Genomic DNA, 55,493 nt, shown 5'->3' with positions numbered 1-55,493 from the left:
GACCGCACCGCGGGCCGGGGCCGCCGCTACTCGGCCCGCGACATCGAACTGCTCCGCCAGGTGCAGCAGTTGTCGCAGGACGAGGGCATCAACCTGGCCGGCATCAAGCGCATCATCGAACTGGAGAACCAGGTCGCCGCCCTGCAGTCCCGCGTCGCGGAACTGCAGGCGGCCCTGGACGGCGCGGCGGCCGCGATGCAGCAGCGCGAGGCCGCCGTCCACGCCTCCTACCGCCGCGACCTGGTCCCGTACCAGGAGGTCCAGCAGACCAGCGCGCTGGTGGTGTGGCGGCCGAAGCGGCAGCAGCAACAGGACTGACCTGAGTGGAACACGCGAAGGGGCCCGCGGGAGACCGCGGGCCCCTTCGTCATGCCGGAAGGCCGGGCAGGCCGGGAAGGTCAGGACGTGCTCGGCCGGGTGATGGCGTAGTCCATGTCGGCGAAGGCCTCGGTGCCGTCCGCCGAGACCAGGGAGATCATGTAGTAGAGGGTCGTACCGGCGGGGGCGTCGGTGTCGGTCCAGACCCAGTCGGCACTGCCCCTGGGCACAGCGGTCTGCGTCAGCCGGACGAACCGGCCCTGGGCGCGGTCCCAGCGGTAGACGTGGAAGCCGGTCACCTTGGAGATGTCCTCGTACGGGCACCACGGCTCCAGCGTGACCCCGCTCCTGGTGTTCCAGGTGATCGTCTGGCAGCCGGAGGTGGCGTCCGGGACCGTCGTGGGCCGGAGGTCGAGCGCGGTCACCGGGACGGAGCCGACGGGCACGCTCCAGTCGTCGACGTACGGATCGTCCACGTAGGTCAGGGAGTTGCCGTAGACGTCCACAGCCACGACGAACAGGCGCCGCGACGAGCCGTCGGCCGGCCAGGGCAGCAGAGTCTGCGTTTCCGACGCGTCCACCTTGCCGACGTACTCGGGGTCGTGGGACGTGTCCTGCTGCTGGTAGAGGGCGTAGTACGCCAGGTCCGGCGCGGTGCTGGGCTGCCAGGACAGGCGGATGCCGTACTCCAGGGGCTCGGCGGCCAGCCCGGTCACGATCGGCGGCGGTGTCTCGTCGCCGGGCCGGGTGGCGGTGACCTCGGCGGAGGGCACGGACCAGCGGCCGGAGGCGTCCTTGCGCAGCACCGTGTAGTGGTAGGTGCGCCCGCGGTGGCCGGAGTAGTCGGCACAGGTGCGCACGGTGTTGCCGGCGGCGTCCGTGGTGCTCGTGGGGGAACCGCAGGTGAGGGTCTGCCAGTTGCGGGAGCCGTCGGCGATGTCGGCCGAGCGGCGCACGGTGTAGTCGGCGGTGCCGACGGGTTCGGTCCAGCGGAGCACCAGCTCGCCGCTGCTCGTGTCCACCGTGACGTCCTGCGGCGGCGTGATGGTCCGGGTGGCGCTCACGACGGCGGACTCCGCGGCGTTGCCGTGCGCGTCGACGGCGGCGACCTTGTAGTCGTAGGCCGTGCGGTAGGCCGCCTGGGTGTCCGTGTAGCCGGTGGAGGTGGTGTCGGTGAGCTGGGTGAAGGAGGTGCCGTCGGCGGCCTTGCGGTACACCCGGTAGCCGACGGCGTCCTGGACGGCCGTCCAGGACAACTGGTTGGCGTCCTCCGTGCCGGCCGCGGTGAGCTTCGGGGCGGCCGGCGGGGTCCGGTCCCATGACGGCACCGGGCCCTGGTCGGTGCTTCCGGGTGATTCGTTGCCGGCCTTGTCGTAGGCGCGGACCTCGTAGTAGTACGACTGGCCGGTCTGCGGCGGCCGTTCGCTGAAGGCGGTCGCCGTGGTCGTACCGACCCGTGTGTAGCTGCTCGTGCCCGCCACCCGTCGGTACACGCGGTACCCGGCGAGGTCCATCTCCTTGCTCTTCGCCCAGCTGAGCTGAGCGTGTATGCCGTCCGGGTCACCGGTGTAGTGGTCCCAGGCGACCCCGGTCGGGGCGAGCGGTGCGACCTTGTCGACGGTGGCGGAGGTGCGCGGTGTGTAGGCGAACTTCACCTGGGCGCTGCCGGTCCAGTTGACGTAGTCGAGCCGCAGGGTGTGCCTGCCCTGCGGGACGGTGACGTAGACGGTCCTGGCGCGCGCGGTCGAGGTGTTGGACCAGAGGTCGACCTTGCGGACGCCGTCCAGGTAGGCCCGGATGCCGTCGGTGCCGGAGACGGCGAACGTGAAGGGTCCGCCGGAGCCGAAGTCGCGGGTGACGGTCCAGCGGACGCCGAAGCCGTCCTTCGGCAGGCCGGTGGCGGGCGCCCCGCTCCAGTTCTGGTCGATGGCGGAGTCGCAGTCGGTCTTCTGCGGCGTGCCGGAGAACGTGGTGTTCGCATAGAACGTCCGTTTGTACACCGGCGAGGCACAGTTCACCGTGGCAGAGGCGGACGCGGTGACCGCGCTCAGCAGGCCGCCGGCGGTGACGAGTACGACGGCCGCGGCGGTCGCGCATCTGGCTGGGTTCATTCGGTCCTCTGGTCGAGTCGGAGGGCGGCATACGGCTGGCGGTGATCATGACTCGCGGCCGAGGGGGTTGGTTGTACGGACCTTTGCCTCCCTTTGAACTCCTGGTGGGGGCCGTGGCCGGGCTGGCATGAAGGTGCCCCGGGCCGTGCAGGATCCTGACAACGGCTCCCCTTCAGTGCCCGCACCCACGGGTGGCAGAGTCGTGATCATGAAGTACAGGGGCAGCCGGCTTGTTCGTCCGTGAACGGCTGGCAGTGAACGACGGCGTCGCAGCGGCGGGTTTCCAGGAACTGGAACTGGTCCGCGCGGCGGCCGCAACCGCCTCCGGCGGCCACCGCGCTGATCACGCGCCGTTCCGGCTGCAGCAAGCTGCGGGCTCGCGGGCCCGTGCCGGCACCCGGCGGTTGGCAGGCTGGAGAGCCGGACGACCGATCGCATCCAGGGGGAACCACATGGCAGTTGCCGTACGGGAAGCCGCGCCGGACTTCTCCGCGCCCACCGAACGGGAGCGGGAGGTCCTGCTGCTGCTCGCCACCGGCGAGCAGAACCGCCGGCTCGCGCGCCGGCTGGGCATCGCGGAGCGGACGGTGCGGGCGCACACCGCCAGCATCATGCGCAAGCTCGACCTCACGTCGCGGCTCCAGGCGGCGATCGTCTCGCACCTGTACGCCGACGACATCCGGGCCGACCGCGGCTGATCCGCGGCTGATTCCCACGACGCCCGGGCCGGGCCCCTCCGGTACACCACCGGAAGGGTCCGGCCCGGGCGTGACGAGCGGTCAGCCGGGAAGCATGTCACCGACCATCTCGATGGCGATCATCCACATCGGCTGCGCCCCGGTGCCGAACGCGGCGGCCAGCGCGTAGCCGACGGCCGCGTCCTCGCCCCACTCGGCGGCCACCCGTCCGTTCCCCTCCGAGGTGAACTCCCCGAGGGGCTCCTCGCCGCGCAGCAGCCGGCTGCCCGGGATCGAGTCGGGCACCAGACGCCAGCAGCGGTCCCCGTGCCGGACGTCGACGCGGTACGAACGCCTGGTCAGCCGGCCCTTGGCGGGATCCACCTCGGCCTCGGCGCCGTCGACGGTGAGCGTCAGCCGGGCGCCGTCCCGGGTGCCGATCGGCACATGGTCCGCCGGCTGGGTACCGGCCGCGCGGCGCAGGACCACCCGGGGCACCGACGCGCCCGTCACGGTCACCTCGCCCTCCCGGGTGTCCAGCCGGACGGTGACCGCACCGAAGCGGTCGTCGTCCGCGACGTGCTCGACGACGGGCTGCTCCTCCGGCTCGTCCCCGTACTCCCCGTACTCCCCGTACTCCTCGTGCTCCGCGTGCTGGGCGTCGGGCGTGGACTTGGGTGCCGGGTCCTTCGGCATGCGGGTCGTTCCTTTGCTGTTGCTGTCCGGTCGGTGAGTCGGCGAGTCGGTAAAGGGAAAGTCAAGAGCCGTACGTCATGGGGGACGGACGACGGGCCTCGGACGTTCCCGCGGCTGCACGCCGCGCTGCCCCCGGTGGGCCCGCATGCTCCCGTGGAGGTCGGCGCCGGGGTGCTGCGGCCGGCGATGGCCCGTACGGCGGGGGCGACCGCGGACGTTGCGATCACCCGGATGACCCCGCCCGCCTACCTGCGGGACACCCTCGTACCGGCGTTGGCGGCCGGGGCCGCCGCAGCGGGCCGGGCCGCGCCTCCGCGGATCGCGACCGCCGTCCACGTGGCGGTCCGCCGCCGGGGCCGGGACGCGCGCCGGCTGGCCCGCCTCGCCACCCGGGACCATCTCGGCGCCCCGCACTACGCCGACATGCTGCGCCGGGCGGGCGTGGACGTCGACGGTCCCGGCCCGGCGTCCGAACTGCTGCGGGCCGGGGCGGTCGTGGCCGGCAGCCCGGAGGAGATCGCGGCGGCCCTGGCCGAATACCGGGCCGCCGGGCTCGACGAGGTCCTGCTCAATCCGACGGCGGTGCTGCTCACCGAGGGCGTGGCGGCCGCGGTCGCGGACCTGGAGGAGATCCTGGAGGCCTGTGGCTCCGGCGGGCCGGGCCGTACGGACGCGGATGGCCGGGTCTGTTCGGTCATCTGATCGAACCGTTCTCTTGCCGTCTCCTTTGCCGTCTCCTGAAGTCTCCTTGGATGAAGGGTCCGTAAAGAGTGTTTGGAGGGGATTTTGCTCGGCCTTCACAGAGTGAGCCGAGGGTGGTGTTGCGGACTCGTTAAGTAGTTCGGCTTGACGTCGGGTGCGGCCTGCGCGTTGTCTTTTCAGACACCTGGGTCGTATAGCAGCCCTACGTCCGGAACGCACCTGAAGTGAGCTCTCGAATGCGTCGTATCGCCATATCCGTGGCCGCGTCCACGATGACCCTCTCGCTCGCCGGATGCGGCGTGCTGGACGCGACAGGGAACGGCGCGGACGCGAGCCCGAGCAAGGGCAACGACATGACCGTCGGCCTGCTGCTGCCGGAGAAGGCGAACACCCGCTACGACAAGTTCGACTACCCCATCATCAGGGACAAGGTCGCCGAACTCACCGGGAAGAAGGGCGAGGTCAAGTACGCCAACGCCGACGCGGACGCCTCCCGGCAGGCCGAGCAGCTGCAGCAGATGATCGACGACAAGGTCGACATCATCCTGCTCGACGCCGTCGACTCGCACGCCGTCGCCGCCGGGGTGAAGAAGGCCAAGGACGCGGGCATCCCGGTCATCGCCTACGACCGTCTCGCCGAGGGTCCGATCGACGCCTACGTCTCCTTCGACAACGAGCTCGTCGGCGAGGTGCAGGGCCGCACCCTGCTGGAGGCCCTCGGGCCGAACACCGACACCTCCGACAAGATCGTCATGGTGAACGGCTCGCCCACCGACCCGAACGCCAAGCAGTTCAAGCAGGGCGCGCTCTCCGAGCTGAACGGCAAGGTGACGATCGCGGAGACGTACGACACCACGGACTGGAAGCCGGAGCTCGCCGAGACCGAGATGGCCAAGGCCATCAGCGCGGTCGGCAAGAACAACATCGCCGGCGTCTACGCCGCCAACGACGGCATGGCGGGCGGTGTCATCAAGGCCCTGAAGGCGGTCGGCGTCACGAACCTGCCCCCGGTCACCGGTCAGGACGCGGAACTCGACGCGGTCCAGCGGATCCTGGCCGGCGAGCAGTACATGAGCGTCTACAAGGCCTACCCGGACGAGGCCGAGGCCGCCGCACAGATGGCCGTTGCCAAGGTCCAGGGCAAGGACATCCAGTTCGACGCGCTCACCCAGGACAAGGTGGACAGCCCCACCGCCAAGGACATCCCGGCCAAGCTGATCCAGCCGACCGCCCTGACCAAGCACACCATCAAGTCCACGGTCATCGCGGACGGCATCTACTCCGTCGACGACATCTGCACCGCCAAGTACAAGGCGGCCTGCGCGGCGATCGGCCTGAAGTAGGGCGCCTTTCCCGCGCCCCCGAGAGCAGCGGGACAACAACCCTCACGCCCCTGGCGGACCGCTTCAGCTTGTTGCAATGCGGGGGACGGAGCATGGCGGATATCCAGACATAACCGCGCTTTCCGGTGGCCGCGTTGAGCCGAGCCGTGTTGCGGACCCGGTCGACGCCGCGCATAGTTGCGCTGCGGAAGTGGCAGCACACCGGGGGTGAAATGGGCGATGGCCGGGCGCGGGGCGGAGGAGCATCCACACGGCGCCGACCGACTGTGCGCGGCCGGGGATCGGGTGTATTCCCGTGCCGTACGCCGCGGGCGGGTGCCGCGCACTGATGCCGAGACGGTGCCCTGCCTGCTGGAGCTGGCCCTGCTGCACCCGGACCCGGACGACATGGACTGGCTGGTGCCGACGTCCCCGCAGGAGGTCATGACCAGGCTGCTGCGCGGCGTCTACGACGAGGTCAGCGAGAGCCAGCGGCGGGTGGGCTCGGCGGTCGCCGCCTTCGAGTGGTACGCCGGACTCGGCCGTCAGCTGGGTGCGCTCGCCGCGCCCGCCGAGGGCAGCGCCATCCGGGTGCTGGACGGGCTGTCCCGGATCCAGGCCGCGATGGACGAGGCGACCGAGGCGTGCACGACCGAGGTGCTCACCGTGCAGCCCGGCGGCATCCGCCGGGAGGCCGAGCTGACCGAGGGGCTGCACCGGGCGCTGGCGCTGCGCGGCCGGGGCGTGCGCATGCGCGACCTGTACACGCACGTGGCCCGGCACGGGCAGGGGCTGCTCAACTACCTGGAGCTGATGGGCGACACGGTGGAGGCCCGCTCCCTGGACGAGGTGATCGACCGCCTGATCCTCTTCGACCGCACGGTGGCCTTCATCCCCGCCAACGCCGACCGCACGATGGCCCTGGAACTGCGCCACCCGGCTCTGGTCGCCTACCTGGTCACGGTCTTCGAGCGGCTGTGGCGCCTGGCCATCCCGCTCACCGCTCCCCTCCCCGACACCGGCATCGAGGGCATCTCGCACCGCGAGCAGTCCATCGCCGCCCTGCTCGCCGAGGGTCACCAGGACGCGGTGATCGCCGAGCGGCTCGGCATCAGCGTGCGCACCTGCCGCGCCCACATCGCCCGCCTCTCGGAGACCCTCGGCGCGGCCAGCCGCACCCAACTCGGCGTCCGGATCGCCCAGGTCGGCCTGGACGGCCACCGCCGCCCCGGTCCGCCCGCCGGCGCGCTCACGGCTCCTGATCAGCAATCCCCGAGCGTGCGATGAGACAGCCGGGCCGGGCGGTGTGCCGGCCGCCCCGGCGGATCGGGCAGGGCCCCTCGGCCGCGTCGTGTTCCGGCGTCAGGGCTCCTGCTTGAGGATCCCCGACTGGGCGATGAGGAACCCGAGTTGCGCGCGGCTGCCGCTGCCCAGCGCCGTCGCGAGCTTGGCGATGTGGGCCCGGCAGGTGCGGACGTTCATGCCCAGGCGCCGGGCGATGGCCTCGTCGACGTGGCCCTCGACCAGCAGCTTGGCGATGGAGTGCTGGATCTCCGTGATGCCGTCGGGGGCGGTCTCGTAGGGGGCGCCGGCGCTCAGCGGGACCGCGCGGGTCCACATGAACTCGAAGACCTTGATCAGATAGCGGACGAGACCCGGATGCCGGAGTTCGAGGGCGATCTCCCCGTCGTCGCGGGTCGGGATGAAGGCCACGGTCTCGTCGCAGATGATCAGCCGCTCGACGAGTTCGTCGATGGTGCGGTACTCCACCTTGCCGTCGGTGAACTGGGCCACGTAGGCGAGCGTCTCGGGGCTGTAGCGGGCGGGGTGCTGATAGAGCGTCCGGATCCGGCACCCCCGCTCGATCAGGGGTCTGTCCCGCTTCAGCCCCTGGGTGAGGGTGTGTTCGAGGCGGCGGCGGCTCGGCTGGACGGTGAGCATCTCGGTCTGGCACTGGGCCGTGGCCAGATCGAGTGCCGCGTTGATCCGGTCGAGGCCTTCCAGCACGGTGATCGAGTGTGTGGTCGCCGTGGGCTGCGCACTGATGCTCATGAACGGCTCGAAAGCGTCGGCCAGTTCGATCGACTGCCGCCTTCGCTGGGTGATCTCCTGCTCGATGGGGGTGAGCCGCTGGGCCAGGGCGATGGAAGGCGGTACCGGGCGGAGCCAGTTCGGGTCGTCGGGGTCGGGATGAAGAAGGGCGAACTCCATCAGACAGGGTGCGGGTTCCGCATCCGCGCGGGCTAGGCGTCCCGTTCGGAGAGCGTTCCCGTAAAGACGGCGTCCGTCCTCGCACAGGTCGGTCAGCCCGTGGGGATGTGTCCGCTTAGTCTCGTTCGTTGCCAAATCTCCACCCCCCAGGGTCCTGAACGTGCAGGAACATGATGCATCGTTTGTGTGGCCATGACGTGCCGGAATGGGCCATCGTCGTATTCGGACGGGGGAGAGGTGACCTTCACATGAGGACGAAGCCGACTATGCGTAAGAAAATGCTTCGCTCGGCGCTTGTCGCCGCCTTCTCCGCCGTGGTGGCCTTCGGGGCGCTGAATGGCCTCGCGGGGACGAAGGCGGACGCGGCGGGCGACAGTACCTGGCGCACGAGCACCGTGTCTGCTGCCGGTGCCGGTGACAGCACGTGGGTCGTCAAGGCCTCCGCTGCTCCGGGCGACAGCACATGGTTCGCTCCCAGGGACAGCACGTGGGTCGCCGAGTCATGACCACTCCACCCGACGACCGCTCCTTCCGTCGCGAAATGGCCACGGCCTACCGCTCCGGCTGGCACTTCATCGACCTGGTCACCGCCATCCCCCACAGTGGTGACTCGCTGATGGTGACCGTGTTCGGAGAGCCGGTCGTCGTCACCCGGGACGACGACGAGGACGTGCGGGCGTACCGGTGCCTGCGCAAGCCGCGTGGCGCGCCCCAGCCGGTGCGGTGCGCCATCCGGTACGGAATGATCTTCGTAAACCTTGACCAGCGGGACCATCGGCTCGTCGAACCGACGGACCAGGACCTGACGAGCATCTCGGCCACCCCCCGCAGTGCCTGACGCGATTCCCCCGTCGTAAAAGATCGCTCAGGTGCTTCCCCCCGCAGCGGCGTCACCGTGACCTGAACACGGTGACGCCGCTGCAGTTTTGTGGGGTATTCCCCGGCATTGCGCGGTATGGGAGCGCTGTCAGGGTGGCTGAATCTTTTCGGCCGCCTCAGCCGTTCCCCAAGGTCCGCTCCACCTCTATCTCGATCACCACGCGCGCCGGATTCGGCCCCGGCGTCCGCTCGTAGCGCTCGGCGTACCGCCGCACCGCCTCCGCGACCCGTTCCGGTTCCGTCCGCACCCGTGCACGTCCTTCCAGCGTGGCCCAGCGCCGGCCGTCCACCTGGCACACCGCCACCCGGGCGCCCTCGGCCCCGGCCGCCCGCACATGCCCGGCCTTCACGCTGGTCCCGTTGGTGATCACCCTGGCCAGCCCGGCCTCCGCGTCGTAGGTCACCCCCACCGGAACCACATGCGGGCTGCCGTCGGGCCGGAGCGTCGTCAGGGTGCACAGGTGGCGTTCTCGCCAGAACTCCAGGTACTGCTCAGAGGGCTTCACCATGCCCCGCAACCTAGCCTTCGCAACCCTTGCCGCCTACCTTGAGCGGAATAGGCTCAACTTTGTGTACGCTGGTTAAGTCAGCAGTGGAGAGTGGCCGAGGAGGAGAACGGACAACGTGGACGCCGAGCTGACCAACAGGAGCCGGGACGCGATCAACGCGGCCAGCAACCGCGCCGTGACCGAGGGGCACCCGGACCTCACGCCTGCGCACCTGCTCCTCGCGCTGCTCGCGGGGCAGGAGAACGAGAACATCACCGACCTGCTCGCCGCCGTGGAGGCCGACCAGGCCGCCGTGCGCGCCGGAGCGGAGAAGATCCTCGCCGGACTGCCCAGCGTGACCGGTTCCACGGTCGCGCCGCCGCAGCCCAACCGTGAGCTGCTGGCCGTCATCGCGGACGCCACCGAGCGCGCCAAGGCGCTCGGCGACGAGTACCTGTCCACCGAGCACCTGCTGATCGGCATCGCCGCGAAGGGCGGCGCGGCCGGGGACGTGCTCAAGCGGCAGGGCGCCGACGCGAAGAAGCTGCAGGAGGCTTTCCAGAAGGCCAGGGGAGGACGCCGCGTGACCACCGCCGACCCCGAGGGCCAGTACAAGGCCCTGGAGAAGTTCGGCACCGACTTCACCGCCGCCGCCCGCGAGGGCCGGCTGGACCCGGTCATCGGCCGGGACCAGGAGATCCGGCGGGTCGTGCAGGTGCTGAGCCGCCGTACGAAGAACAACCCCGTCCTCATCGGTGAGCCCGGCGTCGGCAAGACCGCCGTGGTCGAGGGGCTCGCCCAGCGGATCGTCAAGGGTGACGTGCCCGAGTCGCTGAAGGACAAGCGGCTGGTCGCGCTCGACCTCGGCGCGATGGTGGCCGGTGCCAAGTACCGCGGCGAGTTCGAGGAGCGCCTGAAGGCCGTCCTCGCCGAGATCAAGGAGTCCGACGGGCAGATCATCACCTTCATCGACGAGCTGCACACCGTCGTCGGTGCGGGCGCCGGCGGGGACTCCGCCATGGACGCCGGCAACATGCTCAAGCCGATGCTGGCCCGCGGCGAGCTGCGCATGGTCGGCGCCACCACGCTGGACGAGTACCGGGAGCGGATCGAGAAGGACCCCGCCCTGGAGCGCCGCTTCCAGCAGGTCCTGGTCGCCGAGCCGACCGTCGAGGACACCATCGCGATCCTGCGCGGTCTCAAGGGCCGCTACGAGGCCCACCACAAGGTCCAGATCGCGGACTCGGCGCTGGTGGCCGCCGCCACCCTCTCCGACCGCTACATCACCTCCCGCTTCCTCCCCGACAAGGCCATCGACCTGGTCGACGAGGCCGCCTCCCGGCTGCGCATGGAGATCGACTCCTCGCCCGTCGAGATCGACGAACTCCAGCGCGCCGTCGACCGGCTGAAGATGGAGGAGCTGGCGATCGGCAAGGAGACCGACCCGGCCTCCCTCGCCCGCCTGGAGAAGCTGCGCCGCGACCTCGCCGACAAGGAGGAGGAGCTGCGGGGCCTCACCGCCCGCTGGGAGAAGGAGAAGCAGTCCCTCAACCGGGTCGGTGAGCTCAAGGAGAAGCTGGACGACCTGCGCGGCCAGGCCGAACGCGCCCAGCGCGACGGCGACTTCGACACCGCCGCCAAGCTGCTCTACGGCGAGATCCCGCAGCTGGAGAAGGAGTTGGAGGCCGCCTCCGAGGCCGAGGAGGAGGTCGCCAGGGACACGATGGTGAAGGAGGAGGTCGGCTCCGACGACATCGCCGACGTCGTCGCCGCCTGGACCGGCATCCCGGCCGGCCGCCTGCTGGAGGGCGAGACGCAGAAGCTGCTGCGCATGGAGGACGAGCTGGGCAAACGGCTCATCGGCCAGACCGAGGCCGTGCGGGCCGTGTCGGACGCGGTCCGCCGCTCCCGCGCCGGCATCGCCGACCCCGACCGCCCCACCGGCTCCTTCCTCTTCCTCGGCCCGACCGGCGTCGGCAAGACCGAACTCGCCAAGGCACTCGCCGACTTCCTGTTCGACGACGAGCGGGCCATGGTCCGCATCGACATGTCGGAGTACGGCGAGAAGCACAGCGTGGCCCGGCTGGTCGGCGCACCCCCCGGGTACGTCGGTTACGAGGAGGGCGGCCAGCTGACGGAGGCGGTGCGCCGCCGCCCGTACAGCGTCATCCTGCTGGACGAGGTCGAGAAGGCCCACCCCGAGGTCTTCGACATCCTCCTCCAGGTGCTGGACGACGGCCGCCTGACGGACGGCCAGGGCCGCACGGTCGACTTCCGCAACACCATCCTGGTGCTCACCTCCAACCTGGGCAGCCAGTTCCTGATCGACCCGATCACCAGCGAGGCGGAGAAGAAGGAGCAGGTCCTGGAGGCCGTACGGGCCTCGTTCAAGCCGGAGTTCCTCAACCGGCTCGACGACCTGGTGGTCTTCTCGGCACTGACCAAGCCCGAGCTGGAGCGGATCGCGCAGCTCCAGATCGAGCGGCTGGCCAGGCGGCTGGCCGAGCGCCGGCTCACCCTGGACGTCACCCCCGAGGCGCTGGCCTGGCTGGCGGAGGAGGGCCTGGACCCGGCCTACGGCGCCCGCCCGCTGCGCCGCCTCGTCCAGACCGCCATCGGCGACCGCCTCGCCAAGGAGATCCTCTCCGGCGAGGTCAACGACGGCGACACGGTGCGGGTGGACAGGTTCGGGGACGGCCTGCTCGTGGGACCGCAGACCGGCAAGACCCTGTGACGAACGGCGCCGCCCGGGCCCGTCCGCGATGGCGGGCGGGCCCGGGTCAGTTCTGCAGCTGATTGAACGGCATGCCCTCCGTCAGCAGCATGATCACTGCGACGGCGAACCAGACCGCGACCACCAGGCACGCCAGCCACAGGGTCCACAGCAGCCACCGAAGCTCTCTCCTCATGCGCATGCCGTGATCATGCCGCTCGCTGGTCCTGACACCGTCACCGGCAGATGACCGGATCGTGTCCGCCCAAGGCTGACAAGGGCGTCGGGGCTTGCCTCCCCCCTCCCCGCATGGGGGAGGATGGCTGGATCCACCATGAAGGGAAAAACACGGTGAGCATCGACCCGTCCTCGATTCCGAACTTCGGGGGCCAGCCCGAACCGCAGCCCCAGGGACCGGCCGGCCCCGTCCTCCCGGATCAGGACCTCGTGAAGCAGCTCCTCGACCAGATGGAGCTGAAGTACGTCGTCGACGAGGAAGGCGACCTCGCGGCCCCGTGGGAGCAGTTCCGCACCTACTTCATGTTCCGCGGGGAGGCCGAGCAGGCGGTCTTCTCGGTGCGGACGTTCTACGACCGCCCCCACCCCATCGACGAGAAGCCGCAGCTGCTGGAGTCCGTCGACGACTGGAACCGCCGCACCCTGTGGCCCAAGGTCTACACCCACACCCATGACGACGGCACCGTCCGTCTGATCGGCGAGGCCCAGATGCTGATCGGCACGGGCGTCGACATCAACCACTTCGTCTCCTCCACGGTCAGCTGGGTGCGGGCCGCGATCGAGTTCGACAAGTGGCTCGTCGAGCAGCTCGGCCTGGAGCAGGAGGTCAACGAGGCGGACAAGCCCGAGGACGACGGCGACGGCGAGTAAGCCCCGCCGCACGGCCTACAGCGGCTCCTGCGCGTACACCACCAGGTACGCGCCGTAGAGACAGCTGAGCCCGGCCAGGCTCGCGACCAGCACGGTCGCGTGCCAGGGCCGGGCTCTCGCCATGCCCGCCAGCCCCCGGGCGAGCGGCAGCAGCAGCGGAAACGCCGGCAGCAGAAACCGCGGCTTGGACTCGAAGAAACCCGAGCCGCCGAGCGCGATCAGCAGCAGTGCCCCGCTGTACACGAGCAGCGGCAGCGGAGCGCGGTCCAGGACCAGCAGCGCGTACAGCACCGCCCCCGCCACGACGAGCGCCAGCGCCACCGGGAACACGAACCGGCCGCCGTGCAGCAGCATCGCGCGCACGAACTCCAGCGAGCCCCGGCCGAAGTCGAACCGCGACCCCCACAGCCGCTGTACCTCGAAGTATCCGCCGAGCAGATCCGCCTTCTGCCGGCCCACCCACAGCACGTACGCCGTCCAGCCCAGCGGGGCGAGCGCCGCGCCCGTCCACAGCCTGTGGGTAACCTTTCCGCGCCGCCGCCACACCTCTGCCCCGGCCGCGGCCAGTACCGCGGCGGCGACCGTGAACCCGTTCGGCCGGGCCAGCCCCGCGAGCGCCGCGAGGACACCGGCCCACAGCCAGTTCCCGGCCAGCACCGCGTACAACGACCAGGCCGCGAACGCGGTCAGCACCGGCTCGGTGTACGCCATCGACAGCACCACCGAGTGCGGCAGCAGCCCCCACAGCAGCACCAGCGCGATGCCGGTGGTCCGCCCGTACAGCCGGGAGCCGACCGCATGGATGCCGGCTGCGGCCACGGCGGCCCCGGTCCACGAGATCAGCAGCCCGGCGGAGCCCCCACCGAGCGGGGCCAGCGCGGTCACCGCCCGCAGCAGCGCCGGATACAGCGGGAAGAACGCCAGGTCGCTGTGCGGGCCGGGATCGTGGGAGGGCAGGTCGTGGCCGTAGCCGTGGGTGGCGATCCCCAGGTACCAGACCGAGTCCCAGGACCGCCCCAGCAGCGTCAGCGGATGCCGGCCGGCGACATGCGCGACGAGGGCGAGCACGGCCACCCCGGCGAGCCGGACCCCCAGGAACAGTCCCACGGCTCGCTGCGCCGGCTTCAGTGTGGTGAGGGGCGGGGCGGGAATGGTACGGGCGTAGGTCACATCACCGCACCCTGCAAGCGCGCGGGTGCGAGCGCGAGCAGGTGACCGCCATCGGGGTCATGGGTTCACCTGTGTCGCGTACACGGGGAAGCGCCGTTGAGTTTCCGGCGCGCTTACAGCGCCCGGAGTCTTTCGGCGGCCTCCCGCAGGACCTCTTCCCGCTTGCAGAACGCGAACCGTACGAACGGTGCCCCGGCCTCCCGGTCGTCGTAGAACACGGCGTTGGGGATCGCCACCACGCCCGCGCGTGCCGGCAGGGTGCGGCAGAAGGCGAAGCCGTCCTTCTCGCCGAGCGGGCGGATGTCGGTGGTGATGAAGTACGTGCCGGCCGGGACGAAGACCTCGAAGCCCGCCTCCGCCAGGCCCTTCGCCAGGATGTCGCGGCGGGCCAGCATGGACCGGCGGAACTCCTCGAAGTAGGAGTCGGGGAGGGCCAGGGCCTCGGCGACCGCGTACTGGAAGGGGCCCGAGGAGACGTAGGTCAGGAACTGCTTCACCGAGCGGACCGCGCTCACCAGCTCCGGCACGGCCGTGACCCAGCCGACCTTCCAGCCGGTGAAGGAGAACGTCTTGCCGGCCGAGCCGATCGTCACCGTGCGCTCGCGCATGCCGGGGAACGAGGCGAGCGGCAGATGTCCGGCGCCGTCGAAGACCAGGTGCTCGTAGACCTCGTCCGTCACCACCAGCAGGTCCCGCTCGACCGCCAGCTCGGCGATCGCGGCCAGCTCCGTGTGCGTGAGGACCGTACCGGTCGGGTTGTGCGGGGTGTTGATCAGCAGCAGCCGGGTGCGGTCGGTGACGGCGGCGCGCAGCTCGTCCAGGTCCAGGCGGAAGGACGCCCCCTCCTCGATGTGCGGACGCAGCGTGACCGGCACGCGCGTGCCGCCCGCCATCGCGATGCTCGCCGCGTAGGAGTCGTAGTACGGCTCCAGGGCCACGACCTCGTCGCCCGGCTCCACCAGCGCCAGCAGCGCCGCCGCGATCGCCTCCGTCGCGCCCGCCGTGACCAGCACCTCGGTGTCGGGGTCGTACGACAGCCCGTAGCGGCGCTGCTGGTGCGCGGCGATCGCGGTGCGCAGCTCGGGGATGCCGGGGCCCGGCGGGTACTGGTTGCCGCGGCCCTCGCGCAGCGCCCGCACCGCCGCCTCGCGCACCTCCTCGGGTCCGTCGGTGTCGGGGAAGCCCTGGCCCAGGTTGATCGATCCGGTCGACACGGCGAGCGCGGACATCTCCGCGAAGATCGTCGTCCCGAACGCGGCGAGCCGGCGGTTGAGGTGAGGACGTGCACTGGAGGTCATGCCGGTCATCCTGCGCCCAAGCTCTGGAGTTCCTCAACTCTGCTTTGAGCCCTGGGACGGCCGGGCATCCCCCGGTCACCGCGGTCCACGGGGGGCCGCTTCGGGGGAACGGAAGGAGGGTGACGCCATGGCCGTCGGCATCATCTTCATCCTGGTCGTGGTCGCGTTCGTGACCCTCACGGCAATGGCGGGGGCACGGTCCGGCAACCGGCAGCGCAGGGTGTCGCTCGACAAGGGCGGCCGCGGCCGGTCCGGGTCGTACCGCTCGTCGTCGTCCTCGTCGTCGTACGACGGCAGCAGCAACAGCTGGTGGGCGGGCAGCGCCGACTCCGGTTCGTCGGGCGGGCACCACGGGGGACACCACGGCGGCCACCACTCCTGCGGAGGCCACTCCTCCTGCGGCGGGGGTTCTTCCTGCGGCGGAGGTTCGTCGTGCGGCGGCGGCGGGGGCGGATGCGGCGGAGGCAGCTGACACGGGGCAGCTGAGCTTTCGGGGGAACCGCATACGGCCGCACGCGAGCGCCCGCCGGCGAAGGCAACCGGCGGGCGCCCGCCGTCTCGTCCTCGCGCCCGGCGCACGCCATGGTTGAACAGTTGAACTGTGGAGCCCTCTGAGGGATGGAAACCCCACGAAGTTGGGTAAAAACGCGGTGGGGGCGCCTCTGTTCATGATTCCCTCTAAATCGCCAACGCAGCCCCTCGGACGTCCCTGAGACTCCCCACCCGGCCGAGCCGGCTGGGCTGACATGGCCGATCTCCCCCCTCATCGCGTGTTTGCGGAGCCGATCCATGCTCACGACCCTGAACACCTCCTACACCGATACGCGCGCTGCCGACCTGGCCTGGGCTCTGGGACGCGAGCCGCTGCCGGCCCTGGCCACCCTCGATCTGGAACTCACCGGTACCAAGCTCCAGTTGAGACTGCTCGGCGCATCCCACCAGGTGCTGCTGGAGGAGGAGCGGGGCCTGTGCTCGGAGACGGTCGCGTGCATCCCCGGCTCCAGCACCCCGCTGCCGCTCGGCGTCGCCAAGCGGGTCGGCGACTGGGAGTACGAGTTCGCCGCACGCGTCGAGGTGCTCAGCCCCGGCTCGTTCGCGGGCCGCGCCCAGGAGTTGCTGGCCCTCGTCTCCGACCATCCGCACGGCCTCGCGGGCGTCTTCCCGGGCAGCCCGCACGCCTTCACCGCGATGCTGGCCCAGCGCCACGAGGGTCAGGTGCACTGGCGCACCTGGCACGCCTACCCGCAGGACGGCCAGTTGGTGGCCACCCGCACCCGGGTCGGGGCGCGGGTCAGGGTGGCAGAGTCCGCCGAGGACACCGCGCCGACATAAACCCGCCGGGTGTCAACTGCCCCCAGTTCCACACGTGTGGGTGACGAAGCGTGCCGCACATGTGACGTACCGTCGCAACGTGATCGAACCGCACGCCCCCGCGCCGCCGGGCGCCCCGCCCTCCTGGACAGGCCCCGCCCGGCTGCCCGTCCGGCCCGGCACCGGGCGGTTCCTGGTTCTCGTGTGCGTCTTCGTCTGTGCCGCCTGCGGACTCGTCTACGAACTCGAACTCGTCGCGTTCGCCTCGTACTTGATGGGTGACTCGGTCACCCAGGCCTCCGTCGTGCTGTCCGTGATGGTGTTCGCGATGGGCATCGGCTCCCTCGGCGCGAAACGGCTGCGCTGGCACGCGGCGGCCGGCTTCGGCGCGATCGAGACCGTCCTCGCGCTGGTCGGCGGCTGCAGCGCGATGGTGCTGTACGCCGTCTTCGCCTGGACCGGCGACTGGGGCGGGCTGTGGGCCGAGGGCCCGCGCTGCCTCCTGGTCGCCTTCTCCCTCGCCATCGGCCTGCTCATCGGCGCCGAAGTCCCGCTGCTGATGGAGCTGATCCAGCGCATCCGCCACCAGGACGCGGGCGGCGCGGTGGCCGATCTGTTCGCCGCGGACTACGTGGGCGCGCTGGTCGGCGGCCTCGCCTTCCCCTTCCTCCTCCTGCCGTTCCTGGGCCAGTTGACGGGCGCTCTGGTCACCGGCACGGTCAATGTGGTGGCGGGCGGCGCCCTGGTGCTGGGCCTCTTCCGCCGCGACCTGACCTGCCGGGCCCGCTGGACCCTGCTCGTCGTCGGCCTCGTCGTCCTCGGTGTCCTCGCCTCCGCCGCCGCGCTCGCCGACGACTTCGAACGCGCCGCCCGGCACGCCGTCTACGGCGACGACGTCCGGGTCGCCGAACAGACCGGCGTCCAGGAGGTCGTGCTGGCCGGCGGCACCGACGGCAAGCCCCTCGACCTCTTCCTGGACGGCCGGCTCCGGGTCGGCGGCCGCGACGAACACCGCTACCACGAGGCCCTCGTGCACCCCGCCATGTCCGGCGGGCCGCACGCGCGTGTCCTCATCCTCGGCGGCGGCGACGGCCTCGCCGCCCGCGAGGTGCTGCGCCGGCCCGGGGTACGCCGCGTCGACCTCGTCGAACTCGACCCCGGACTGGTCCGCCTGGCCCGCCACGACCCCGGCCTCGCCGCCGCCAACGGCCACGCCTACGCCGACCCCCGCCTCCACACCACCACGGCCGACGCGCTCGCTTGGCTGCGCGGGGCACGGGGACGGTCGTACGACGTCGTCATCGCCGACCTCCCCGACCCCGGGATCACCGCCAGCACCAAGCTGTACTCCCAGGAGTTCTACGGCCTGGCCCGCCGCGCCCTCGCCCCCCGCGGCCGGCTCGTCGTGCACGCCGGGTCCGTCACCACCCGTCCCCTTGTCTTCTGGACGGTGGCCGCAACCCTGCGCGCGGCCGGCTTCGCCGCCTCCCCCTACCGGGTCCTCGGCCACGACTCCGGCTTCCCCGCCGGTCCCGACCGCTCGGCCGGCGCGTCCGGAGCCCCGCACGACTGGGGGTTCCTGCTGGCGGCCGCGGGACACACTCCGCCACCGCTGCGGCTGGGGTCCTGGCAGGCGCACACGCTGACCCAGCGCGACCTGACGGCGGACGGGAGGGCGGCGGCACGGAAGCGGATCGGGGGGCTGCCGGCTTCGACGCTGGTGCATCCGCGGTACTGAGAGCCGGTACCGAGGGCCGGAGCCGAGAGCCGGTACGGAGAGCCGGTACTGAGAGCGCCGGTGTCGAGGAGCCGGTTTTCGCCGGGGTACTTTCCGGTCACACCTGGGTAGGCTCAGCGGACATGGAGCACCAGGTCTTCGTCCCGGTCCCGGTCGAGCGGCTCAAGGACGCCCTCGCCGATCCCGCCCAGGTCGCCCGCGCCATCCCCGGCCTGCAACAGGACGCCGGTGCCGAACCCGTCGCCGGGCGCCTGAAACTGCGCGTGGGCGGACACTCCGTCACCTACCGCGGCACGGCACGGGTGACCGCCCGCGAGAACGGCACGTACGCCGTCGAGGCCGACGCCACCGAGGCCCGCGGCACCGGCGCCGTGAAACTCAGCCTCACCCTGAGCCTCGCGGACACCGAGGGCGGTACGACGGTCAGGGCCGAGGGCACGGCGGACGCGGACGGCCGCATCGTCGAGCTGCCGCCGGACGCGGTGAGCGCGGCGGCGACCCGTCTGCTGAACCGTTTCGTGGAGAACCTGGCGACGACGGAGGCGCCGGGGGAGCAGACAAGGACCGCGGGGAAGCAGGGGCCCGAGCCCGAGACCGAGCACACCTCCGTCTTCGACACCGAGGTCCCGCAGCCCTCGCTGGACCCGGCGGCCGACCGTCTCTCGGAGGACTTCGCCGACACCGGTGAGCCGCCCGCCGAGGCCGCGCACGCGCGCCGGACGATGATCGGCCGCAGCGCCGAGGAGGTCGACCACGCCCCGCCGCGCGGGCGTTACGCACCGGTTCCGGCACCGCAGACGGTCACGGCGACGTCGGCGCTGCGCTGGGCGGCGCCGGCGGCGGCGTTGGCGGTGGCGTCCGCGATCGTGGTGGGCCGGGCGCTGCGCAGGCGTCGCTGAGCCAGGTTCCGGAGTTGCTGCCCGTACTCGCGGTCCCGACCGGTCTGCCCAGTAGTGTCATCCCGTGAGTAACGAAGACATCACGCTGACCGCAGGTGACGCAGAGGTGCACGTCAGCCCCGCCGACGGCGGCCGTATCGGCAGCCTCAGGATCGGCTCCCTGGAACTGCTGAGGCAAGGCCCCCGCTTCGGCTGCTTCCCGATGGTGCCCTGGTGCGGCCGCACCAGGGACGGCCGTTTCCTGGACGGCGGCACCGTGCGCCAGATGCCGCTCAACTCCCCGCCGCACGCCATCCACGGCACCGCCCGCGACGGCGCCTGGCGCACCGCGCGCGCCTCGCAGCACGAGGCGGTGATCACGTACGAGCTGGTCGACCCCTGGCCGCACCCCGGCCGCGTCACCCAGAGCGTCGTGCTCGCCGAGGACAGCCTGACGCTGACGATGTCCGTGGAGACGTACGACGACTCCTTCCCGGCGCAGATCGGCTGGCACCCCTGGTTCAACCGGAACCTCGGCGGCGAGGACGTCACCCTCGACTTCAAGCCCGCCTGGCAGGAGGAACGCGGGGACGACCATCTGCCGACCGGCAACCGGATCGACCCGAAGCCCGGCCCCTGGGACGACTGCTTCGGCATGCCCGGCGGCGTCGACGTCACCCTCACCTGGCCGGGGCAGCTGGAGCTGAAGGTGGCCAGCCGCGAGGAGTGGGTCGTCGTCTACGACGAGCAGGCCGAGGCCGTGTGCGTGGAGCCGCAGACCGGTCCGCCGAACGGCCTGAACACCCTTCCGCGCCTGGTCACCCCGCTGGAGCCGCTGGAGGCGACGACGACCTGGAGCTGGCGGCGCCTTTAAGCTGGGCGGCATGACGGAAGTACGTGGCGCGCTGCTGCAGCAGATCAAGGACAAGGCCGTGGTGCACGGCAAGGTGACCCTCTCCTCGGGTCTGGAGGCCGACTACTACGTCGACCTGCGCCGCATCACCCTCGACGGCGAGGCCGCCCCGCTGGTCGGCCAGGTCCTGCTGGATCTCACCGCCGACCTGGAGTTCGACGCGGTGGGCGGGCTCACCATGGGCGCCGACCCGGTCGCCGCGGCCATGCTGCACGCCGCCGCCGCGCGCGGGAGGAAACTCGACGCGTTCGTCGTACGGAAGGCCGCGAAGGCGCACGGTCTGCAGCGGCGCGTGGAGGGCCCGGACATCGCGGGGCGGCGGGTGCTCGTGGTCGAGGACACCTCCACCACCGGCGGCTCCCCACTCACCGCCGTGGAGGCGGTGCGCGAGGCCGGCGCGGAGGTCGTCGCCGTCGCGACCATCGTGGACCGGGCGACCGGTGCCGCAGAGAAGATCGAAGCCGGCGCAGGTGTTCCGTACCGTTTCGCCTTCTCGAAGGATGAACTGGGTCTGGACTGACGACGCGGATTGACCTGGACTTGACCGGCGCATGGACCTGCGGTCCATGTCTGGAAAGATGGGACCGACGACGACGTCGAATCCCCAGGTCTAGGTCAGGGCCGTAACGCACCAAGCCGACCCGCAACACCAAGGAGCGGACAGATGCCCATCGCAACCCCCGAGGTCTACAACGAGATGCTCGACCGGGCGAAGGCAGGCAAGTTCGCCTACCCGGCCATCAACGTCACCTCGAGCCAGACCCTGAACGCGGCGCTGCGCGGTTTCGCGGAGGCGGAGAGCGACGGCATCGTCCAGATCTCGACCGGCGGCGCCGAGTTCCTCGGCGGCCAGTACAGCAAGGACATGGTGACCGGCGCGGTCGCCCTCGCCGAGTACGCGCACATCCTCGCCGAGAAGTACCCGGTCAACATCGCGCTGCACACCGACCACTGCCCGAAGGACAAGCTCGACGGGTACGTACGTCCGCTGCTCGCGATCTCCGAGGAGCGCGTGAAGGCCGGCCGCCACCCGCTGTTCCAGTCCCACATGTGGGACGGCTCCGCCGAGACCCTCGCCGACAACCTGGAGATCGCGCAGGAGCTGCTGGAGCAGGCCCGTCGCGCGAACATCATCCTGGAGGTCGAGATCACCCCGACCGGCGGTGAGGAGGACGGCGTCTCGCACGAGATCAACGACTCCCTGTACACGACGGTCGAGGACGCCATCCGTACGGCGGAGGCCCTCGGTCTCGGCGAGAAGGGCCGCTACCTGCTGGCCGCCTCCTTCGGCAACGTGCACGGCGTGTACAAGCCGGGCAACGTCGTGCTCCGCCCCGAGCTCCTGAAGGAGCTGAACGAGGGCGTGGCGGCCAAGTTCGGCAAGCAGTCCCCCTTCGACTTCGTCTTCCACGGCGGCTCCGGCTCCACCGAGCAGGAGATCCTCACCGCGCTGGAGAACGGCGTCGTGAAGATGAACATCGACACGGACACCCAGTACGCCTTCACCCGTCCGGTCGCCGCCCACATGTTCCAGAACTACGACGGCGTCCTGAAGGTCGACGGCGAGGTCGGCAACAAGAAGGCCTACGACCCGCGCACCTGGGGCAAGCTCGCCGAGGCGAGCATGGCCGCGCGTGTCGTCGAGGCCACGAAGAACCTGCGCTCGGCGGGCAACAGGATCAAGTAAGCGGTACCCCTGCGGTGGGCCCGGCGGCTGTCCTTGCCGCCGGGCCCGCTGTATACCTGGGGGGTGTCCGACGTCCGGCTGGCCTCGCCCCAGGGCAAGTGGATCCTGCTCACGACGGTCCTCGGCTCCAGCATGGCCATGCTGGACTCCACCGTCGTCAACGTGGCGCTCCCGCGCATCGGCCGCGACCTGGACGCGAGCCTGGCCGCGCTGCAGTGGACGGTCAACGCGTACATGGTCACGCTGGCCGGTCTGATCCTGCTGGGCGGCTCGCTGGGCGACGACTTCGGCCGCCGTAAGGTCTTCGTGCTGGGCGTGGTGTGGTTCGCGGCGGCGTCCCTGCTGTGCGGCCTGGCACCGAACCCGCCCGTCCTGATCGCCGCCCGGGCCCTGCAGGGCATCGGCGGCGCGCTCCTCACCCCCGGCTCCCTCGCGCTCATCCAGTCGTCCTTCCACCCCGACGACCGGAGCCGGGCCGTCGGCCTGTGGTCCGGCTTCGGCGGGATCGGCGCGGCGGTCGGCCCGTTCCTGGGCGGCTGGCTGGTGGCCGGCCCCGGCTGGCGCTGGGTGTTCCTGCTGAACGTCCCGCTGGCGCTGCTGTGCGTGCCGGTCGCGGTGTGGCACGTGCCGGAGTCGTCCGCCGGGGGCCGCCGGGGCCGCTTCGACGTGCTCGGCGCGCTGCTGGGCGCCCTGGCGCTGGCGCTGCTGACGTACGCGCTGATCGAGGCGCGGACGGGCACGGTCGCGGTCGCGCTGAGCGCGGTCGCGGGCCTGGCGGCGGCGGTGGCCTTCGTGCTGGTCGAACGGCACCGTCCGGCCCCGATGCTCCCGCCGGACATCTTCGCCTCGCGCCAGTTCACGGCGGTCAACCTGGTCACCCTGTGCGTGTACGCGGCGTTCGGCGGCTTCTTCTTCCTCACCGCGCTGCAGCTGCAGGTGGTGGCGGGCTACTCGCCGCTGGCGGCCGGTACGGCGTTGCTGCCGACCACCGCCCTGATGCTGCTCTTCTCCGCCCGCTCGGGCGCCCTGGCGGACCGTACCGGCCCGCGCCTGCCGCTCACGGTCGGTCCCCTGCTCTGCGCGGCGGCGATGCTGCTGATGCTGCGGGTGGGGCCGGGCGCGGACTATCCGACGGACGTCCTGCCCGCGTTGCTGGTGATGGGGGCGGGGATGGTCACCCTGGTGGCCCCGCTGACGGCCACGGTCCTCGCCTCTGTCGACGCCACCCGGGCGGGCCTGGCCAGCGGCATCAACAACGCGGCGGCGAGGGCGGCGGGCCTGGTTGCGGTCGCGGCGCTGCCGCTGCTGGCGGGGATGGGGCCGGAGGCGTACCGGTCGCCCACTGCGTTCGACGCGGCGTTCGACCGGGCGATGCCCATGCTCGCGGGGACGCTGCTGCTGGGCTCGGCCCTCGCTTTCGCCCTGGTCCGCCGACCGCGCCCCGGCTGCCTGCGCCCGGAGTGCAGGATGCACGGCAATGTGACTGCGCCGCCTCTGGAGGGGGAACGGAGGCGGTAGGCGGGGTCCGGGCTTCGACTGAGGGTGACCCCTCCGGGGCAGGCACCCCGCCGGCGCGGGCAGGCGAACATCACCCCCGGCCCGCACCGGCACGGGTACCCGCAGGACGAGCCCGCACATGCACCTGTGCGAGAAACTGAACCCATGACGATTCACGAGAACCTCCTCGGCGGCCCGCCCCCCACCCATCTCCCCGACGACCCCGAGCCCCGCGAACAGCTCGCGGCCGGTACCGCCCCCGCGGACGTCGCCGCCAAGTACCCCACCTCCTCCCTCGCCTGGGCCCAGCTGGCCGACGAGGCGTTCGAGCGCGGCGCGGTCGTGGAGTCGTACGCCTACGCCCGTACGGGCTACCACCGCGGCCTGGACGCCCTGCGCCGAGGCGGCTGGAAGGGCCACGGCCCGGTCCCCTGGGAGCACGAGCCGAACCGCGGCTTCCTGCGCGCCCTGCACGCCCTCGCCCGCGCCGCGCAGGCGATCGGCGAGCAGGAGGAGTACGAGCGCTGCTCGCAGTTCCTGAAGGACTCCTCCCCGACGGCGGCCCAGACCCTCGGCTAGCCGGACCGCACGGTGTGGCCCGTCTGGCAGCGGACGGGCCTTGCCGTAGCCGAGGCGATTGCGGAGGATTCCGGGTGGGGACCGGGGCCCCCGTGCCGGAATCGGCAGGGGCGGACCGCTACCCGGAGTAACAACAGGAGACAGCGATGTCCCAACAGGCTCACCCCCTTCCCGAGGCCGAGCCCGAGACCCCGCACCTGGACTTCGCGGGTACGACGCCGTACGAGGACTACGTCAAGGCGGACGTGCTCACCCACCTCCAGCACACCCTCTCCGACGATCCCGGAGAGATGGTCTTCCTGGTGACCACCCAGGTCATGGAGCTGTGGTTCACGGTCATCGTGCACGAGTGGGAGACCGCGGCGAACGCCCTGCGCTCGGACGACGTACCGACCGCGATCGCCGCGCTGAAGCGTTCCGTGCGCGAGCTGGAGGCGCTGAACGCCTCCTGGAAGCCGCTCGGCCAGCTCACCCCGGCGCAGTTCAACTCGTACCGCAGCGCCCTCGGCGAGGGCTCCGGCTTCCAGTCGGCGATGTACCGCCGCATGGAGTTCCTGCTCGGTGAGAAGTCCGCGTCCATGCTCGTCCCGCACCGCGGCGCACCGCGCGTCCACGCGGAACTGGAGAAGGCGCTGCACGAGCCGAGCCTGTACGACGAGGTCGTACGCCTCCTCGCACGCCGCGGCCACCCGATCCCGGACTCGGTGCTGCGCCGGGACGTCTCCCGGCGCTACGAGCCCTCGGACGCCGTGGAGGCGGCCTGGACCGCCGTCTACGCGGGGGACGAGAGCGATGAACTCGCCCGGCTGGGCGAGGCGTTGACCGACGTGGCCGAACTGGTGTGGCGCTGGCGCAACGACCACCTGGTCGCCACCCGCCGCGCGATGGGCGCCAAGGCCGGCACGGGCGGTTCGGCCGGCGTGGCCTGGCTGGAGAAGCGCGCCCGGAAGAACGTGTTCCCCGAGCTGTGGACGGCGAGGTCCCATGTCTGAGCTTGTTCTGCGGGCGGAGAAACTGGACGCGGCGGACGAGCTGGCGCCGCTCAGGGACCGGTTCCTCCTCGACACCGGGTCCGGTCACACGGCTGACGCCGCGGGCGTGTACCTGGACGGGAACTCCCTGGGTGCCCTGCCCGCGCAGGTACCCGAGCGCGTGGCGGACGTCGTCCGCCGCCAGTGGGGCGAACTGCGCATCCGGTCCTGGGAGGAGAGCGGCTGGTGGACGGCGCCGGAGCGGATCGGCGACCGGATCGCCCCGCTGGTCGGCGCGGCGGCCGGGCAGATCGTCGTCGGCGACTCCACCAGCGTCAACGTCTTCAAGGCGCTGGTCGCGGCGGTACGGATGGCCGACGAGGACCGCACCGAGATCCTGGTGGACGCCACCACCTTCCCGACGGACGGCTACATCGCCGAGTCCGCGGCCCGCATGACCGGCCGCACGCTGCGTGCCGTGACCCCGGCCGAGGTGCCCGCCGCCCTGACCGGCCGTACGGCCGCGGTGCTGCTCAACCACGTCGACTACCGCACCGGCCGCCTCCACGACCTGCCGTCGCTGACGTCGGCCGTCCACTCCGCCGGCGCCCTCGCGGTCTGGGACCTGTGCCACAGCGCCGGCGCGCTGCCGGTGGGCCTGGACGAGCACGGCGTCGACCTCGCGGTCGGCTGCACCTACAAGTACCTGAACGGCGGCCCCGGTTCACCGGCGTACCTGTATGTGCGCCGCTCGCTCCAGGACCGCTTCGACTCCCCGCTTCCGGGCTGGAACTCGCATGCGGAGCCCTTCGGGATGCGGCCGGAGTACGCCCCGGCGCCCGGCGCGCTGCGCGGGCGCGTGGGCACGCCGGACATCCTGTCGATGCTGGCGCTGGAGGCGGCGCTGGACGTCTGGGACGGGGTGTCGGTCGACGCGGTGCGCGCCAAGTCGCTGGCCCTGACGGACTTCTTCCTGGAGTGCGTCGCGGCGTATGTGCCCGAGGGGCGCGTCGAGTGTCTGACACCGGTGGCCCATGAGGAGCGCGGCAGTCAGGTGGCGCTGCGGTGCGCGGACGCGGGGGATGCCATGAAGCGGCTGATCGAGCGGGGAGTGGTCGGTGACTTCCGGGCGCCCGACGTGCTGCGCTTCGGTTTCACACCGCTGTACGTGGGATTCGCGGACGTGGAGCGGGCGGCGCGGGTGCTGGGGGAGGTGCTGGGCGGGGCTTAGGGGGTGTCGTTTGGGGCCGGCCGTGACGAGCGGTGCCGGCCGGCGGACCCGCGACGCCGGGGTGATCCAAACGACACCCCCTAGGCGCCCCGGGCAGGGGACGGACGCGGGAGGGCCGACCTCGCTGCACCGCGTCCGTTTCCGCGCGGCCGTCCGCCGTGCCGACGCCGGCCTCGGCCGGGGCGCCGGCCTGTGCACCGGCACTTCCGCGACCGGGCGGTGTACGCGGCGCCGGCCGGGCCGTAACCCCGTGTCCGCGCACGTCATCGGCCTGGTACCTTCCCGCCAACGGCCGATTGTCTCCACCTGGTCCGTCTTACTGGGTCCGCCAAACGCGTTTCATCGCTGAGAGGTTGAAGCATGCCGGACGACGCCGCAGCAGCCCGCGCTGCCGCCGAAGAGGAGTCGGCCTTCTCGCACCCCCCGGTCGACCCCGACGTCACGTCCGCGTACGGCAGCCACCCCGACCAGGTGATCGACTTCTACGCTCCCCGGACGGCGCCGGACTCCCCGGCCCCGGTGGTGGTCGTCCTGCACGGCGGCGCCTGGCGCGCCCGCTACGACCGGCGCCACATCACGCCCTTCGCGGACTACCTGGCCCGCAGGGGCTTCGCGGTGGCCAACGTCGAGTACCGGCGCGGAGGCGAGCCCCTGATCCCCGGACAGAGCACGGGTGACGGCGGTGACGCCACCCCTGTGGCCGGCCGCTGGCCCGACACGTTCGACGACGTCGCGGCCGCCCTGGACGCCCTCCCCGCCCTGATCCGCGAGGCCCTCCCGCAGGCCGACCCGCGCCGCACCGTGCTGACGGGTCACTCGGCCGGAGGCCACCTCGCCCTGTGGGCCGCGGCCCGCCACGTCCTGCCCGCGGACTCCCCCTGGCGCACCGGCCGGCCGGCACCGCTGCGCGGGGTCGTCGCCCTCGCCCCGATCGCGGACTTCGAGGTCGCCGAGAAGCTGGCCGTGTGCGGCAACGCGAGCATGCAACTCCTCGGCGGTCCGGAAGCGTTCGCCGAGCGCCGCCCCTGCGCCGACCCCGTCCTGCTGCTGCCGACGGGCATCGCGACGACGCTCGTGCAGGGGCGTACGGACCGGGAGGTGCCGCAGGCGGTGGCCGAGTCCTACGCGGACGCGGCGGCGAAGGCCGGGGAGGTCGTGGGCCTGACGCTGCTGGAGGACGTGGGCCACTTCCCGCTGATCGACCCGGCGGCGGACGCGTGCGCGGTGGTGGCCGAGGAGATCGCCCAACTGGCGTGGTGACGGGGGTCTCCGGCGGGGCGTCTCCGGTGGGCGTCTCCGGCGGGGCGTCTCGGGCACCCGGTGATACCCGTAGTACCTGAGAGCTACCCCGCAGGACAGCTCCCTGGCGTGACGCCGGCGACAGCCCGCGATCCCTAACTTCCTTTCCGGAGAAGCCCGATGGCCGGGCGACCGGAAAGGAACCCACCCATGGGGCACGCCGACCACCCCACCCCTGCACAGTTGCCCCGGACCACCCCCTCCCTCGACACGGACCGGCAGCCGCCGACGGCGGGTTCGTTCCGCGAGGGCCACCCGCAGTCGACGACGAAAGCAGAGGTGGTGGTGCGGGTGGGAAACCAAGCCCGGCCGCAGGCCGGGTGCCCGCCCACAGACCCGCGTCCGGACCGCGACGGCCCCGGCCCCGCCCGCCGCCCGAGGAATTGGCACCGCACCCTCCTCGCCGCCCTCCTCACCGCGGCCATAGCCGCCCCCCTCGCCGGCGCAGCCCGCCCCCGGATCCCCGCCCCCGCCCCCGCGACCCTGCCCCCACTCACCGACACCACGCTCGCCACCACCTACGAGACCAACCGGGCCGAGGCCGCCCGGGCCGCCCGCATGGCCGCCGCCCACGGCGACCTGCACCGCGCCACCGCCGACCTGGCACTCGCCTCCCCGTCCCGCCACCTCCTCACCTTCGACGGCCGAGGCGCAGGCCAGGCCACCGAGGTCCTCGGCGACCTCGCCCACGCCGACCACCTCGCGGTCCTGGTCCCCGGCTCGGACACCTCCCTGGACACCTACGCCCGCTTCCACCGGGCGGCCGCCGCCCTCTACACCGACCTCACCCACCGCGCCCCGCAGCACACCCACGTCGCCGTCATCGCCTGGCTCGGCTACGAGACACCGGCCACCGTCAGCACCGCGCTGACCACCACCACCCGCGCCGACGAAGCCGCCCCCCGCCTGCGCGCCTTCGTACGCCACCTGCGCGCGGCCACCCCACCCCGGACACACATCTCCCTGCTCTGCCACTCCTACGGCTCGGTCGTCTGCGGCCGGGCCGCCCCCGGCCTGGACGCGGACGACATGGTCCTGATCGGCAGCCCCGGCACCGGCGCCGACTCGGCCGCCGCCCTGCACACCCGCGCCCGGGTCTGGGCGGCCCGCGGCAGCGACGACTGGGTGGAGCACGTACCGCACGTCCGCGCCCACCTCTTCGGCACCACCCTCGGCATCGGCACCGACCCGGTCTCCGGCGCCTTCGGCGCCCGGGTCTTCGACGCGGCCGACGCCGACCACAGCGGCTACTTCACCCCGGGGTCGGCCTCCCTCGCCAACCTGGCCCGGATCACCCTCGGCGAGACCTCGGAGGTGACCCGTGCCTGAGCAGACCGCAAGCGCCCCCCGCACCACCCTCCACGCCCCGCAGCCCGCCCTCCGCACGGCTCTGCGCGCACCCCTGCACGCCCTCCGCCGAGCCGCCCACCAGGTCGACGCCGCCACCCCCGCATCCCGGGACCGTGCGATCGACGCCCTGCGCGCCCTCGCGATCCTCGGTGTCGTCCTCGGCCACTGGCTGGTGACGGCGCTGGTCGCCCAGGACGGCGGCCTGCACACGGCGAGTCCGCTGCAGCACATGCCCTGGCTGGCCCCGGTCTCCTGGCTCTTCCAGACACTGGCCGTGTTCTTCCTGGTCGGCGGCCATGTGGCGACGCGCGGCCTGGCCTCGGCCCGCGACAGAGGCGACGGTTACGCCGCCTGGCTGCGCGCCCGGCTGACCCGCCTGCTGCGCCCGGTGGCCGCGCTGCTCGCCCTGTGGACGGTGGCGACCGTGACCCTCCTCCTCAGCGGCACGCCCCTGGCCACGATCCACACCCTGCTCAAACTGGCGCTGTCCCCGCTGTGGTTCCTGCTGGTCTTCGCCGCGCTCACGGCCGCCACCCCCCTCGTCGCACGCCTCAACCCCCTGTGGCCGCTCGCCGTCGTCCTGCACGTGGACCTGCTCCGCTTCGGCCTGCACCTCGGCCCGTCCTGGCTCGGCTGGCTGAACCTGCCGGCGGGCTGGCTGGTCCCGTACACCCTCGGCGCCGCCTGGGCCCGGGGAGCGCTGACGAGCCGCCGCTCGGCCCGGGCCCTGCTGCTCGGCGGTACGGCGACCACGGCCCTGCTCGTCACCTGCGGGGGCTATCCGGCGTCCATGGTCGGCGTTCCCGGCGCGGCGACATCCAACCTCAACCCCCCGACCCTGGCGGCCGTCACCTTCGGCCTGGCCCAGTGCGGCCTCGCCCTGCTGCTCCGCGACCGTCTGCGCCGCGCGACGGCCCGGCCCCTGGTCTGGGCGGCGACGGCCTTCGTCAACCTCTCCGCGATGACGATCTTCCTCTGGCACCAGACGGCCATGATGGCCACCACGGCGACGGCCCTCCTGGCCGGCCGCCTGCCCGGACTGCACACCACCCCCGACTCCCTCACCTGGGTGGCCTCCCGCCTGCTCTGGCTCCCCGTCTTCACCCTGACCCTGGCCCTGTGCCGGACGGCCTTCCGACACCACGAACAGGGCCCCCGCCGCCCACGAAACCGTACGTCGCGCGTGGTCCGCCGCCATGTGCCGCCAGCGAGGTCCCCGCACCATGCCTAAAGTTGCGTCCGTGATGTCCGCGGAGCCGAAGAACCCGACCGACCACCCCGGCGACGCCCCGCCCGCGAGGTCATCCGCCTCCCCGATCCCGGCCGAGGACGAGCCCGGCCCGGCAACTCCCTCCCGGGCCGCCCGATTCCGCGCCTGGCTGGGCGAAAACCCCTCCTCCCAGTCGCCCCCCTTCTCCAAGTACCGCTGGCTCCGCCTCCTCACCTACCTGCTGACCTTCTACGCGGCCCTGGCCATCATGGGAGCCGGCGCCGAGGAGCTGTCCGACAGCTATGGCCTCGCCACCGCCGTTGCCCTCCTGTGCACGTCCCTCCAGAGCGTCGCCATCGTCCTGGCCCTGCGGCGCCCCGTTCCCGCCTGGGCCCTGTCACTGGCAGCCGCCGCCGTCACCGCGCTGCTCGCCCGGCAGCAGATGTTGGCGCCCATGCTCCGGCTGGCCCACCCGAACTGGCCCTGGTCCACGCCCGTTCTGCTGGCCCACATGGCTGTACTGCTGCTCCTCGCCCTGCGCGTCCGCGTCCGCGGCACGGTTGCCGCACTCGGCGCCACCGCCCTGGTCACCTTCCTCATCGAAGGCTTCATAGGAGCGCGGCTCTACACCCCGACGGGAGAGGTGGCGATCGGCCTGTTCGCCGTCGCCGCCCTCATCGGCACCACCCTGCGCGGCCGCAGCGAGGCCCGTACCCAGCTGGTCCGGCAGACGACGATCACCGCGGAGGAACGCGCCCGCCGCACCCTGCTGGAGGAGCGCAGCCGTATCGCCCGGGAGCTGCACGACGTGGTCGCCCACCACATGTCGGTGATATCCATCCAGGCCCAGGTGGCTCCCCACCTGGTGGAGAACCCCACGGAGGAGCTGAAGGAGAACCTCGCGGGCATCCGCAACAACGCCCTGGAGGCTCTGACGGAGCTGCGCCGTGTGCTCGGCGTCCTGCGTTCCGAGAGCCCGGACGAACCGCGGGCCGAGGACATCTCCTCCCTGTCCGCTCCCGGCACCGGCCCGGTCCCCGACGCCCCGCAGCCGAACCTCGCCCGCCTGGACTCCCTGCTGGAGAACACCAGGGCGGCCGGCGTGGACGTCGTGAAGGCCGAGGAGGGCGATGCCCGCGGCTACCCGCCCGGGGTGGAGCTGTCGGCGTACCGGATCGTCCAGGAAGCACTGAGCAACGTGCTGCGGCACGCGCCGGGTGCGAAGGTGCGCGTGGACATCGCTCACTTCCCCAATGGCATATACCTGAGCATCAGGAACTCCCCGCCCAGCCGCCCGGTCCAGCCGACCCCGGGCAGTGGGCACGGCCTGCTGGGCATGCGGGAGCGCGCGGCGATGCTGGGCGGGAGCGTCGAGGCGAAACCGACCCGGGACGGCGGCTTCGTGGTGGTGGCGTTCCTCCCCCGCGGCGGCGTCCCCGGACCGACGGAATCGACACCTGCCGGGCCGCCCTGACCCCGGTCCTCGTCCCACTGCACCCGATCCGCAAGCACCGAGCCCCGACAGGAGAACCGACCCCCATGACGAGCGGCGCCGGCACCATCCGCGTACTCATCGCCGACGACCAGCAGATGGTCCGGCAGGGCTTCACCGTGCTGCTCAACGCCCAGCCCGGCATCGAGGTGGTCGGGCAGGCGGTGGACGGCCGCGACGCGATCGCCCGGACCGCCGAACTGGTGCCGGACGTGGTGCTGATGGACATCCGGATGCCCGAACTCGGCGGCATCGAGGCGACCCGCCGGATCACCGCCGACCACCCGGCCGTCAGGGTGCTGGTGCTGACCACGTTCGACCTGGACGAGTACGTGTACGAGGCGCTGCGGGCGGGGGCCTCCGGCTTTCTGCTCAAGGACGCCTCCGCGGACCAGCTGGCCGAGGCGGTACGGGTCGTGGCCGCGGGCGACGCCCTGCTCGCGCCCGGCATCACCCGCCGCCTCATCGCCGAGTTCTCCCGCCTGGACGGCAGTCCCCGGGCCCCGCTCAAGCAGCGTGTGGGTGACCTCACCGAACGGGAGACGGAGGTGCTGGCGCTGATCGCCCAGGGCCTGTCGAACGCGGAGATCGCCGAGCGGCTGGTCGTGGCCGAGCAGACGGTGAAGACGCACGTGGGCCGGATCCTGGTGAAGCTGGGGCTGCGCGACCGGACCCAGGCGGCGGTCTTCGCCTATGAGTCCGGCCTGGTCCGCCCCGGCGGCCGGTGAGGCCACCGGTCCCGCACCGGGGCCCTGCGCAAGACCCGTAGTACCTGAGAGGGACCCGCGAGGACCCCTCTGCAAGGTGACGACCACGGCCCCGCCCCCGCCTACCGTTGCGTACGTGACCCAGACGACGCACACGCAGACGACTCCGCCGGGCCCGGCCGGCCGGCCGCGGAGCCCGGAGTTCCGGCTCGCCGCGGGCGCCCTGCGCGGGCTGCGGCAGGACCTCCTCCAGCACGCCTTCGCCTACCGGCCGCTGCCGCCCCTGTCCGTGGACGGCCCGCTCGCCCGCCGGCTGCCGGGCCGAATGAGGGAGTACGCGGCCTGGGCCCCGCACATGACGGTGGCAGCCGTGGGCGTGCTGGCGGCGCTCGTCGGCTTCGCCGACAACGAGGCGGGGGTCAGCGCCCTGCTGCGCGCGCTGCTGGCCCTGGTTCCGGTGCTGCTGACCCTGGCGCGTCCGGCCGGGGCGTTCTGGCTGTCGCTCGCGGCGACCACGGCCACCGCGGTCACCGGCAGCGACTGGGACAGCTGGCCCTGGCTGCCGAGCAGCTTCGTCTCCCACCTGACGGTGCTCACCGTCGTGGCGCTCCGCACCCGCCCGCGCACCGCGGCCTGGATGTGGGCGCTCACCGCGGTGTACGGCGTCTGGTTCGACGCCGCCTTCGGCTTCGACCACTACGAGACCGACGTGTCCCCCATGCTGGTCCTCTCGGCATTCATACTGCTGGCCGTCACGGTCCGGCACATACGCCGGCAGGCCGAGCAGGAGGTGACCGCGCAGCAGACGGTGACCGCGCACGAGCGCTCGCGGCGCACGCTGCTGGAGGAGCGCACGACCATCGCCCGTGAGCTGCATGACGTGGTCGCCCATCACATGTCGGTGGTCGCCATCCAGGCGGAGGCCGCGCCCTACCGGGTGGAGAACCCGCCGGAGGAGCTGGAGAAGGCGTTCGTCACCATCCGGGAGAACGCGGTGGCGGCCCTGACCGAGCTGCGCCGGGTCCTCGGAGTGGTCCGTGCCGAGGACCATGAGGCCCCGGACGCCCCGCAGCCGACCCTGTCCGACCTGGACGGGCTGCTGGCCAATGTGCGGGAGGCCGGCCTCACGGTCGACAAGGCGGTGACCGGCGCGGTCCGCGAACTGCCGCAGGGCGTGGAGCTGTCGGCGTACCGGATCGTCCAGGAGGCCCTCAGCAACACCCTGCGGCACGCTCCGGGAGCCAGTGCCCGCGTGGAGATCGGCTATGTCCTCGGCGGCCTGGGGCTGCGCATAGTCAACGGCCCGCCGCCCGCACCGCACCTGACGAAACCCTCTCCGGGCGCGGGGCACGGCATCACGGGCATGCGGGAGCGTGTGTCGATGCTGAACGGCGAGATGACGGCGGGCCCGGCGGAGGACGGGGGCTATGAGGTGACGGTGTTCCTGCCGGTGCCGGCGGCCACGGCGGGCGAAGGGGACGCATGACCATCCGCGTACTGATCGCGGACGACCAGATGATGGTCCGCGAGGGTTTCTCGGTCCTGCTGAACGCGATGCCGGACATCGAGGTCGTCGGCGAGGCCGTCAACGGGCGCGAGGCGGTGGCCCGGGTCCGCGAACTCGCCCCGGACGTCGTCCTGATGGACATCCGCATGCCGCAGCTGAACGGCATCGAGGCCACCCGGGAGATCGTCGCTGCGGACGCGGCGGCGAAGGTGCTGGTGCTGACGACCTTCGACCTGGACGAGTATGTGTATCAGGCCCTGCGCGCAGGAGCCTCCGGCTTCCTCCTGAAGGACGCCTCGGCCCGCCAACTGGCGGACGGTGTCAGGGTGGTGGCCGCGGGCGAGGCGCTCCTGGCCCCCTCGGTCACCAAACGCCTGCTCACGGAGTTCTCCCGCCTCTCGGACCTCCCGCGCCTGGCCCCGTCGGCCCAAGCGGCCTACGGCGACCTCACCGAACGGGAGACCGAGGTTCTGATCCTGATCGCCCAGGGCCTGTCCAACGCCGAGATCGCCGAGCGCCTGGTGGTGGCAGAGTCGACGATCAAGACCCACGTCAGCCGGATCCTCGTCAAACTCGGCCTCAGGGACCGCACCCAGGCAGCGGTCTTCGCCTACGAGGCCCGCCTGGTGACTCCGGGCTGACGCCGCCCTGCCCCGGGCGTGCCCGAGTGTCCGCTCGTCCAACTCGTCTGGGACCATGCGTGTTCGGACATGGGCATGTGCGAAGGTCCATCGACGGGAAAGGCACACACATGGATGCCGAGATCCGGCCGCACGTCGGCGTCGGGCCGTTCCGGTTCGGCATGTCGGTCGAGGAGGCGCGTGCCGCGGTGGCGGGACGGTGTCCTTTCCGGACCGTCTCGTGCGACGAGGAGCCGGGGCAGATCGTGCTCCGGCAGGACGACTTCGAGATGGACGTCGTACTCGGCTTCACCAAGGGCGCGCTGAGCGGTGTGGAGCTGGTCCGGTTCCGGAACGAGGACGCCGACGTGCGGGTGCTGCTCGACGGGCTCGACGTCTTCCGCACCCCGAGCGAGGACCTCTTCCAACAGCTCGCGGAACGGGGCCACACCATCGAGGAGAACGACCTGGGCTTCGACGTCCTGCCGGAGCTGAAGGTGATCCTCGCGAACCGGAGCAGCCACGAGTACCCGGTGGACGAGGAGGGCGACCCCCTCTCTTACGACTACGTGCTGGTCGCGGACCAGATCTGAAGGGCGGGAGCACATGCGTGTCGAGATCCGGCCGCACGTCGGCGTCGGGCTGGTCGGCACGGAACCCGTCGTCTGACCATGGAGCTCGTACTCGACCCATCGCACGGAGTCGCCCCGCTGTGTCTGGGCATGACGCTGGAACAGGCGATCGCGGCGGTGTCCGGCTGGGGCGAGCCCCGGCTGTTCAGGCGCCGGAGTTCGGCGCGGGCCTCCTGGTCCCTGGACGGGGTGGGCGTACAGGCCCTGCTGGAGAGCAGCCCCACGGTGACGGCGATCGAGCTGTGGTGGCCCGGCGAGGGCAGAACCTCCGGCACACGGGTCCTGCTCGACGGGGACGACGTCTTCGGCACACCCGCGGAGGAACTGTTCCGTCGCGCCACCGCGCGGGGATGGCGCGTCGACCGGTCGCGGCCCGAGCACCCCGTGATCCCCGGCGTGTCCCTGGGCTTCACCCGGCAGACCTCCCAGGAGGTGCCCCGCGACGCCGACGGTCTGCCGCTGTGTGTCACGTCCGTGCTCGTCGGCGGGAAGGACTACTACGACTTCCTCTCCGCAGGCCGGGGCTGAGCACCCCTGGTCAGCCCGCGGTCCTGCGGGTTAGCTTCCCCGCATGGCAGGCTCTCACGACCTCGGTTTCGACCCCTGGGACCCGGCGTTCCTCGCCGACCCGTACCCGGCCTACGCCGAGCTGCGCGCACGCGGCCGGGTGATCCGGTACGAGCCGACCGACCAGTGGCTGGTCCCGCACCACGCGGACGTCTCGGCGCTGCTCCGGGACCGCCGGCTGGGGCGGACGTATCAGCACCGCTTCTCGCACGAGGAGTTCGGCCGCACCCCGCCCCCGCCGGAGCACGAGCCGTTCCACACCCTCAACGACCACGGGATGCTCGACCTGGAGCCGCCGGACCACACCCGGATCCGACGCCTGGTGTCGAAGGCGTTCACGCCGCGCACGGTGGAGCGCCTGAAGCCGTACGTCGACGGACTGGCCGGCGAGCTGGTGGGCGCGCTCGTCCGCAACGGCGGCGGTGATCTGCTGACCGATGTGGCGGAGCCGCTGCCGGTGGCCGTGATCGCCGAGATGCTGGGCATCCCCGAGGCGGACCGCGCCCAGCTCCGCCCCTGGTCGGCGGACATCTGCGGGATGTACGAGCTGAACCCGTCGGAGGCGACGGCCGCGAAGGCGGTCCGTGCGTCGGTCGAGTTCTCGGAGTACCTGCGCGAGCTGATCGCGGCCCGCCGCAAGGAGCCGGGCGACGATCTCGTCTCCGGCCTGATCGCGGCCCACGACGAGGACGACGACCGGCTGACCGAGCAGGAGATGATCTCCACGGCGGTCCTGCTGCTCAACGCCGGCCACGAGGCCACGGTCAACGCCACGGTGAACGGCTGGTGGGCGCTGTTCCGCAACCCCGGCCAGCTGGCCGCCCTGCGCGCCGACCACTCCCTGATCCCGTCCGCGATCGAGGAGCTGATGCGCTACGACACCCCGCTCCAGCTCTTCGAACGCTGGGTCCTGGACGACATCGAGATCGACGGCACGACGATCCCGAGGGGCGCGGAGATCGCCATGCTCTTCGGCTCCGCCAACCACGACCCGGCCGTCTTCACCGACCCCGACCGTCTGGACCTGACCCGCACCGACAACCCGCACATCTCCTTCAGCGCGGGCATCCACTACTGCATCGGCGCCCCGCTGGCCCGCATCGAGTTGGCGGCCTCCATGTCGGCCCTCCTCCAGCAGGCCCCCACGCTGACCCTGGCGGCGGAGCCCCAGCGCAAGCCGAATTTTGTGATCCGGGGTCTGGAGGGGCTGAGCGTCGAGGTGCGCTGACCATCCGATCGGCTGATCCGAGGGTGATCCGGCACATGTGCCTCAGCGTCACGCCAAGCTGGCGCCTGCCTGTGAGGGGGGCACCATCCGGTTATGGCAGAGCGCACCTCGTCTCAGATGTCGGTGGACGTGTTCGAGCGGATCGCGGAATTCGCCGACCGCGAGGACGAGACCGTCAGGTTCGAGTTCATCGACGGACGGATCGGGGTCAAGAAGGTGACGAACGGCAGCCACGGTGAGATCGCCATGTGGTTGGCTTTCCGGTGCAAGGAAGCACGGCCCGACCTCACCCTCAACACGACAGGCCAGCGGCTGAAGGTCGAGGTGTGTCGGAAGGGCCGCGCCCGGCCTGACGGCGTCCTTGCACCAGTGGGTTACTTCAACGGACAGAGTGTCGTACGACTCGGACACCCACCACCGCGATCGGGTGGACAAACCCCGGGCGTACGGTGAGGCGGGCATTCCGGTGTACTTGCTCATCGACCGTGACAATCACTCGATCCTTGTCCACACTGTCCCGGACCCGGAGGTCGGATACCGGGACATTCATGTGGTTGCGTTCGGCGACAAGGTCTCGCTTCCCGACCCCGTCGGCATCGAACTCGACACCGAGGAGCTGAAGCAGTACGTCGACTGACGCTCTGGTTTTTCAGCGCTCCTTGGTCTCCTCCAGCACCGTCCGCCCCAGCAGCGCGTACCGCTCGGGCGCCCGGTGCTTCAGGTACTGCGCGCAGCCCACGCCCGTCGCCGCGACCAGCGCCACGAGCCACGGTGTCGCCTTCAGCAGCAGTGAGCCGGACTCCGCCCCCGCCGCGACCCCCATGTTGGACACCAGCAGGACGACCACGCCGAGCATGGCGATGCCGCCGATGAGCGGGGCGGTGAAGGTCCGGAACCAGTGGCGGCTCTCCGGGTGGTGCCTGCGGAAGTAGACCAGCACGGCGAAGGAGCACACGGCCTGCACGATCAGGATGGCCATGGTGCCGAGGATGGCCAGCAGGACGTAGAGCGCGTTGTACGGGTCCTTGCCCGCGATCCAGAACGCGGCGATCAGTACGGCGCTCACCACCGTCTGCACCAGGCCCGCGATGTGCGGCGAGCCGTGCCGGGCGTGGGTGCGCCCGATGGTGTGCTTGAGCGACGGCAGGACGCCCTCCCTGCCCAGCGCGTACAGATAGCGGGCGGCGCAGTTGTGGAAGGCCATGCCGCAGGCCAGCGAGCCGGTGATCATCAGCCACTGCATGACGTCGACGGCCCAGTGGCCGACGTACCGCTCGGTGGGGCCGAAGAACAGGGCGAGCGGGTTCGCGGAGGAGGCCGCCTTCACGGCCTCGGCCTCACCGTTGCCCGTGATGGCCATCCAGGACACGAAGACGTAGAAGACGCCGACGCCCAGAACACTGATCATCGTGGCCCTGGGGATGATCTTCTTGGGGTCGCGGGACTCCTCGCCGTACATCGCGGTCGACTCGAAGCCGACCCAGGACCAGAAGGCGAAGAAGAGCCCGAGCCCGGCCGACGTGCCCTTGAAGGCGTTGACCGGGTCCACGGGCGCGAGGCTGAACCCGTGCGGCCCGCCGCCGTGGAAGGCCACGGACACCGCCATCGCCGCCAGCACGGTCACCTCGGTCGCCAGCAGCGCCACCAGCAGCTTCTCGGCGACGCTGACCCCGAACCAGGTGCCGGTCGCGTTGATCGCGAGCATCAGGATCGCGAAGGCCCACCAGGGCAGGTGCACGCCGGTCTGGTCTTTCAGCGTCGTCGTCGCGAAGGTGGAGAAGATGCCGATCAGGGCCGGCTCGAAGACGACGTACGCGAAGGTCGCGAGCAGCCCGGAGGCGAGGCCGGCGGTCCGGCCGAGCCCGTACGAGATGAATCCGTAGAAGGCCCCGGTCGACGTGATGTGCTTCGCCATCGAGGTGAAACCGACGGAAAAGATTGCCAGGACGACCATTGCCACGAGATAACTCGCGGGTGCGCCGATGCCGTTGCCGGACGACACCATGAAGGGCACATTGCCGGTCATCGCGGTGATCGGCGCGGCGGTGGCCACCGCCATGAACACCACCCCGAGCAGCCCCACCGCGTTGGGTTTCAGCCGGTGAACCGTCTCCTCGTCCGCCGTGCCCGCCGTCGGGGCAACGCCCTCGTCCACTGCCATCGGGTGGCCCCCTCAGTATCCGGTCGCTGGGTCCTGATGGAGCAGGATGGTGGACGACACGGGTACACGGGAAGGGGTCGGAACGGTTAAATATTTGTCACCAGACCATTGAGGGGGGGCGGGTGGGTTCACTCCGGAGGCAGCACCAGCCCCCAGGCGTCCCCCACCACCCGCCACGTACGCCGCCGTACCGGCCCCGACACCGCCGTGTCCGCGCGGTAGCGGAAGTCCGCGCCGACCACCGTCACCGTCCGCCCGGACACCTGTACCGGCGTGGCCTCCGCGCCCACCGACAGCGGACGCACCTCCACCTCGGCCACCCCGCCCGTGCCCGGCGCGACCGACACGGCCTCCACGGGCTGGCCCAGGTCCACCACCGTCTCCCCGTCGACCTCGACCCGGAAGCGGGAGGGGCCCGGCGCCGGTACGGCGGAGAGCCGGGGCGGGCGCGGGGCGAGGGAGCGGACCAGGGAGCGGTACCAGGGACGGCCGCAGGAGACGGCCACCGGCTCGGCGGCAGGCGCCCGCACCACCGGCTCCGGCGGAATACCCAGCCTGCTCAGCACGATCCCGTCGCTGTCGTCGACCAGCAGGTCCAGGCGCCGCTCGGCGCCGTCCAGCACGGCCCGCGCCGCCGCCACCGCCCCGCCGGGTACGCCCAGCGACTCGGCCAGGCGGGTGTCACCCACCGGGACCACCGACAGCGCACATCCGGCCAGCTCCCGCCGGCGGTGCAGCAGGGTGACCGCCCGCACCAGCGCGCGGTCATCGCCCACGACCACCGGCCGCCTGGACCCCCTGCGGCCCAGCGCGCGGGCGAATTCCTCCGGCCCGTCCGGCAGACACACTTTGGCCGCCGCACCCGCGCTGAGCACGTCTTTCGCGATCCGTACGGACTCCCCGTCCGTCTGCCGTGCCGCCGGATCGATGATCACCAGCAGCTGTTCGGACATCGCGAAAGTCGCCACCTCGGTCCTGCCTCGCTTCCTCGGGTAGCATCTTTGTGCAAGAGCCCCTTGCGCTATTGCGCCAGGGGCTTCGTCTATTCCGGGGCACCCGGTCCGACGGTTGGCGACCAACGGCGGTCGCTGTGGCACGCGGCGGTGAACCTTACGCCCACGCCTTCGACCATGGACATGCCCCGCCCGGAAGGGGTGTACGCGCGTGCCCGCACTTGTGCTGCTCGGTGCTCAGTGGGGTGACGAAGGCAAGGGAAAGGCGACCGACCTGCTCGGTGGCTCGGTGGACTATGTAGTGCGATACCAGGGCGGCAACAACGCCGGCCACACGGTCGTCGTCGGCGACCAGAAGTACGCACTCCACCTCCTCCCTTCCGGAATCCTCTCGCCTACTTGTGTTCCGGTCATCGGCAACGGAGTCGTCGTCGACCCGTCGGTCCTGCTCTCCGAGCTGAGCGGTCTGAACGAGCGTGGCGTCGACACGTCCAAGCTCCTGATCAGCGGTAACGCGCACATCATCACGCCGTACAACGTGACCGTCGACAAGGTGACGGAACGCTTCCTCGGCAAGCGCAAGATCGGCACCACCGGCCGCGGCATCGGCCCGACCTACGCGGACAAGATCAACCGCGTGGGTATCCGGGTCCAGGACCTGTACGACGAGTCGATCCTCACCCAGAAGGTGGAGGCGGCCCTCGACGTCAAGAACCAGATCCTCACCAAGCTGTACAACCGGCGCGCGATCGCCGTGAGCCAGGTGGTCGAGGAGCTGCTGGGCTACGCCGAGCAGATCGAGCCGTACGTCGCCGACACCGTGCTGGTCCTGAACCAGGCCCTGGAGGACGACAAGGTCGTCCTGTTCGAGGGCGGCCAGGGCACGCTGCTGGACATCGACCACGGCACGTACCCCTTCGTGACCTCCTCGAACCCGACCGCCGGCGGTGCCTGCACCGGCGCCGGCGTGGGCCCGACGAAGATCAGCCGCGTCATCGGCATCCTCAAGGCCTACACCACCCGCGTCGGCGCCGGCCCCTTCCCGACCGAGCTGTTCGACGAGGACGGCGAGGCGCTGCGCCGGATCGGCGGCGAGCGGGGCGTGACCACCGGCCGTGACCGTCGCTGCGGCTGGTTCGACGCGGTCATCGCCCGCTACGCGACCCGCGTCAACGGCCTGACCGACTTCTTCCTCACCAAGCTCGACGTCCTCACCGGCTGGGAGCAGATCCCGGTCTGCGTGGCGTACGAGATCGACGGCAAGCGGGTCGAGGAGCTGCCGTACTCCCAGACCGACTTCCACCACGCGAAGCCGGTCTACGAGACGCTGCCCGGCTGGTCCGAGGACATCACCAAGGCGAAGTCCTTCTCCGACCTGCCGAAGAACGCCCAGAACTACGTCAAGGCGCTGGAGGAGATGTCCGGCGCCCCGATCTCCGCGATCGGCGTGGGCCCGGGCCGGGACGAGACGATCGAGATCAACTCGTTCCTGTAGGCGCTCGTACAGGCATCCATGGCCGTGTGCTCCGGTGGACAATCGAGATATGAGCGTCCACCGGAACGCACGCTGCCGGGGACCGTACGGCGGTGAAGGTGATCAGGCCGGCGGCACGGACTGCTCCGACCCGGCGGTCTTCGAGGTGGCCCGGTACCAGCTGCCCCCGCTGCGCGTCTGCCCGGTGCATCTGGGGCCCTCCCTGCTGATGGCGAGCCGGGTGCTCTGGCCGCCGGAGATCAGGCTCATCGGCCGCGTCGGCGGCCTCGCCGGGTGACCGGCGGCGACATCGCGACAACCAACTCTGGCGGTACGGCGGCTGAAAGCCCGGCGTCTCGCCTCGGGCCGGTCAAGGGAAGGAACTTCCTTGACCGGCCCTTGGGTTGTTCCTGGTTCCCCGTCCACCGGAGTGAGGCAAGCATCTACGCGGGTAGCCCCCGCACGGCACGTACCTTTGTCTTGATCTGCTCGCGTCAACGCCTGCCTCCCAGGAGCCTCGCATGCCCCTCAGTCCCATGAACCGCCGGGAGTTCGTGAAGAAGTCGGCCGCCACCGGTGCGGCCGTCGCCGCCGCGGGAACCGTCGCGGCGGCCCCCGCGCAGGCGGCCGAGCAGAAGCGGGACTGCCACCCCCGTACCTGGTCCTTCTCCATCCTGGGCACGACCGACCTGCACAGCCACGTCTTCGACTGGGACTACTACAAGGACGCCCCCTACACCGACAAGGCGGGCAACTCGGTGGGTGTGGCGCGCGTGGCCACCCTCATCAAGCAGCAGCGCGAGGCCAAGGGCGAGGACCACGTCCTCCTCGTCGACGCCGGCGACATCATCCAGGGCACCTCCCTCGCCTACTACTTCGCGCGCGTCGACCCCATCACGGGCACCGACGGCAAGAAGGGCCCCAAGCACCCGATGGCCGTGGCCATGAACCACATGCGCTACGACGCCGCCGCCCTCGGCAATCACGAGTTCAACTACGGCATCGAGGTGCTCCGCAAGTTCGAGCAGCAGTGCCACTTCCCGCTGCTGGGCGCCAACGCGCTGGACGCGAAGACACTCCGCCCGGCCTTCCAGCCGTACACGGTGAAGCGCATCCGCGTCCCCGGCGCCCCCGACATCAAGGTCGGCATCCTGGGCCTCACCAACCCCGGCATCGCCCTGTGGGACAAGGACAACGTCAGCGGGAAGATGGTGTTCCCCGGGCTGGTGGAGCAGGCGAAGAAGTACGTTCCGCGCCTGCGCGCGCTGGGCTGTGACGTCGTCTTCCTGACGGACCACTCGGGCATGGACGGCTCGTCCTCCTACGGCGACTCGCTCCCGTACGTGGAGAACGCGTCGAACCTGGTGGCCGAGCAGGTGCCCGGCATCGACGCGATCCTGGTCGGCCACACGCACGTGGAGGTCCCGTCCTACACGGTGAAGAACGCGGAGACCGGCGAGGAGGTCCTCCTCTCCGAGCCGTACTGCTGGGGCTACCGCCTCAGCGTCTTCGACTTCGAACTCGAACTGCACCACGGCCAGTGGAAGGTGACGAGCAAGAAGGCGCAGACCCTGAACCCCAAGGACGTGGCCGAGGACCCGGAGATCAAGCAGCTCCTGGAGGCCGACCACGAGCTGGTGGTCAAGTACGTCAACACGGCGGTCGGCACCTGTACGCAGGACCTCTCGGCGGCGGACTCCTGCTGGAAGGACGTCCCCATCATGGACTTCATCCACAAGGTGCAGATGGAGTCGGTGAAGGCGGGCCTGTCGACGTCCGACGCGGCCCTCCCGCTCATCTCGATGGCGGCGCCCTTCTCCCGCACGGCGGACATCCCCAAGGGCAACGTCACCATCAAGGACATCGCCGGGCTCTACATCTACGACAACACCCTCTACGGCCGGAAGCTGACCGGCGCCCAGCTCAAGGACTACCTGGAGTACGCGGCGAAGTACTACCACCAGGTCCCGGCGGGCACGAAGGTGGACACCTCCACCCTCACGAACGCCAACAGCTTCTGGGACTACATGTACGACACGGCGGCGGGTGTCGACTACGAGATCGACATCGCGCAGGCCGAGGGGTCGAGGATCAAGAACCTCACCTACAACGGCGCTCCGGTGGCCGACGACCAGGTCTTCGTCGTGGCGGTCAACAACTACCGCGCCAACGGCGGTTCGGGTTACCCGCACATCGCCTCGGCGCCGGTCGCCTACAGCTCGACCAACGAGATCCGCCAGCTGATGATCGACTACGTGACGGCGAAGAAGACCCTCGACCCGGCCGACTTCGCAGTCACCAACTGGAAGCTGACGCAGGCCGGTACGCCGGTCTTCTGATACCTGTCCGAGGCGCCGGCCCCGCTCACGGTCCAGGCGGACGAACTGCCCGCCGGTGCCGCAGGGCTGACCCTGCTGGGCGTCAGCGCGTTCGACGAGTGGCACCGAAGTGCGTCTCGTGCGTCCACACATGGGTGCACGAGGGGCACTGCAGGTGCAGCAGGCTGCCGGTGTTGGACAGCAGATAACGCCAGTGCGCGGTGCAGGCCCCGCCCTGCCGGCAGGTCTCGCACCCGGCCCGGTCGTCACAGTTCGGGCACGCCACCCAGGCGCGCCGTCCCCTGTCGGCCTGCGGATCAAGCGGCAGCATCGCCAGGCCCCGCGGGGAGCACCCCGGCCGCCACCAGCTCGTCGTAGATGCGCTGCTGCTCCGCGTCCAGGCCGGAGTACAGCAGCGCCCGCGCCTCCTCCTCGCCGCGCAGCGCCGCCGCAGGGTCCCAGTCGGGGCCGAGGGCGGCCATGACGTGGGTGCGCCGGAGCATCTCGTGTGCGCTCAGGTCGACGGCGAAGTCGAAGGTGGGGCCGTGGGGGGACATGCAATCGAACGTAGGAGGGCATTTCCCCCACGGCAAGACCAAGTGGGTGACATCACACGCGCTCAGCTGAACACGATCATCGAGCCCTGTGCCAGGGAGCGCGTTGCCGCTGCGTGCAGGCCCAGCCAGACGTGGCGTTCGCGGGCGAAGGGGCTGGGGTCGTAGGGAGCGGGGACGGCCGGCTCCTCCAGTTCCGTGGGGGCCACGGGGGGTGCCGGGGCCGCCGGGGGGTTGGCCGGGTCGATGCCGATCGTGGGGGCGACGTACTCCAGCTCGCGCAGCAGTGTCTGCGAGGAGCCCAACGGCCCGCCCCCGGCGAGGAGTTCCTCGTTGGACAGCGGATCGGGGAAGTCGACCGGGACGTACGCGCCCGCGTGGTCGTAGTGCCAGACCAGGTGGGACTGCTGGGCCGTGGACTCGAACATCTCCAGCAGTTGCTCGTAGTCACCGCCCAGGTCGTCCACCGGGGTCACCGGCAGGCCGCAGACCTGGAGCAGGTAGGCGCGGCGCAGGAAGTGGAGGGCGTCGTAGTCGAAGCCGGCCACCGGGGCGACCTCGCCGGACAGGCCCGGCATGTACTGGTAGACCGGCACCGGCGGGAGCCCGGCCTCGGCCAGTGCCTTGTTGTACTGCGCGAGTTCCTCGGCGAACGGGTTGTCCGGGGTGTGGCACAACACGTCCACGAGCGGTACCAGCCACAGGTCACAGGCCAAAGAGAGCTCCTCACACACAGAAGGTGGTCAGGGAAGGCTACCGGTCACTTACCCGTTGGTCAGGTGTTCCAGCAGGGCCAGCGAGTGGGCGTTGGCGGCGGCGACGATCGAGCGGGCGGTCTCGGCCTCGCGGCGGGCCAGGGCGTCGACCAGGCCGGTGTGCCCGGCCCACAGACGGCCGCGCAGGTCGGGCACGCGCAGCAGGTGCTGCACGGCGCACACCCAGGACTGGACGCGCAGGCGGTTGAGGAAGTCGCCGAGGTAGGGGTTCCCGAACAGGGCGCTCAGCTCGCGCCAGAAACGGAGGTCGTAGCCGATGAGGATGGTCAGATCCCCGGCCGCCGCCGCCCGCTGGGCCTCCTCGCCGCGACGGCGCACGGTGGTCAGCGCGGCCGTCGTACGGGGGTCCTCCGGCGGGGTGCGGAAGGCGGGGTGGCCGGTGGCGAGGGCCTGGAACATGCCGTCGGTGACCAGGCTGCGGGCCTCGATCATGTTCCGGTAGTCGGTGACGGAGTACTCCGGCACACGGAAGCCGCGGTGCTGGTCGGCCTCCAGGATGCCCTGGGCGGACAGGTCGACCAGCGCCTCGCGGACGGGGGTGGCGGAGACGCCGTACTGCTCGGCTATCTCCTTGACCGTGAACGCCCGGCCCGGTCGCAGCCGCCCGGCCAGCACCTCGTCACGGAGCGCGTCCGCAATCTGCTGGCGCAGGGTGCTGCGCGTCACGGCGCCGGTGCCGGGCATGGGCGGGCCTCTCCTCACGCGTCGGGTGACGTACTCGTCCGTACCCGCGATCACATCTGCGATCTACGCGGGTATCCATGTCTTACGAGCACGCCACCTTACGCGTTCGGATCGGCCCGGCGGCAGGTGTGGTGCGGCTACCGAGTGTGTTCGTCGGCCACGCTCAGCGCGGCGTCCAGGGCGGCGAAGCCCTCCTTGAGCTCGGCCTCCGTGACGTTGCACGGCGGCACCACATGGGTGCGGTTCATGTTCACGAAGGGCCACAGACCGTGCTGCTTGGCGGCGGCCGCGAACGCGGCCATGGGCGCGTTGGCCTCGCCGGCCGCGTTGTACGGCACCAGCGGCTCGCGGGTCTCCCGGTTCTTCACGAGCTCCAGCGCCCAGAACATGCCGACGCCGCGCACCTCGCCGACGCTCGGGTGCCGTTCGGCGAGCTCGGCCAGGGCCGGCCCGACGACGCTCTCGCCGAGGCGCCTCGCGTTCTCGACCACGCCCTCCTCCGCCATCACGTTGATCGTGGCGACGGCGGCGGCGCAGGCCAGCGGGTGCCCGGAGTAGGTGAGGCCGCCGGGGTAGGGGCGCTTGCCGAAGGTCTCGGCGATCTCCTGCGAGATCGCGACGCCGCCGAGCGGCACATAACCCGAGTTCACGCCCTTGGCGAAGGTCATGAGGTCCGGTACGACCCCGAAGAGGTCGGCGGCGAACCACTCACCCGTGCGTCCGAAGCCGGCCATGACCTCGTCCAGGATGAAGACGATGCCGTACTTGTCGCAGATCTCGCGGACGCCGGCCAGGTAGCCCGGCGGCGGGACCATGATGCCGGCCGTGCCCGGGATGGTCTCCAGGATGATCGCCGCGACCGTGCCCGGCCCCTCGAAGGCGATCGTGGTCTCCAGGTGCTCCAGGGCGCGCGCGGTCTCCTGCTCCTCGTTCTCGGCGTAGAAGCGGGAGCGGTAGAGGAACGGCGCCCAGAAGTGGACGACACCGGCCGCGGCGCCGTCGGACGCCCAGCGGCGCGGGTCACCGGTGATGTTGATCGCCTGCTGGGTGCCGCCGTGGTAGGAGCGGTAGGCCGAGAGCACCTTCGGGCGGCCCGTGTGCAGCCGGGCCATGCGCACCGCGTGCTCGACGGCGTCGGCGCCGCCGTTGGTGAAGAAGATCTTGTCCAGATCGCCGGGGGTCCGCTCGGCGATCAGCCGGGCCGCCTCCGAGCGCGCCTCGATCGCGAAGGCGGGCGCGAAGGTCGTCAGCTTCGCCGCCTGCTCCTGGAGGGCCGCGACGACCTTGGGGTGCTGGTAGCCGATGTTCGTGTAGACGAGCCCGCTGGTGAAGTCCAAGTACCGCTTGCCGTCGTAGTCCCAGAAGTACGACCCCTCGGCGCCGGCGACGGCGAGCGGGTCGATGAGGTCCTGCGCGGACCAGGAGTGGAAGACGTGCGCGCGGTCCGCGGCCTTCACTGCGGCGCCGGCTTCGGGGTTGGGCTGAGGGGTCATGCCCGCGAGCGTAAATGTCCGCGATGCGGAAGGGATATCGGCGTCTTGTTCCGTGGACGGGGGTAATCCCCGACAGATTGTCGACGGGGCGGGGACGGACGGCAGGGCACGGCCGGGCCACCTATTGACAGCATGCTGTCCAAATGTCAGCATGCTGTCATGAATGGATCGGTCGGCAAACCTGTGCATCTGGCGGTCTACGACACCCTCGCCGACTGGGAGACGGGGCACGCGACCGCGTATCTCGCGCGCGCCGGGTACCGGATCCGCACCGTGGGCCCGCGCCGTGAGCCGGTCGTCAGCATCGGCGGGCTGCGCATCCAGCCCGACCTCGCGCTCGGCGACCTCCGCCCCGAGGACAGCTCGCTGCTGATCCTCCCGGGCGCCGACCTCTGGGACGCGTCGGACGACCTCGCCCCCTTCGCCCGGACCGCCCGTGCCTTCCTGGACGCCGGTGTGCCCGTCGCCGCGATCTGCGGCGCCACCGCCGGCCTCGCGCGCGAGGGCCTGCTCGACGACCGCGCCCACACCAGCGCGGTCTCCTTCTACCTGGCAGCGACCGGTTACGCGGGCGCCGGGCGGTACGTCGAGGCGGACGCCGTGACCGACGGCGGTCTGATCACCGCGGGACCCACCGAGCCCGTCGCCTTCGCCCGGGAGGTCTTCCGGCTCCTCGGGGTGTACGAGGGCGAGGTGCTGGACGCCTGGTACCGGCTGTACCACGACTCCGACGCCGAGGCGTACGCCGTTCTGCAGCAGGCCCGCGCCCGGTGAGCCGGGAACGTCAGGAACTGCTCAGCCGCAGCGCCCTCGGTGTCTTCCGCCTCAACGGGCAGTTCCTCTCCGTCGCCGAGGAGCTGGCCCGCCCGGCCGGGCTCACCGCCGCCTGGTGGCAGGTGCTCGGTGCGGTGCTGGGCGAGCCGCTGCCGGTGGCCGGGATCGCGCGGGCCATGGGCATCACGCGGCAGAGCGTGCAGCGCATCGCCGATCTGCTCGTGCAGCGGGGTCTGGCCGAGTACCGGCCGAACCCGGCGCACCGGCGGGCAAAACTCCTCGCGCCGACCGGACAGGGGCGAGCGGCCGTGGCCCGGATCGGCCCCGGGCACGCGGCCTACGCGGACCGGCTGGCGCAGGCCATGGGGGAGGACGCACTCGCCGAGGCGGTGCGGCTGCTGGAACGGTTGTCGGAGGTCCTGGACGAGCTGGGCAGGCCTTCCCCCGCTCCCGGCTCCGCTGCAGCGGGGGCGCCCCCGCCGCCCCCGTCGGAACCGTAGACATCGGAACGGTGGACAGAGGGCCGCGCGGCTGCCTCGGGGACCGGATTATTCTCGGTTCGCCGCACACGTCTGCGTGGTGCGGACCGGGTCTATGGGGGAGGGTGGGGCGGCCATGGAGACGCTGGCGGCGGGGGATCCGCAGCACATCGGGGGCTACCGGCTGCTGGCGCGGCTGGGCGCGGGCGGCATGGGGCAGGTCTATCTCGCCCGGTCGGACCGGGGCCGTACCGTCGCCGTGAAACTGGTCCGCGAGGAACTCGCCGCGCAGGAGGAGTTCCGGGCGCGGTTCCGGCAGGAGGTGCAGGCCGCGCAGCGGGTCGGCGGGTACTGGACCGCGCCCGTGCTGGACGCCGACACCGAGGCGGCGGTGCCGTGGGTGGCCACCGGATATGTCGCCGGGCCGAGTCTGCAGCAGGTCGTCGGGCGTGATCACGGCGCGTTGCCGGAGCGGTCCGTACGGATTCTGGCGGCCGGGCTCGCGCACGCGTTGAAGGACATCCACGCGGCGGGGATCGTGCACCGGGATCTGAAGCCGTCGAACGTGCTGGTGACGATCGACGGGCCGCGTGTCATCGACTTCGGGATCGCGCGGGCGCTGGAGACGACCTCGCTGGGCGGGCAGGAGCTGACGCAGACCGGGTCGCTGGTCGGATCGCCCGGGTTCATGGCGCCCGAGCAGGTGCGCGGGGACCGGATCACTCCGGCGTGCGACGTCTTCTGCCTCGGGTCCGTGCTCGCGTATGCGGCGACCGGGGCGATGCCGTTCGGGACCGCCAACAGCGGGGTGCACGCCCTGATGTTCCGGATCGCTCAGGAGGAGCCGGATCTGGCGGGGGTGCCGGAGGGGATCGCCGACCTGGTGCGGGAGTGCCTGCGCAAGGATCCTGGGGCCCGGCCGTCGCTGGATGCGCTGCTGGAGCGGACCGGGGCGGAGGACACCGTGACCGGGGGGCGGTCCCGGGACCCCTGGCTGCCGGGGGCATTGGTCGCTCAACTCGGGCGGCACGCCGTGCAGTTGCTGGAGGTCGAGGATCCGGAGGGCAGGTCTTCGGGTGCGGACGCGCCGTCGACGGGTGCGGGGAGTTCCGGTGGCGGCGGGGCGGCGTTCGTGGGTGCGGGGGGTGCTGCTCCGGGGAGCGGCACGGGCGGGGCGTCGCCCGAGCATGCTGCTGTTTCCGACGCGGGGGCGGGGGCCGGTGCCGGTGTGCATCAGGTGCCCACCGTCGTGTCGGGGCAGGCTCCGCCGCCGGTGCCTCCGGTGGCACCCGGGTTCGGGTACGGGCATGCGCAGCAGCATCCCCAGCCGGCTGCCCAGTCGTATCCGCAGTCGTATCCCCAGCCGGGCGGCGCCTACGGGTATCCGCCGCAGTCGTACCCCCCGTACGGCGGCGGGCCCGGATCCACGCCGCCGTACGGGCCGTCGGCGCTCGGTGGGGCGCAGGAGCCGGAGCGGCGCAGTGGGCGGTCGACCGCGCTGCTCGTCGTGATCGCGCTGGTGGTGGCGCTGGGCGCGGGCGGCTCGGTGTATGCGCTGATGAACGGCGGTGGCGGGCACGACAAACAGGGCGGCGCGGTCGGTTCCGCGCCCGCCAAGGGCTCCGGTGCGCCCGGCCCGGCCGAGCCGACGCCGTCCGTCTCCGCCTCCGTCTCCGCATCCGCCCCCTCGAACGGGGCGATTCCGGAGGCCTATCTGGGTACCTGGGGCACGACGATCGACAACGCCAACGGGACCAACACCCGCCGGCTGACCATCCGGCAGGGCAAGGTGGGCGACAGCGTGCTGACGCTGGTGGCGGACGGGCCGACGGAGGGCGGGGGGACGTACCACTGCGTCTTCGAGGCCACGCTCGACCAACCGCCCAGCGGCAACGGGCCGTTGGAGATCGGGCCGTCCACCGTCACCAGCGGCGAACCCGCCTCCTCCTGCACTCCGGGCGAATCCACCGAGGTCACCCTGCTGCCGGACGGCAGCCTGAGGCGGGCGAAGGCGGACGGCGGAGAGAGCCTGACGTACACCAAGCAGTGATCAGCGCGGCTCCGGGGGCCGTTGCCGCGGCATGTTCGGACGGGAGCCGTTGGCCGGCGGCAGGGGGAAGCGGCTGCCGGAATTCCCCGCCTCCTGGCGCGGGACGTACGCCACCGCCGCCTGGATGCCCAGCGGGGCGGAACCCGTGCGGAACTCCACCATCCAGTCGGTCGTCTCCGTGCGCACCAGCTCCGTGACGTCCTCGGTGAACCGCCGCAGCACCCCCAGGCACCGCTCGGCGGCCTCCCCGGCCGTGCCCTCGGCCGGACCCAGCACCTCCCGGATACTCTCGGAGGCCCAGTCGAACTGCAGCACCTGCAGCCGCCGCTGCACGGCCTGCGCGGTGGCCACGTCCCGCATCCAGCCGGACGTCACCCCGAAGTACCGGTCGACGCCGACACAGGCGACCGCGAGCAGCAGCGCCACACAGCCCCAGGGCGCCACCCCGTCGGCCGCTCCCGCCAGGTCCAGCAGCGGCAGCGCGGCACCGGTCACCGCGCCCGCCGCCGCACCCGAGCGCAGCACCCGGGCGGTGCGCCGCTTCCACACCCGGTCCCGCAGATACCAGGACGCCGTCTCCAGAGCCCCGCGCTCCACCCATCGGTACAGCTCGTCGAGCCGCTCGGCGGGCTCCCCCCAGTCCCCGAGCGGAAAGGCCCGCCCGCTCAGATCGCCCGGCCGCAGCCCGGCCGCACCCTCGCCCCGCCCGTCCTGTGGCGGACCCTCGGGCTGCATCTCCGGCTGACCCACCCGGCACTCCCTACTGATCACTGATCACGACCGGTCACGTTGCGTGACATACCATGCCGATTCCATGCCGACGCGCGGACCTTTCCTACCGCCCAATGGGTGGCGAAGAGGGAGCTTTCCCGGCTTTTCCGCTCGGAAGAGGGCCTTGATCAGGTATAGGGCTACCGTTGTTCTCACTCGAAAGAGTGGCGGGGCGATGGGGACGTGGACCACGTAGGCTCATGCTCAAGGAGAAGAACGTAGAGGAGCTGATCGTGATCCCCGGTGGTGGCCAGCCCAACATGCAGCAGTTGCTCCAGCAGGCCCAGAAGATGCAGCAGGATCTGCAGCGGGCGCAGGAGGAACTCGCGAACACGGAGGTCGACGGGCAGGCGGGCGGCGGTCTGGTGAAGGCCACCGTGACCGGCGCCGGTGAGCTGCGCGCGCTGAAGATCGACCCGAAGGCGGTCGACCCCGAGGACACCGACACGCTCGCCGACCTGATCGTGGCGGCCGTACAGGCGGCCAACGAGAACGCGCAGACGCTGCAGCAGCAGAAGCTCGGTCCGCTGGCCCAGGGCCTCGGCGGCGGCACGGGCATCCCCGGTCTGCCGTTCTGAGTCCGGGCCAACTACGGTACGTACCGAAAGGTCTTAAGGAAGGGCAGTCCGGTGTACGAAGGCGTGGTCCAGGACCTCATCGACGAGTTGGGGCGGCTGCCCGGCGTCGGTCCCAAGAGCGCGCAGCGGATCGCCTTCCACATCCTGCAGGCCGAGCCGACGGACGTGAAGCGGCTCGCGCAGGCGCTCCTGGAGGTCAAGGCGAAGGTCCGCTTCTGCGCGACCTGCGGCAATGTGGCACAGGAGGAGCTGTGCGGCATCTGCCGTGACCCGCGCCGTGATCCGTCGGTCATCTGCGTGGTCGAGGAGCCGAAGGACGTCGTCGCCATCGAGCGCACCCGCGAGTTCCGCGGCCGTTACCACGTGCTCGGCGGCGCCATCAGCCCGATCGAGGGCGTGGGTCCCGACGACCTGCGTATACGAGAACTTCTCGCACGGTTGGCCGACGGGACGGTCACGGAGCTGATCCTGGCGACGGACCCCAATCTGGAGGGCGAGGCCACGGCCACCTACCTCGCCCGCATGATCAAACCCATGGGCCTGAAGGTCACCCGCCTGGCCAGCGGCCTCCCGGTGGGTGGCGACCTGGAATACGCGGACGAGGTCACCCTCGGCCGCGCCTTCGAGGGGAGACGACTCCTAGATGTCTGACGCCACACTGCACGACTCGACGCAGAACCCGGACGATTTCGTGGTCCAGATCGCGGACCAGGTCGAGAGCTTCCTGGTGGCCGTCACGGAGGTGGCGAAGGGCGACGAGCCCGGCTCGACCGTCCCCTTCCTCCTCCTGGAGGTCTCCCAGCTCCTGCTGGCGGGGGGCCGGCTGGGCGCCCACGAGGACATCGTCCCCGAGGAGCGCTACGAGCCCGACACGGGGCCGGACGCCGACGTGGACGAACTCCGCGAGAACCTGGCTCGTCTCCTTGAGCCCGTCGACATCTACTCCGAGGTCTTCGACCCGTACGAGCCCCGCAAGGCGCCGGTCCCGGCCCGGATCTCCGACGACCTCGCCGACGTCATCACCGACCTGCGCCACGGCATGGCTCACTACCGTGCGGGCCGCACCACGGAGGCCCTGTGGTGGTGGCAGTTCTCCTACTTCTCCAACTGGGGCCCCACGGCCTCCGCCGTGCTGCGCGCGCTCCAGTCCGTCCTCATCCACGTCCGCCTCAACCAGCCCCTGGAGGAACTGGACGGTCTGGACACCGACCAGCCCGCCATAGGCGACGAGACCCTGGAGTTCGAGGCGGGCCGGGTCATGGCCGAGGAGATCGGCGCACCGCTGGGGATCCAGCCGGGGAAGTGACGCCTCAGAGCCGCTTGGCCGCCCGCAGTCCCTTCGCATAGAGGCCGTTGCCGTCCAGGCGGGCCGAGCCGCCGTGGTCGCCGAAGGTGGGGCCGCCTGCCGATGCGCGGCTGGAGACGAAGCGAGGGTGGCCGTCGTCGTCCAGGCCGAGATAGATGCCGACCTGGTCGAGGCGGTGGTCCTGACGGTCGGCGGTGGCGAAGAAGACGAGGTCGCCCGGCTGGAGCCTGCTCAGCGCCGCGGGGGTGCCCGTGCCTCGGAGCACCGGGACGCCGGGGCCGTGCGTGGCCATCGCGTCGGCGGTGCGGGGAAGGCCCGGGCCCTTGTCGTCCCGGCCGAGCAGCGGGTAGCCCTCTCGGTAGCCGTAGACGAGCCGTACATAGCCCGACGGGCCCACGGTGCCGTAGCGCGCCTTGTCGGGGTGCACCGTGTGACCGTCGGGGAAGGTCCAGGGGATGCCCAGATACTGGTAGAAGTCGGAGCTGGGACGGGTGGTCCCCGCGTTGTCGTCACCGGCTGTGCCGTACGCCGCCGCTCCCGCGTACCGGACGCCCTTCGCGTCCTTGAGGGGCTTCTCTCCCGCCCGGTACTGCAGGGCCGCGGCGAGGACGTCCGGCTTGGTGCTGCCGCGGTTGGCGCGCAGCCAGTCGGCGAACCACTTCGACCGTTCCTGGCCGGCCGCCCACGTGCGCGGCATCAGGCGTACCCAACTGTCCGTGATCACATGTGACGTGGTGGTCCGCGGCTCGGTGAAGGTGCGGCCGGGCCCGGTGAGGACGGCGGTGCGGGCCCCGTCCGTGAGGGTGGCGACCACGGCGCCGGAGCCGTCCCGGACGACGGTGCGGGCGGGGTCGGCGAGGCGGTCGTATTGGAGGCCCCGGGCACGGGCGGGGGGCAGCCGGTCCTGGCCGGAATCGGCCGTGCGGGCGGCGGCCGGGCCGCCGGCGGTGCGCAGCTGGTGGGTGACCACGCCGGCAGCGAGGGCCACGGCTGCGAGAAGGGCGAGAGAGAGCCGTTGGTTCCGCTTGCGTCGGGCGGTGGGAGCGGCGGGGGCGGCGGCCATGGCAGGTGGGGATTCCCTTTCGTCTGGGGACAGCAGGCGCTTCGAACGCCGGATCGGATACCGGGCCACGTGCCGGTCACGTGGCGGGTGGCATACCGGCTTACAGGCCGGGCAGTGCGCCCAGGAGGACGCCCGTGGTGAGGACGACGTACGCGCCGAGGGTGACCGTGGACGTGGCCACGAGGGTGGCGCGGGGCGGCTGGCGGACCAGTTGGTAGGCGACGAGGCCCGGCACGATGTAGCCGAGGGTCTGGTGACCGAAGAGGTACGGGAACTTGTACTGGAGGAGCAGGAAACACGTCGCCTGGATCAGCACCCCGCACAGCACCACCGCCGCGAACAGCCGCTTGCCGTAGAGGATCACGACGCCCTGCATCAGACGCGTGCAGCCGTACGTCAGGACGGTCACCCCGATCACCATGAGGAACAGCCGCCAGTTCCCGACGAGGATCAGCGCCAGCCAGCCGGGGGCGATCATGCCCCCGGGGGAGAGGTTGGTGGTGAGGTAACAGATCAGGGAGAAGAGGAGCCCGAGCGTGATGCCGATCGCGGCCATGTCCGGGCTGAGGTGGACGGGGGTCACTGGTCGTTGTCTCCGGTGCGCTGAGCGGGAAAGCGGGACATGCCGGGGGCGGCCGACTCGGTGCCGGCGGAGGGGAGTTGGGCGAGGCGTTCCAGCAGCAGCTCGCCCTGTCCGTGGATGTTGCCGATGGCGACGAGGGACGCGTCGCCGTCCAGGGCGGCGAGCAGGTCGGCGGTGAGGCTGTCGGGGTCGCGGTCGTCGCCGCCGAGGTCGACGATCCGTCCGCCCCAGCCGCCGGGGATGCCCTCTCGGGCGCTCTTGGTGGGATGGCCGATCAGGAAGACCGTGTCGGGGGCCAGCTCGGGGATGATCTGGCCCATCTGGCCGTTGCGTTCGACGCGGTCGGGGCGGCAGTTGATGACCACGTGCAGGGGGCGGTGGATCGCCCCGAGGTCGAGGAGCTGGTTGACGTTCATCAGCGTCGACTCGGGGTCGTTGGCCGCGAACACGTTGGCGAAGGCGAGCGTGCCGCCCTGCGGCGTGCGGTACTTCTCGACGGAGAGGACACCGGGGTCCGGCGGGGCGTCGTACATGCCCTGCAGGGCCGTCCCGCGGTCCACGCCGAGGAGTTCGGCGACGGCGAGGG

55 protein-coding genes and 3 pseudogenes (1 of these 58 running past the window's edge) are annotated in these 55,493 nt (G+C 71.4%); 40 read left to right on the top strand and 18 right to left on the bottom strand.

Annotated elements, in window-relative coordinates; all coding sequences use genetic code 11:
- Window positions 1-318, top strand: the 3' portion of a protein-coding gene (locus ACIGXP_RS10100; protein ID WP_363215120.1) for a heat shock protein transcriptional repressor HspR. Its footprint begins 135 nt before the window's first position; the window shows 318 of its 453 coding nt (coding positions 136-453); its start codon lies off the left edge, out of view; its stop codon occupies window positions 316-318.
- Window positions 319-398: 80 nt separating this feature from the next.
- Here ACIGXP_RS10100 and ACIGXP_RS10095 read toward each other — a convergent pair whose 3' ends face one another.
- Window positions 399-2,429, bottom strand: a complete 2,031-nt coding sequence (locus ACIGXP_RS10095) for a fibronectin type III domain-containing protein (RefSeq protein ID WP_399766276.1) — start codon at window positions 2,427-2,429, stop codon at window positions 399-401.
- 452 nt (window positions 2,430-2,881) lie between these two features.
- Here ACIGXP_RS10095 and ACIGXP_RS10090 point away from each other — a divergent pair, with 452 nt between their 5' ends.
- On the top strand, window positions 2,882-3,127 hold the full coding sequence (locus tag ACIGXP_RS10090; protein WP_399766273.1) for a LuxR family transcriptional regulator: 246 nt from the start codon (window positions 2,882-2,884) through the stop codon (window positions 3,125-3,127).
- 81 nt (window positions 3,128-3,208) lie between these two features.
- On the opposite strand, the gene ACIGXP_RS10085 is transcribed toward ACIGXP_RS10090, so the two are convergent.
- Window positions 3,209-3,802, bottom strand: coding sequence for a hypothetical protein (locus ACIGXP_RS10085; protein ID WP_399766271.1), 594 nt, complete (start codon window positions 3,800-3,802; stop codon window positions 3,209-3,211).
- Window positions 3,803-3,907: 105 nt separating this feature from the next.
- On the opposite strand from ACIGXP_RS10085, the pseudogene lxmJ reads away from it, so the two are divergent.
- The 3 genes and pseudogenes from lxmJ to ACIGXP_RS10070 all read left to right on the top strand — a co-directional run.
- Window positions 3,908-4,504 (top strand): annotated as a pseudogene (gene lxmJ, locus ACIGXP_RS10080) (F420-dependent peptide dehydroalanine reductase LxmJ); the annotation flags it as partial.
- Window positions 4,505-4,740: 236 nt separating this feature from the next.
- The gene (locus ACIGXP_RS10075) at window positions 4,741-5,847 is read left to right on the top strand and encodes a sugar ABC transporter substrate-binding protein (protein WP_399766268.1); all 1,107 of its coding nucleotides are present in this window, start codon (window positions 4,741-4,743) and stop codon (window positions 5,845-5,847) included.
- A 219-nt stretch (window positions 5,848-6,066) separates the two neighbouring features.
- Window positions 6,067-7,113: a LuxR C-terminal-related transcriptional regulator gene (locus ACIGXP_RS10070; RefSeq protein ID WP_399766265.1), complete on the top strand. Its 1,047-nt coding sequence runs from the start codon at window positions 6,067-6,069 to the stop codon at window positions 7,111-7,113.
- 75 nt (window positions 7,114-7,188) lie between these two features.
- Here the strand turns inward: ACIGXP_RS10070 and ACIGXP_RS10065 are convergent, their stop codons facing one another.
- Window positions 7,189-8,172, bottom strand: coding sequence for a helix-turn-helix transcriptional regulator (locus ACIGXP_RS10065; protein ID WP_399766262.1), 984 nt, complete (start codon window positions 8,170-8,172; stop codon window positions 7,189-7,191).
- 113 nt (window positions 8,173-8,285) lie between these two features.
- On the opposite strand from ACIGXP_RS10065, the gene ACIGXP_RS10060 reads away from it, so the two are divergent.
- Window positions 8,286-8,543, top strand: a complete 258-nt coding sequence (locus ACIGXP_RS10060; RefSeq protein ID WP_363216110.1) for a hypothetical protein — start codon at window positions 8,286-8,288, stop codon at window positions 8,541-8,543.
- Entirely contained in the window at window positions 8,540-8,875 is a 336-nt protein-coding gene (locus tag ACIGXP_RS10055) for a hypothetical protein (RefSeq protein WP_363216111.1), read from the top strand. Before ACIGXP_RS10060 ends, ACIGXP_RS10055 begins: the two co-directional genes overlap by 4 nt.
- Before the next feature lie 157 nt (window positions 8,876-9,032).
- Here ACIGXP_RS10055 and ACIGXP_RS10050 read toward each other — a convergent pair whose 3' ends face one another.
- A complete protein-coding gene (locus ACIGXP_RS10050) occupies window positions 9,033-9,425 on the bottom strand; it encodes a pyridoxamine 5'-phosphate oxidase family protein (protein ID WP_399766257.1) in 393 nt (130 codons plus the stop codon).
- A gap of 115 nt (window positions 9,426-9,540) precedes the next feature.
- Between ACIGXP_RS10050 and clpB the strand changes: the two genes are divergently transcribed.
- Window positions 9,541-12,138: an ATP-dependent chaperone ClpB gene (gene clpB, locus ACIGXP_RS10045; RefSeq protein WP_363216113.1), complete on the top strand. Its 2,598-nt coding sequence runs from the start codon at window positions 9,541-9,543 to the stop codon at window positions 12,136-12,138.
- A gap of 46 nt (window positions 12,139-12,184) precedes the next feature.
- Here the strand turns inward: clpB and ACIGXP_RS10040 are convergent, their stop codons facing one another.
- Window positions 12,185-12,319 (bottom strand): hypothetical protein, encoded by a 135-nt coding sequence (locus tag ACIGXP_RS10040; RefSeq protein ID WP_399766253.1) that lies wholly within the window; start codon window positions 12,317-12,319, stop codon window positions 12,185-12,187.
- A gap of 149 nt (window positions 12,320-12,468) precedes the next feature.
- Between ACIGXP_RS10040 and ACIGXP_RS10035 the strand changes: the two genes are divergently transcribed.
- Window positions 12,469-13,005 (top strand): YbjN domain-containing protein, encoded by a 537-nt coding sequence (locus ACIGXP_RS10035; RefSeq protein WP_363216115.1) that lies wholly within the window; start codon window positions 12,469-12,471, stop codon window positions 13,003-13,005.
- Between the two features lie 15 nt (window positions 13,006-13,020).
- On the opposite strand, the gene ACIGXP_RS10030 is transcribed toward ACIGXP_RS10035, so the two are convergent.
- Both ACIGXP_RS10030 and ACIGXP_RS10025 read right to left on the bottom strand, forming a co-directional pair.
- A complete protein-coding gene (locus tag ACIGXP_RS10030; RefSeq protein WP_399766250.1) occupies window positions 13,021-14,175 on the bottom strand; it encodes a hypothetical protein in 1,155 nt (384 codons plus the stop codon).
- A 113-nt stretch (window positions 14,176-14,288) separates the two neighbouring features.
- A complete protein-coding gene (locus tag ACIGXP_RS10025) occupies window positions 14,289-15,482 on the bottom strand; it encodes a pyridoxal phosphate-dependent aminotransferase (RefSeq protein ID WP_363216117.1) in 1,194 nt (397 codons plus the stop codon).
- Between the two features lie 118 nt (window positions 15,483-15,600).
- Between ACIGXP_RS10025 and ACIGXP_RS10020 the strand changes: the two genes are divergently transcribed.
- From ACIGXP_RS10020 to ACIGXP_RS09915, 22 genes and pseudogenes are all read left to right on the top strand, one after another.
- Window positions 15,601-15,945 (top strand): hypothetical protein, encoded by a 345-nt coding sequence (locus tag ACIGXP_RS10020; protein WP_399766245.1) that lies wholly within the window; start codon window positions 15,601-15,603, stop codon window positions 15,943-15,945.
- Window positions 15,946-16,262: 317 nt separating this feature from the next.
- Entirely contained in the window at window positions 16,263-16,805 is a 543-nt protein-coding gene (locus ACIGXP_RS10015) for a DUF2617 family protein (RefSeq protein ID WP_363216132.1), read from the top strand.
- Between the two features lie 79 nt (window positions 16,806-16,884).
- The gene (locus ACIGXP_RS10010; protein WP_399766242.1) at window positions 16,885-18,522 is read left to right on the top strand and encodes a polyamine aminopropyltransferase; all 1,638 of its coding nucleotides are present in this window, start codon (window positions 16,885-16,887) and stop codon (window positions 18,520-18,522) included.
- A 122-nt stretch (window positions 18,523-18,644) separates the two neighbouring features.
- Complete coding sequence (locus ACIGXP_RS10005) at window positions 18,645-19,421, top strand: SRPBCC domain-containing protein (RefSeq protein ID WP_399766239.1); 777 nt, start codon at window positions 18,645-18,647, stop codon at window positions 19,419-19,421.
- Between the two features lie 64 nt (window positions 19,422-19,485).
- Window positions 19,486-20,274: an aldose 1-epimerase gene (locus ACIGXP_RS10000; RefSeq protein WP_363216135.1), complete on the top strand. Its 789-nt coding sequence runs from the start codon at window positions 19,486-19,488 to the stop codon at window positions 20,272-20,274.
- A 10-nt stretch (window positions 20,275-20,284) separates the two neighbouring features.
- Window positions 20,285-20,833 (top strand): orotate phosphoribosyltransferase, encoded by a 549-nt coding sequence (gene pyrE / locus ACIGXP_RS09995; RefSeq protein WP_363216136.1) that lies wholly within the window; start codon window positions 20,285-20,287, stop codon window positions 20,831-20,833.
- 144 nt (window positions 20,834-20,977) lie between these two features.
- Window positions 20,978-22,000 carry a class II fructose-bisphosphate aldolase gene (gene fbaA / locus ACIGXP_RS09990; protein ID WP_363216137.1) on the top strand — a complete coding sequence of 341 codons (1,023 nt, stop codon included), beginning with the start codon at window positions 20,978-20,980 and terminating at the stop codon, window positions 21,998-22,000.
- Between the two features lie 63 nt (window positions 22,001-22,063).
- Window positions 22,064-23,518, top strand: coding sequence for an MFS transporter (locus ACIGXP_RS09985; RefSeq protein WP_399766233.1), 1,455 nt, complete (start codon window positions 22,064-22,066; stop codon window positions 23,516-23,518).
- Between the two features lie 144 nt (window positions 23,519-23,662).
- On the top strand, window positions 23,663-24,076 hold the full coding sequence (locus ACIGXP_RS09980; protein ID WP_363216139.1) for a DUF3151 domain-containing protein: 414 nt from the start codon (window positions 23,663-23,665) through the stop codon (window positions 24,074-24,076).
- A 146-nt stretch (window positions 24,077-24,222) separates the two neighbouring features.
- A complete protein-coding gene (locus ACIGXP_RS09975; protein WP_399766230.1) occupies window positions 24,223-25,068 on the top strand; it encodes a tryptophan 2,3-dioxygenase family protein in 846 nt (281 codons plus the stop codon).
- Window positions 25,061-26,278: a kynureninase gene (gene kynU, locus ACIGXP_RS09970; RefSeq protein ID WP_363216141.1), complete on the top strand. Its 1,218-nt coding sequence runs from the start codon at window positions 25,061-25,063 to the stop codon at window positions 26,276-26,278. The genes ACIGXP_RS09975 and kynU overlap by 8 nt, the downstream gene beginning before the upstream one ends.
- Before the next feature lie 360 nt (window positions 26,279-26,638).
- Window positions 26,639-27,538 carry an alpha/beta hydrolase gene (locus ACIGXP_RS09965; RefSeq protein WP_363216142.1) on the top strand — a complete coding sequence of 300 codons (900 nt, stop codon included), beginning with the start codon at window positions 26,639-26,641 and terminating at the stop codon, window positions 27,536-27,538.
- Between the two features lie 189 nt (window positions 27,539-27,727).
- Window positions 27,728-28,906 (top strand): alpha/beta hydrolase, encoded by a 1,179-nt coding sequence (locus tag ACIGXP_RS09960; protein WP_399766225.1) that lies wholly within the window; start codon window positions 27,728-27,730, stop codon window positions 28,904-28,906.
- A complete protein-coding gene (locus ACIGXP_RS09955) occupies window positions 28,899-30,158 on the top strand; it encodes an acyltransferase (RefSeq protein WP_399766223.1) in 1,260 nt (419 codons plus the stop codon). Before ACIGXP_RS09960 ends, ACIGXP_RS09955 begins: the two co-directional genes overlap by 8 nt.
- 13 nt (window positions 30,159-30,171) lie before the next feature.
- Entirely contained in the window at window positions 30,172-31,611 is a 1,440-nt protein-coding gene (locus tag ACIGXP_RS09950) for a sensor histidine kinase (protein ID WP_399767222.1), read from the top strand.
- 65 nt (window positions 31,612-31,676) lie between these two features.
- The gene (locus tag ACIGXP_RS09945) at window positions 31,677-32,357 is read left to right on the top strand and encodes a response regulator transcription factor (RefSeq protein WP_363216144.1); all 681 of its coding nucleotides are present in this window, start codon (window positions 31,677-31,679) and stop codon (window positions 32,355-32,357) included.
- Between the two features lie 115 nt (window positions 32,358-32,472).
- Window positions 32,473-33,822 (top strand): sensor histidine kinase, encoded by a 1,350-nt coding sequence (locus tag ACIGXP_RS09940; RefSeq protein WP_399766219.1) that lies wholly within the window; start codon window positions 32,473-32,475, stop codon window positions 33,820-33,822.
- A complete protein-coding gene (locus ACIGXP_RS09935; protein ID WP_363216146.1) occupies window positions 33,819-34,484 on the top strand; it encodes a response regulator transcription factor in 666 nt (221 codons plus the stop codon). The genes ACIGXP_RS09940 and ACIGXP_RS09935 overlap by 4 nt, the downstream gene beginning before the upstream one ends.
- 110 nt (window positions 34,485-34,594) lie before the next feature.
- Window positions 34,595-35,056: a hypothetical protein gene (locus ACIGXP_RS09930; protein ID WP_399766217.1), complete on the top strand. Its 462-nt coding sequence runs from the start codon at window positions 34,595-34,597 to the stop codon at window positions 35,054-35,056.
- Window positions 35,057-35,134: 78 nt separating this feature from the next.
- Window positions 35,135-35,623, top strand: coding sequence for a hypothetical protein (locus ACIGXP_RS09925; protein ID WP_399766214.1), 489 nt, complete (start codon window positions 35,135-35,137; stop codon window positions 35,621-35,623).
- A 43-nt stretch (window positions 35,624-35,666) separates the two neighbouring features.
- Window positions 35,667-36,890 carry a cytochrome P450 gene (locus tag ACIGXP_RS09920; RefSeq protein ID WP_399766212.1) on the top strand — a complete coding sequence of 408 codons (1,224 nt, stop codon included), beginning with the start codon at window positions 35,667-35,669 and terminating at the stop codon, window positions 36,888-36,890.
- A 93-nt stretch (window positions 36,891-36,983) separates the two neighbouring features.
- Window positions 36,984-37,527, top strand: a pseudogene (locus ACIGXP_RS09915) (Uma2 family endonuclease).
- A gap of 12 nt (window positions 37,528-37,539) precedes the next feature.
- Here ACIGXP_RS09915 and ACIGXP_RS09910 read toward each other — a convergent pair.
- Window positions 37,540-39,051: an APC family permease gene (locus ACIGXP_RS09910; RefSeq protein ID WP_399766209.1), complete on the bottom strand. Its 1,512-nt coding sequence runs from the start codon at window positions 39,049-39,051 to the stop codon at window positions 37,540-37,542.
- A 128-nt stretch (window positions 39,052-39,179) separates the two neighbouring features.
- On the bottom strand, window positions 39,180-40,004 hold the full coding sequence (locus ACIGXP_RS09905) for a diacylglycerol kinase (RefSeq protein ID WP_363216151.1): 825 nt from the start codon (window positions 40,002-40,004) through the stop codon (window positions 39,180-39,182).
- 211 nt (window positions 40,005-40,215) lie between these two features.
- Between ACIGXP_RS09905 and ACIGXP_RS09900 the strand changes: the two genes are divergently transcribed.
- From ACIGXP_RS09900 to ACIGXP_RS09890, 3 genes are all read left to right on the top strand, one after another.
- Window positions 40,216-41,499: an adenylosuccinate synthase gene (locus tag ACIGXP_RS09900; RefSeq protein WP_363216153.1), complete on the top strand. Its 1,284-nt coding sequence runs from the start codon at window positions 40,216-40,218 to the stop codon at window positions 41,497-41,499.
- A 49-nt stretch (window positions 41,500-41,548) separates the two neighbouring features.
- Entirely contained in the window at window positions 41,549-41,776 is a 228-nt protein-coding gene (locus tag ACIGXP_RS09895) for a hypothetical protein (RefSeq protein ID WP_399766205.1), read from the top strand.
- Between the two features lie 223 nt (window positions 41,777-41,999).
- Window positions 42,000-43,817: a bifunctional metallophosphatase/5'-nucleotidase gene (locus tag ACIGXP_RS09890; RefSeq protein WP_399766202.1), complete on the top strand. Its 1,818-nt coding sequence runs from the start codon at window positions 42,000-42,002 to the stop codon at window positions 43,815-43,817.
- 82 nt (window positions 43,818-43,899) lie between these two features.
- Here ACIGXP_RS09890 and ACIGXP_RS09885 read toward each other — a convergent pair whose 3' ends face one another.
- From ACIGXP_RS09885 to ACIGXP_RS09865, 5 genes are all read right to left on the bottom strand, one after another.
- Window positions 43,900-44,127 carry a hypothetical protein gene (locus ACIGXP_RS09885; RefSeq protein ID WP_363216157.1) on the bottom strand — a complete coding sequence of 76 codons (228 nt, stop codon included), beginning with the start codon at window positions 44,125-44,127 and terminating at the stop codon, window positions 43,900-43,902.
- Entirely contained in the window at window positions 44,114-44,353 is a 240-nt protein-coding gene (locus ACIGXP_RS09880; RefSeq protein ID WP_363216158.1) for a DUF6400 family protein, read from the bottom strand. The genes ACIGXP_RS09885 and ACIGXP_RS09880 overlap by 14 nt, the downstream gene beginning before the upstream one ends.
- A 62-nt stretch (window positions 44,354-44,415) precedes the next feature.
- On the bottom strand, window positions 44,416-45,066 hold the full coding sequence (locus tag ACIGXP_RS09875) for a hypothetical protein (protein WP_363216160.1): 651 nt from the start codon (window positions 45,064-45,066) through the stop codon (window positions 44,416-44,418).
- A gap of 48 nt (window positions 45,067-45,114) precedes the next feature.
- Entirely contained in the window at window positions 45,115-45,810 is a 696-nt protein-coding gene (locus ACIGXP_RS09870) for a GntR family transcriptional regulator (protein ID WP_363216161.1), read from the bottom strand.
- Between the two features lie 137 nt (window positions 45,811-45,947).
- Window positions 45,948-47,303 (bottom strand): aspartate aminotransferase family protein, encoded by a 1,356-nt coding sequence (locus ACIGXP_RS09865; protein WP_399766196.1) that lies wholly within the window; start codon window positions 47,301-47,303, stop codon window positions 45,948-45,950.
- Between the two features lie 159 nt (window positions 47,304-47,462).
- Between ACIGXP_RS09865 and ACIGXP_RS09860 the strand changes: the two genes are divergently transcribed.
- From ACIGXP_RS09860 to ACIGXP_RS09850, 3 genes are all read left to right on the top strand, one after another.
- A complete protein-coding gene (locus ACIGXP_RS09860; RefSeq protein WP_399766194.1) occupies window positions 47,463-48,077 on the top strand; it encodes a type 1 glutamine amidotransferase family protein in 615 nt (204 codons plus the stop codon).
- Window positions 48,074-48,577, top strand: coding sequence for a MarR family winged helix-turn-helix transcriptional regulator (locus ACIGXP_RS09855; protein ID WP_399766191.1), 504 nt, complete (start codon window positions 48,074-48,076; stop codon window positions 48,575-48,577). Before ACIGXP_RS09860 ends, ACIGXP_RS09855 begins: the two co-directional genes overlap by 4 nt.
- A gap of 115 nt (window positions 48,578-48,692) precedes the next feature.
- Entirely contained in the window at window positions 48,693-50,606 is a 1,914-nt protein-coding gene (locus ACIGXP_RS09850; protein WP_399766187.1) for a serine/threonine-protein kinase, read from the top strand.
- Here ACIGXP_RS09850 and ACIGXP_RS09845 read toward each other — a convergent pair whose 3' ends face one another.
- Window positions 50,607-51,356 carry an SLATT domain-containing protein gene (locus tag ACIGXP_RS09845; protein WP_399766184.1) on the bottom strand — a complete coding sequence of 250 codons (750 nt, stop codon included), beginning with the start codon at window positions 51,354-51,356 and terminating at the stop codon, window positions 50,607-50,609.
- A 254-nt stretch (window positions 51,357-51,610) separates the two neighbouring features.
- Between ACIGXP_RS09845 and ACIGXP_RS09840 the strand changes: the two genes are divergently transcribed.
- From ACIGXP_RS09840 to ACIGXP_RS09830, 3 genes are read left to right on the top strand one after another with little or no spacing between them, the layout of a single operon-like run.
- Entirely contained in the window at window positions 51,611-51,955 is a 345-nt protein-coding gene (locus tag ACIGXP_RS09840) for a YbaB/EbfC family nucleoid-associated protein (RefSeq protein ID WP_399767219.1), read from the top strand.
- Window positions 51,956-52,006: 51 nt separating this feature from the next.
- Window positions 52,007-52,606, top strand: a complete 600-nt coding sequence (gene recR / locus ACIGXP_RS09835) for a recombination mediator RecR (protein ID WP_030342446.1) — start codon at window positions 52,007-52,009, stop codon at window positions 52,604-52,606.
- Entirely contained in the window at window positions 52,599-53,261 is a 663-nt protein-coding gene (locus ACIGXP_RS09830) for a DUF5063 domain-containing protein (protein ID WP_363216167.1), read from the top strand. Before recR ends, ACIGXP_RS09830 begins: the two co-directional genes overlap by 8 nt.
- Window positions 53,262-53,265: 4 nt before the next feature.
- Here the strand turns inward: ACIGXP_RS09830 and ACIGXP_RS09825 are convergent, their stop codons facing one another.
- The 3 genes and pseudogenes from ACIGXP_RS09825 to ACIGXP_RS09815 form a co-directional block, all read right to left on the bottom strand.
- Entirely contained in the window at window positions 53,266-54,324 is a 1,059-nt protein-coding gene (locus ACIGXP_RS09825) for a hypothetical protein (RefSeq protein WP_399766180.1), read from the bottom strand.
- Window positions 54,325-54,424: 100 nt separating this feature from the next.
- Entirely contained in the window at window positions 54,425-54,907 is a 483-nt protein-coding gene (locus tag ACIGXP_RS09820) for a poly-gamma-glutamate biosynthesis protein PgsC/CapC (protein WP_399766178.1), read from the bottom strand.
- Window positions 54,904-55,493, bottom strand: a pseudogene (locus ACIGXP_RS09815) (poly-gamma-glutamate synthase PgsB); the annotation flags it as partial. The pseudogene ACIGXP_RS09815 and the gene ACIGXP_RS09820, both read right to left, overlap by 4 nt.

Origin of the sequence: Streptomyces sp. NPDC053069, assembly GCF_044546895.1 — a bacterium.
Taxonomy (GTDB): domain Bacteria; phylum Actinomycetota; class Actinomycetes; order Streptomycetales; family Streptomycetaceae; genus Streptomyces.
This window is presented reverse-complemented; position numbering and strand designations above follow the sequence as displayed.

What these genes read in the sequence shown, in the direction of transcription:
- ACIGXP_RS10095 (WP_399766276.1), bottom strand. Translation starts at nt 2,429, where the DNA reads ATGAACCCAGCCAGATGCGCGACCGCCGCGGCCGTCGTACTCGTCACC.
- ACIGXP_RS10090 (WP_399766273.1), top strand. Translation starts at nt 2,882, where the DNA reads ATGGCAGTTGCCGTACGGGAAGCCGCGCCGGACTTCTCCGCGCCCACC.
- ACIGXP_RS10085 (WP_399766271.1), bottom strand. Translation starts at nt 3,802, where the DNA reads ATGCCGAAGGACCCGGCACCCAAGTCCACGCCCGACGCCCAGCACGCG.
- ACIGXP_RS10075 (WP_399766268.1), top strand. Translation starts at nt 4,741, where the DNA reads ATGCGTCGTATCGCCATATCCGTGGCCGCGTCCACGATGACCCTCTCG.
- ACIGXP_RS10070 (WP_399766265.1), top strand. Translation starts at nt 6,067, where the DNA reads ATGGCCGGGCGCGGGGCGGAGGAGCATCCACACGGCGCCGACCGACTG.
- ACIGXP_RS10060 (WP_363216110.1), top strand. Translation starts at nt 8,286, where the DNA reads ATGAGGACGAAGCCGACTATGCGTAAGAAAATGCTTCGCTCGGCGCTT.
- ACIGXP_RS10055 (WP_363216111.1), top strand. Translation starts at nt 8,540, where the DNA reads ATGACCACTCCACCCGACGACCGCTCCTTCCGTCGCGAAATGGCCACG.
- ACIGXP_RS10050 (WP_399766257.1), bottom strand. Translation starts at nt 9,425, where the DNA reads ATGGTGAAGCCCTCTGAGCAGTACCTGGAGTTCTGGCGAGAACGCCAC.
- ACIGXP_RS10040 (WP_399766253.1), bottom strand. Translation starts at nt 12,319, where the DNA reads ATGCGCATGAGGAGAGAGCTTCGGTGGCTGCTGTGGACCCTGTGGCTG.
- ACIGXP_RS10025 (WP_363216117.1), bottom strand. Translation starts at nt 15,482, where the DNA reads ATGACCGGCATGACCTCCAGTGCACGTCCTCACCTCAACCGCCGGCTC.
- ACIGXP_RS10020 (WP_399766245.1), top strand. Translation starts at nt 15,601, where the DNA reads ATGGCCGTCGGCATCATCTTCATCCTGGTCGTGGTCGCGTTCGTGACC.
- ACIGXP_RS10015 (WP_363216132.1), top strand. Translation starts at nt 16,263, where the DNA reads ATGCTCACGACCCTGAACACCTCCTACACCGATACGCGCGCTGCCGAC.
- ACIGXP_RS10005 (WP_399766239.1), top strand. Translation starts at nt 18,645, where the DNA reads ATGGAGCACCAGGTCTTCGTCCCGGTCCCGGTCGAGCGGCTCAAGGAC.
- pyrE (WP_363216136.1), top strand. Translation starts at nt 20,285, where the DNA reads ATGACGGAAGTACGTGGCGCGCTGCTGCAGCAGATCAAGGACAAGGCC.
- fbaA (WP_363216137.1), top strand. Translation starts at nt 20,978, where the DNA reads ATGCCCATCGCAACCCCCGAGGTCTACAACGAGATGCTCGACCGGGCG.
- ACIGXP_RS09980 (WP_363216139.1), top strand. Translation starts at nt 23,663, where the DNA reads ATGACGATTCACGAGAACCTCCTCGGCGGCCCGCCCCCCACCCATCTC.
- ACIGXP_RS09975 (WP_399766230.1), top strand. Translation starts at nt 24,223, where the DNA reads ATGTCCCAACAGGCTCACCCCCTTCCCGAGGCCGAGCCCGAGACCCCG.
- kynU (WP_363216141.1), top strand. Translation starts at nt 25,061, where the DNA reads ATGTCTGAGCTTGTTCTGCGGGCGGAGAAACTGGACGCGGCGGACGAG.
- ACIGXP_RS09965 (WP_363216142.1), top strand. Translation starts at nt 26,639, where the DNA reads ATGCCGGACGACGCCGCAGCAGCCCGCGCTGCCGCCGAAGAGGAGTCG.
- ACIGXP_RS09960 (WP_399766225.1), top strand. Translation starts at nt 27,728, where the DNA reads ATGGGGCACGCCGACCACCCCACCCCTGCACAGTTGCCCCGGACCACC.
- ACIGXP_RS09950 (WP_399767222.1), top strand. Translation starts at nt 30,172, where the DNA reads ATGTCCGCGGAGCCGAAGAACCCGACCGACCACCCCGGCGACGCCCCG.
- ACIGXP_RS09945 (WP_363216144.1), top strand. Translation starts at nt 31,677, where the DNA reads ATGACGAGCGGCGCCGGCACCATCCGCGTACTCATCGCCGACGACCAG.
- ACIGXP_RS09935 (WP_363216146.1), top strand. Translation starts at nt 33,819, where the DNA reads ATGACCATCCGCGTACTGATCGCGGACGACCAGATGATGGTCCGCGAG.
- ACIGXP_RS09930 (WP_399766217.1), top strand. Translation starts at nt 34,595, where the DNA reads ATGGATGCCGAGATCCGGCCGCACGTCGGCGTCGGGCCGTTCCGGTTC.
- ACIGXP_RS09925 (WP_399766214.1), top strand. Translation starts at nt 35,135, where the DNA reads ATGGAGCTCGTACTCGACCCATCGCACGGAGTCGCCCCGCTGTGTCTG.
- ACIGXP_RS09920 (WP_399766212.1), top strand. Translation starts at nt 35,667, where the DNA reads ATGGCAGGCTCTCACGACCTCGGTTTCGACCCCTGGGACCCGGCGTTC.
- ACIGXP_RS09910 (WP_399766209.1), bottom strand. Translation starts at nt 39,051, where the DNA reads ATGGCAGTGGACGAGGGCGTTGCCCCGACGGCGGGCACGGCGGACGAG.
- ACIGXP_RS09905 (WP_363216151.1), bottom strand. Translation starts at nt 40,004, where the DNA reads ATGTCCGAACAGCTGCTGGTGATCATCGATCCGGCGGCACGGCAGACG.
- ACIGXP_RS09895 (WP_399766205.1), top strand. Translation starts at nt 41,549, where the DNA reads ATGAGCGTCCACCGGAACGCACGCTGCCGGGGACCGTACGGCGGTGAA.
- ACIGXP_RS09890 (WP_399766202.1), top strand. Translation starts at nt 42,000, where the DNA reads ATGCCCCTCAGTCCCATGAACCGCCGGGAGTTCGTGAAGAAGTCGGCC.
- ACIGXP_RS09885 (WP_363216157.1), bottom strand. Translation starts at nt 44,127, where the DNA reads ATGCTGCCGCTTGATCCGCAGGCCGACAGGGGACGGCGCGCCTGGGTG.
- ACIGXP_RS09880 (WP_363216158.1), bottom strand. Translation starts at nt 44,353, where the DNA reads ATGTCCCCCCACGGCCCCACCTTCGACTTCGCCGTCGACCTGAGCGCA.
- ACIGXP_RS09870 (WP_363216161.1), bottom strand. Translation starts at nt 45,810, where the DNA reads ATGCCCGGCACCGGCGCCGTGACGCGCAGCACCCTGCGCCAGCAGATT.
- ACIGXP_RS09865 (WP_399766196.1), bottom strand. Translation starts at nt 47,303, where the DNA reads ATGACCCCTCAGCCCAACCCCGAAGCCGGCGCCGCAGTGAAGGCCGCG.
- ACIGXP_RS09860 (WP_399766194.1), top strand. Translation starts at nt 47,463, where the DNA reads ATGAATGGATCGGTCGGCAAACCTGTGCATCTGGCGGTCTACGACACC.
- ACIGXP_RS09850 (WP_399766187.1), top strand. Translation starts at nt 48,693, where the DNA reads ATGGAGACGCTGGCGGCGGGGGATCCGCAGCACATCGGGGGCTACCGG.
- ACIGXP_RS09830 (WP_363216167.1), top strand. Translation starts at nt 52,599, where the DNA reads ATGTCTGACGCCACACTGCACGACTCGACGCAGAACCCGGACGATTTC.
- ACIGXP_RS09825 (WP_399766180.1), bottom strand. Translation starts at nt 54,324, where the DNA reads ATGGCCGCCGCCCCCGCCGCTCCCACCGCCCGACGCAAGCGGAACCAA.